Here is a 57,671-nt window from a genome sequence, read left to right on the forward strand (position 1 = left end):
TTCCCACGTGTTACTCACCCGTGCGCCACTAAGGCCGAAGCCTTCGTTCGACTTGCATGTGTTAGGCATGCCGCCAGCGTTCGTTCTGAGCCAGGATCAAACTCTCAGGTTCAGATCGTGACCGAAGCCACGACTGACAGGACCGCCKWRGCGATCTCCTGAAACGTCGATACTGATACAGTTTCTCTGCTCAAAAGATGCACAGACGATCCTCGATTGTGCCGATCCCCAACAGGAAACCAACACCCCAAGGCCGCAACGGCTACCAACTGCCGCCGCCTGCGCATCCCTTCTCACAACACGGTATAAACTTGTCAAAGAACCCGCCCGATGCAGAAACCATTGCTTCGCCGAACCTCTGAGGTTCGACTGTCAAGCGCCGGTTTGTCGGGCTTCCCTTCTGCGTGTCGGTCGCCACCGTGTCGGCGGCGCCGGCGTCGTTCGCGTCGGGAGGCGTCTTATATGCGGCCCAACCCGGACCGCGCAAGAACTTTCTGCACTCCCATGACGATTTTTTGACCGGAGGGCAAAAAGGGGCGCCGCGTCGCGCGGCGCCCCCTTCCCGTCAGCCCCCCGCCCGTCAGTAGGCGGCGTGGTCCCAGAACTGGGCCATGCTGCTGTCGGCGTGGTAGCCGTCGGTTCCCATCGACGACCAGCTGAGGTCGTGAATGCCGTAGGCCAGGACAGGAGCCTTGTCCTTCAGCGAGTAGTCGGCATGGGCGCTGTCGCGGAAACCCGGATTGAAGACCGCGTCGTTCGGACCGAAAGCGCGGCCGTTGGCGGCGACATTGCCGTCCATGGTCAGCCGGCCCGGGCTGAGCAGCTTCCAATACTGATCGATCGGCATGTCGCCGGCCGCAAGGTTGTGGATCACCATGTTGTCATGGGGGCGCGCCTCGTCGCCGGCCTTGGGCACCCATTCCAGGCGGATGAAGGCATCCTCCGGACGGCTGGCGATGCCGAAATTGTTCTCCAGCAGATTGTTGTCGCCGCCATGGACATAGATGCCGGCCCAGGCGAATCCCTTCACGAAGTTGTCGCGTACGATGACGCCGCTGGTCAGATCGTCGAGCGAGATGCCCCAGCCCTTGTGATCGGTCAGCCAGTTGCCCTTGCCGTCAGTGGCGAGGCCGCCGGTGTCGATCACCTCGTTGCCGCGGATGACCGACCCCATGTCCTTGGCCGAGCGGCCGAGCATCTCGATGCCGCCGCCGTCGGCGGTCTCCTGCCCGACATGGTGGACCTTGTTGAACTGGACGGTGTTGTTGCGGTTCAGCTGGCCGTCATCCCATTCCTTGAACGACACGCCGTAACGCGGGGCATCGGTGATGTCGTTGTTGCTGACCATGCTGTTGCTGCTGCCGACGGCGCCGATGCCGGCCCCGCCCTTGGTGATCTGGCCGATATGCTCGATGGTGTTGGCGTAGATGCGGTTGCCGTCGGCGGCATGGATCATCGAAATGCCGGTGTCGCCGAGCTGCTCCATATGGTTGCCGGCGATGCGGCTGTTGTCGGTGCCGTCGAGCGACACCGCGGTCCCGACATTGACGAAGTGATTGCCACCGACGGCGTTGCCGTGCCCGCCCTGCATCGACAGCGCAGCGCCGTCATAACGGGTGTCGGAGAAGGTCAGCCCTTCGATGCTGATATTGCTGGCGTTGCTGGACTTGATCAGCGTGCCGAGCCGGGCGACGACGACGCCGTCCGACTGGAAGCTGGCGGCATGTTCCGGCTTCACCACAAGCTTGCCGTCGCTGGCGCGCCAGCCGAATTCACCGGCGTCGCGGATCAGCGAGGCGTCGTTCATCACCCGATAGGTGCCGCCGGTGCGCAGCGCGTAGGACGCCGCGTCGTCAAGCGTCACCGTGTGGTGATACTGGTCGATCGACTTCACGGCTGAGATGTCGTCCCTCAGCCGTTCCGTATCGAATGTCTGGACGACCAGACCGTCATGGGGCTTCAGGCCCGACGGGATGTCGCCGTTCGAGAAGTTGAAGCTGGTCTTGCTGGCGCCGGTCGAGTTGGCCTTCAGCACGTGCCAGCCGCTGGTGGCCGCCTCCGCGGGATCGAAGTCGCCGGTCTGCGCCGCATGCTGGCGCACGCCGCCGATGCTGACATCCAGGCCGTTGGCCGACGCGAGCTTGGCGGAGTAAAGGCCTTTGCCTTCATAGGTGAAACCGGTCACCCGCTCCCCACCGCTGAGGACCGGCGTCTCGTTCCCGTAGGCGAGGAAGCTGTGGCCGTCGTCGTGGGAGTCGAGTGTCAGAGTCTTGTCCAGGCGATAGGTGCCGCCACGAACATAGGTGGTGTCGACATCGCTCGCCCGCATCGCGTCCCGCGCCTTCTCGAGGCTGGCAAAGGGACCGTCGGTGCCGGCGGCGTTGGGAGCGGCGAGCCGCCCGGACCAGCTGTCATTGCCCTTGGCGGACACGAAAAAAGCGGCCTGGTCGGTGGTCGTCATAAGTCATTCCTCCGTTCTGATGGAGGCATGAGTCGAATTTTTTAGTTAAAATTTTATTTACGGCCTTAGTACCTCTGATGGACAGGAGGGCTCTGCAAGATCGGTATTATGCGATGCGATGAACATCCACGAATTGGTGGCAATGTGATCCGGCATTAATTGTGAAATTGAACCTTCTCTATGGACAAGCTCTCGCCATCCGGATTCGCGCATTACGCGCATCACCCGGCCGGCAAGTGATGAAGACAGTCGACGCCGCGTTACAGGGCATCACTGGACTGGTCATTTTCTGGAATTTTATGATAAGCTGACCGGCGCCGGGGTCTTGTTCTTGGTCATACAGCGGTGCCGCGCCCAGTTCAGCGTCAGGGCCGCCCCTCCCCCGGCTACAGGACGTGAAAGGGACCTGTCTTGAGCGAAGAGTTGAAGAACGTCACCGCGACGAACGTCACCGCGACGGTAAAGTGGTTCAAGCCGGAAAAGGGTTTTGGGTTCGTCCGCCTTGCCGATGGCTCCGGCGAGGCTTTCTTGCACGCTTCGGTCCTGGCCGCCGCCTCCCTGCCCAACCCGGTCGAGGGCACGACGGTCGTCTGCGATCTGGCCCAGGGCGCCAAGGGGCCCCAGGTCGTCGCCATTCACTCTGCCACGCCGCCGGAAACCCCGCCCGCCCCGCGTGCCCGCAACCAGCGCCCGCCGCGCGCCGCCGCCTCGGCATCCCAGTCGATGGGCCAGCCGATGGGTCAGCCGGCCGGTCTGGCCGCCGGACAGGGCCCGCAACCTGAGGATGGCGGCGAGGGCTTCGCCCGTCCGCCGAAGCCGCCGCGCGAACGGCGCGAGCGCCAGTCCGAACCGGCCGGGCCGGCGACGATGGCCTATGGCACGGTGCGCTGGTACAATCTGGACAGCCAGTCCGGCCTGATCGAGCCGTGGGAAGATGGCGCCACCGTCTATTTCGACCGCGCCACCCTGCGCCAGTCCGGCCTGGACATCGTCGCCGACGGCGAGGATGTGCGCTATCTGGTCGTCGGGTCGGACGATGCGCCGGTCGCCCAGCGGGTCGAGCTGATCTGACGTTACCGCCGTCGCAGGCGTCTGCCGCCGCGGGCCGGCCGTAACAGGCCGGTCGGGCGGCGGTCGCTTTGCATCGGGTTGGGACCCGACCGCTTCACAAGCGCGTCGTTTCAGAATCTGGTCGAGAGCGTGAAGAAAGCCCGCGGGGCGCGGTCCTGCGTGCTGAACGGCGTGGTGATGAAGGGCTTGGCCAGTTCCACGCTGGCATCGATGCGCTGGAAAACGCCGAAGCGCAGGCCGACGCCGGTCGAGGCGAGGGACCGGCGGCCATGGCGCGTGCCGCCTTCGTAATTGTACACCGCTCCATAATCGCCGAAGCCATAGGCGACCGCATAATCCAGCCCATCCTGCTGGACCGGCAGGATGTATTGCAGCTCCGCCCGGCCGGCGAAGCCGCTGTCGCCGGTGATTTCCGAGGGGTCGAAGGCGCGGCCATACTGCTTGCCGCCCAAGCCGTATTCCTCGGACGACAGCAGCTGGTCCGGGCTGTATTGCGCTTCGCCGGAGAGGGCGAGGATCAGCTGGTCGGTCAGGGGCTGGTTGCGCTGGGCCGACAGCAGCAGCTTGCGGAAATCGCTGCGCCCGCCGCTGCGGGTCAGGTTGGCGCTGCCGGATTCCGTGGCATTCAGGATGTCGAGGCCCTTGGACAGTTCCGCCGTCAGCAGGTTCGACCCGCCCCAGCCGTCGGCGAAATCGTAGGAGACGTTGGCGGCGACGATGCGCAGCCGATCCTGCGACAGCTTATCGCCCAGCACGTCGGTGCGGCTGTCGCGGACGGTAAAGCTGAGGCCGGCGCGCAGGGTCTCCGCCCGGCTGCGGATGAAGGGGTGCGACACCGCCACCCGGCCGGAGGTGGTCAGGCTGTAGAGGTCGAGCGGCCGCACGCTGTCGCCGGGCTGCGACCAGGAGCGGCGGACGCCGTACTCCACCGTCGTGCCCTCGGCATCCACCGGCACCAGTTGCCCGACGTCGAAGAAGCGCAGCTCGCGGATCTGCGGGGTGACGATGCCCTGGGCGGTGGTCCGCTCGAACAGGCCGAGTTGATCCTCGACGGTGGCGACGCCGGTCAGCTGCATCGGACCGATGGAGCGGGTGCCGCGGTTGTCCAGCGACAGGAAGCCGTTGAAGGGCGTGCGCTCCAGCGCCAGGGTCAGGCGCGAGGCGCCGGGGGTGTCGGGCGACGCCTCCAGCACCGTCTTCACCGCGACGCCGGGCAGATCGTCGGCCAGCAGGACGTAGCGCTCCATGTCGGCCATGCGCAGCGGGCGGGAGGCCTTGATCTTCTCCCCCATCCGCCGCAGCAGGCCGAGCCGGTCGGCCGCTTCGCCCTGGACGACCACCTCGTCGACATAGCCCTCCACCACCTGCAGGCGGACCACGCCGTCGCGGATGCGCTGGGCCGGCACCACCGCCTGGGACAGCACATAGCCGTCGTTGCGGTAGCGCGCGGTGATGGCGTCGCGGATGGCATAGAGGTCGGCCAGAGTCACCGGCTTGCCCAGCTTGTCGCGCCACAGGGCGGACAGGCTGTCGCCGTCATAGACGCTGTTGCCGTCGATGCGGATCTCGGTCAGAGTCAGGGCGATGCGTTCGGCATCGCGCGGCGGCGGAGCCTTCTCCGGCGCCGGCATCTCGATCTCCGGCGAGGATTGCGGCACGGGCGGCCGTTCGAAGCGCTGCTCCAGCCGGTTGGGGTCGAGCGAGGGCGGCAGCACCGTGGGAACCGCCTGGGCCAGCGCCGGCAATGGACAGGCTGCTCCGGCCAGCAACAGCGCGGACAGGCGGACGAGGCGCCGGGGCGTGGACATGGACATCGACATGGCGGAGGGGGCGGTTCGGGACACGGCTCTTCGTCGCAAGGCTATTTGTCGGTGAGGGCGGTCACGCCGGTCCAGTCCGGACCGGCCGGCTGTCCGACGCGCTTTTCCGCCTTGTTCAGCATCGCCAATGCAGCGCCATCGGCGGCCACCAGCGCGCGGAAACCGGCAGCCGCGGCCTCGAACCGGCCAGCACGCCAGTGCTCCAGCGCAGCGGCGTAGGCGGCACGCTGGGCGCGGTCCTCGGGATCGGCACGGCGGGCCTCGGACAGCGGTTCGAACACCTCGACCGGCTCGCCGCGGCCGACGACCTGCACGATGTCGAGCGCGCGGAAGGCCTCCGGGTCGCCATGGTGGCGCACGGTCTCGCCGCTGACCATCAGCACGGAGTTGTAATATTTGTTGGCGCCCTCCAGCCGGGAGGCCAGATTCACCGTGTCGCCCATCACCGTGTAGTTGAAGCGGCGCGGCGAGCCGATGTTGCCGATCAGCGCCGGACCGGTGGCGATGCCGGTGCGGTTGGAACCGCGCCCGCTGGATGTGGCCAGCAGGGTCGGGTCGTCGGCCATAGCCTGACGCATCGCCAGCGCGGCCGACACCGCGGCGCGGGCATGGTTGTCGATGGCATAGGGGGCGCCGAACACCGCCAGCACGGCATCGCCGATGTATTTGTCGACGAAGCCGCCATGCGCCTCGATGATGTCGGTCATCACTGTGAAATAGCGGTTCAGCACGGCGACCAGCGCTTCCGGCTCCATCCCCTCCGACATCCTGGTGAAGCCGGCGATGTCGCAGAACAGGATGGACAGGTCGCGCTCCTCCCCGCCCAGGCTGGGCGACTGGCCCGACGCGATCATGTCGTCGATCAGCGACCCCGGCAGATAGAGCTTGAAGGCGTTGCGGATGTGCCGCTGGTCGCGGTCGAGCACGGCGAAGCGGAAGCCGAGCGCCAGCGGGAAGACCAGAAGCACAGCCAGCGCCGCCTGGAGGTAGGGCAGCACCAGCCCGCCCTGGAACGCCTGCATCGCCACCCCGCTCCACCCCGCCAGCAGCAGGAGCAGCCCGGCCGCGGCCACCGCCGGCCGGGTCGCCAGCGTCACCACGGCGGCCAGTCCGGCCAGCAGCAGGACCAGGGCCGCGGCGGCGGCCGGGTCGGTCTCCTCCAGCGCATCGTGCGCGATCAGGTTGGAGATGGCGGCGGCGTGGATGTAGACGCCGGGAATGCTGTCGCGGGTGCGGCCGGCGACATACAACTCGCTCATCACCGGCAGGGCACAGCGTTCGGGAAGGTTCATCCCCTCCGGCTTGGTGACCCAGCGGTTGGAGGAGAGCTTGCGGTCCTCGACATCCAGCACGGTGCCGACCATCACCGCCTTGCCCTTGAAGTGCCTGGCGAAGAAGTCGGTCTTGCCGGCTTCGGCGCAGGCATGGAGGTCGGCCAGCGAATAGGTCGGGATCGCCCCGGCGGCGGTGGCGTGGTTGACCAGCAGCCGGTTGCCCTCCCCGCCCGGCACCCGGTAGCCGGCCAGCGTGGCGGAGCCGTCGGCCCCCCGTTCCAGCGGCGCCTTCAGCGCGCGGGAGGCGACCTCGACCGCCATGCCGGGCTCGGCCTTCGGCTGGCCGTCGGGTCCGGCGACGGACAGCGTCAGCGGCACCCGGCGCAGCACGCCGTCGGCATCCTCAACCAGATTGACCGAGCGGACGTTGTTCACCCCGGCGGCGATCATGTAGCCGCGGTAGGGCATCAGCGGGTCGCTCTGATGCTGGACCTTGGCCAGCACCAGCCGCCCCTCCTTGCCGCCGCGGCGGAGCGTCAGCAGGTAGTCGCGCTCGAAGCCCGGGATCAGCGTCTCGACCGAGGTCGGGTGGACGAGGTCGAGGCCGATGGCCGCCGCCCCGCCATCCAGCATGGCGCCAAGGACGGTGCCCAGCCGCGGCCCCCACAGCGCCTGCGGCGTGCCGGCGAAGGGCGGACGGCGGTAGGTCTCCTCGTCGATGCCGACCACCACCACCGGCGAGGGGTCGGGGGCCGGCCGCGGACCATGCACCCGCTCCCGCAGCCAATAGAGGCTGTCGATCGACGGCCCCTGCAGCATGGGCGAGGCCGCCAGCACCAGAAGCGATGCGACTGCCGGCGCCACCGCGCCGAGCAGGACCAGCCGGACGCGCCGGGGCAGCCTCATCGCGTTCAACGGCCGCGCCCGCCGCTCAGAAACGGATCAGCCGGCCGAGCGCCGGACCGCCGCCGGCCGCGGCCTTCTCGTCGATCTTCACGACGAAGGACTTCTGCCCGGCCGCGATCTTGTAGAGCCCGCCCGGCTCCAGCCCGGCGCCGCTCTTGGCGGTGTCCAGCGTGGTGCCGGGGACATTGACCGTGCTCAGCGCGATGCCCTGCACGTCCAGCCGGTCGATGGTGACCGGGCCGGGCGCCGACAGGATCAGCACCGGATGGGTCTTGAACAGGGTCAGGTCCGGCTTCGGCAGCGGCGCCTTCATGCCCGGCAGGGCGATGGGCGCGCTGCGGAAGACGGTCACCCCCGCCTTGCCCGCCTCGTTGGAGGCCAGCAGCAGCTTGCCGCCGTCGCAGGGCAGCGTGTGGCGGTCGATGCTGCCGCCCTGCACCGCCGATTCGCGGGCGCCGACCATCACCGAACCGCCGGTGATCGTCTCGTTGACGCAGGATTCCAGATAGCTCAGCGTCAGCGTCTGTCCGGCCTTCAACGTGACCGTGCGGCCTGCCCCCAGGTAATCCATCGGCTGGACGCCGTCGACGCCGTCCGAGACATCCTCAACCAATGCGGTGGGTGCGGCCGGGGCCGGATCCGCGGCGAGCGCCAGCGGCGATGCAGCCAGCAGAAGCAGGGTTCCGGCAACGGCGGAGCGGACGGGCATCTGGAACGCGACGGACATGGCGACGGACATGGAAAAACGGCCTCCCGGTCAGTGCAGGGGGCTTTACCCCCTACGGACGGCATCACTATAGCTGCCGTTCCCTTTAGCGAAGTTACCGGGGCACTTCAAATCCAATACGCCGCCGCGGCCCCCGGTCACAGCGATGCCGCCGGTAAATTCCCGCCATCCCGGCGACATCCTATTGTCAAGGAAGTGAAATATTCCCGCCACAACGCCGTCATGACCACCGGCTAATATACACCTCCCGCGCGTGGCGGCCTTCCGGGTCCCGCCGGATGGGACGGACATCATTGGAGCGTCGCGACCGAACATGGGTACCGAACACATCGTCCGCTCCTTCGCGCAGGAATTGCAGCGTCTGTCCAACCTCGTCACCCAGATGGGCGGCGTGGCGGAAGCCCAGGTGGAGGCCGCGGTGAAGGCGGTGACCCGCCGCGACGTCGGGCTGGCCGCCCAGGTGATGCAGGCCGACGCGCGGCTCGACGCCTACGAGCGCGACATCGACGCAGAGGCGGTGCGGCTGCTGGCGCTGCGCCAGCCGATGGCCCAGGACCTGCGCGAGATCGTCTCGGCCCTGAAGGTCTCAGCCGATCTGGAGCGCATCGGCGATTATGCCGCCAACGTCGCCAAGCGGTCGCTGGCGCTGGCCCAGGTGCCGGTGGTGCGGCCGGCGGCCGGCATCCCGCGCATGGGCCGGCTGGTCGAGGCGATCCTGAAGGAGGTGCTCGACGCCTACATCGAGCGCGACGTCGACAAGGCCATCGCCGCCTGGGAGCGCGACGAGGAGCTGGACGACCTCTACACCAGCCTGTTCCGCGAGGTCCTCACCTACATGATGGAGGATCCGCGCAACATCACGCCCTGCACGCATCTGCTGTTCATGGCGAAGAATCTGGAGCGCATCGGCGACCACGCCACCAACATCGCCGAGATCATCCATTTCCTGGTGGTCGGCAGCCCCCTGACGGTGCTGCGCCCGAAGAACGACGGCAGCAGCTTCGCCGTCGTCACGCCGATGGCGCCGGGCAACGGCTTTGCCCTGCCATCCGAGGATACGGACGGGGACTCAGGTCCCGCCGACGCCGGCTGATTCCCCCGCCCGCCTGCGCACTTGCCCGGACCGCCGCCGGCAGCGACATTTTATCCGGCCACAGCCTGCGGATTCGCACGCGCAGGGGAGATACCGCCACGGTGCGGGGCTTTTCCGTTTGCATGCGGCGCGGGGGTCAGGTATTAGCCCGCCCCGTGTGCCCGACATCAGCCGCGGCATCCCTTTCCCTGCCTGCAACGAGACACGCTGGTCATGCCCGCCGACGCACTGAGCTCCGCCCTGCTTCCTGCCGGACTGCACGACGTGCTGCCGTCCGAAGCGGCGCATGAGGCGGCCGCCGTCGAACGCCTGCTGGCGGAATTCGCCGCGCAGGGCTATCGCCGCGTCGATCCGCCGCTGGTCGAGTTCGAAGAGAACCTGCTCTCCGGCCCCGGTGCCGCGATGTCCAAGCAGACCTTCCGGCTGATGGACCCCCATTCGCAGCGGATGATGGCGGTCCGCGCCGACATCACCCCGCAGATCGCCCGCATCGCCACCACCCGCCTGAAGAACGAGGCCCGGCCGCTGCGCCTGTGCTACGCCGGGCAGGTACTGCGGGTGAAGGGATCGCAGCTGCGCCCCGAACGCCAGTTCACCCAGGTCGGCGTCGAGCTGATCGGCGCGCTGGAGGCCGAGGCCGATGCCGAGGTGGTCCTGCTGGCTGTCCAGGCGCTGACCGCCATCGGCGTGCCGCACCTGTCGGTCGATCTCTGCGTACCGACCATGGTGTCGCGCATCTGCGCCGGCCTCGGGCTGGGCGAGGACGAGATCCGGCAGCTGCGCGCCGCACTCGACCGCAAGGACTCGGCCGCCGTGGCTGCCGTCGGCGGCCCCGCCGCCTCGCTGCTGGAAACGCTGATGAGCGCGTCCGGTCCCGCCGACCGCGCCATGCAGGCACTGGCCGCCCTGCCGCTGCCGGAGGGTGCCGAGAAGGACCGCCGCCGGCTGACCGACACGCTGGCCCTGCTGCGCGCAGCCATGCCGGACCTGACGGTGACCATCGATCTGGTGGAGCATCGCGGCTTCGAATACCAGACCGGTCTCAGCTTCACCCTGTTTTCCCGCGCCGCGGGCGAGCTGGGCCAGGGCGGGCGCTACCGCGCCGGCGCGCAGGGCGAAGATCGCGGGGAGCCGGCGACCGGCTTCACGCTGTACATGGATACGCTGCTGCGCGCGGTCCCGGCGGCCAAGGCGCCGGGCCGGGTCTATGTGCCGCATGGCAGCGGCTGGGAAACGGCGCGCAGGCTGCGGGCCGACGGATGGGTGACGGTCGCCGGGCTTGCCCCGGTGGCCGATGCGGCCGCGGAAGCCAGACGGCTCCACTGCGGCCATTGGCTGGCTGGCGGGGACGTCAAGCCGGTCGGGTGACCCTGGGTTCAAACGACTTGCGTTCAAAGAAGTTGGGTTCAAGCGAGTTGGGTTCAGGGTGAACGGGCCCCCACGCCGCGCGGATGGTACCCTGCGGTGGATCGGGAGGCTGAGCGGTTCCTTTTTGAAGTTTTGCGGAGACGAGAGATGGCCAACGTTGCGGTGGTCGGCGCCCAGTGGGGCGACGAGGGCAAGGGCAAGATCGTCGACTGGCTGTCCAGCCGGGCCGATGTGGTGGTGCGCTTCCAGGGCGGTCACAACGCCGGCCACACGCTGGTGATCAACGGCGTCGAATACAAGCTGAGCCTGCTGCCGTCCGGCGTGGTGCGCCAGAGCAAGCTGTCGGTCATCGGCAACGGCGTCGTCTTCGACCCCTGGGCCTTCATCCGCGAAGTCAACGCGATCAAGGAAAAGGGCGTCACCGTCAACCCGGAAAACCTGATCGTCGCCGAGAACGTGCCGCTGATCCTGCCGGTGCACAGCGCGCTCGACAAGGCGCGGGAAGAGGCCAAGGGCGCCGGCAAGATCGGCACCACCGGCCGCGGCATCGGCCCGGCCTATGAGGACAAGGTCGCCCGCCGCGCCATCCGCCTGTGCGACCTGACCGACGACGCCGTGCTGGTGGAGAAGGTCGACGCCCTGCTCGCCCACCACAACGCGCTGTTCCGCGCGCTGGGCGCGCCGGAGATGACCCCGGCCGACATCCTGGAGCCGCTGCGCGAGATCGCCCCGCAGGTCCTGCCCTACGCCGCCGTCGTCTGGAAGCAGCTGGACGAGCTGCGCCGCGCCGGCAAGCGCATCCTGTTCGAAGGCGCCCAGGGCACGATGCTGGACATCGACCACGGCACCTACCCGTACGTCACCTCCTCCAACACGGTGGCCGGCAACGCCGCCGCCGGCAGCGGCATGGGCCCGCGCGCCGTCGGCTATGTGCTGGGCATCTGCAAGGCCTACACCACCCGCGTCGGCTCCGGTCCCTTCCCGACCGAGCTGCTGGACGACATCGGCGAGCTGATCGGCCAGAAGGGCAAGGAGTTCGGCGTCGTCACCGGGCGCAAGCGCCGCTGCGGCTGGTTCGACGCCGTCATGGTCCGCCAGGCGATCAAGACCGGCGGCATCGACGGCATCGCCCTGACCAAGCTGGACGTGCTGGACGGCTTCGACGAGATCAAGGTCTGTGTCGGCTACAAGCTGGACGGCCAGGAACTCGACTATTACCCGTCGAATGCCGGCTCCCAGGCCCGCGTCGAGCCGATCTACGAGACCTTCGAAGGCTGGAAGGACACCACCCGCGGCGCCCGTTCGTGGGCGGAGCTGCCGGCCCAGGCGGTCAAGTATGTCCGCCACATCGAGGAGCTGATCCAGGCCCCGGTCGCCCTGCTGTCGACCAGCCCGGAACGCGACGACACCATCCTGATGACGGACCCCTTCGCCGACTGATCCGGCGGAAGGTTCTCCTGAAGAAAAAGGGCCGGCATTCCGCCGGCCCTTTTTCATTTCCGCGGTCTCAGGTCGAGCCGCCGCCGGTCACACCGACCGCGTCAGCCCGCCGTCGACCCGGATGTTCTGGCCGGTGATGTAGCCGGCGCCCGGCGAGGCCAGGAAGGCCACCGTGGCGGCGATCTCCTCGCTGCTGCCGTAGCGCTGCATCGGTACGCTCTGGCGCCGTTCCTCGGTCGCGGGCAGGCTGTCGATCCAGCCGGGCAGGACGTTGTTCATCCGCACATTCTCCGCCGCATACTGCTCGGCGAAGAGCTTGGTGTAGGCGGCCAGACCGGCCCGCGCGACGGCGGAGGTCGGGAACATCGCGCTCGGCTCGAACGCCCAGGCGGTGGAGATGTTGACGATGGAGCCGGCCTTCTGCCCGACCATGATCGGCGCCACCAGCCGGACCGCCCGCACGACGTTGAGGAAATAGACCTCGATGCCGCGGTGCCAGTCCTCGTCGCTGATCTCCAGCAGGGCGCCGCGCGGACCGTGGCCGGCGCTGTTGACCAGCGCGTCGATGCGGCCCCAGCGCTCCATCGTCGCATCGACCAGCCGCTTCAGGTCGTCGTTCGACTGGTTCGACCCCGTCACCCCGATGCCGCCGAGTTCCGCGGCCAGGGCCTCGCCCTTGCCGGAGGAGGACAGGATCGCGACCTTGAACCCGTCGGCCGCCAGCCGGCGCGCCGAGGCCGCCCCCATGCCGCTGCCGCCGGCGGTGATGACGGCAACCTTTTCGTCGGACATGCTCATTCCTCCCAATCCTGCAGTTGCCCAACCATAAGGGTGGCCGGCCGCCGTCTCAAATGCGATTTCAGCGGCGGCCTTGGAACTGCGGGGGAGCTGCGGAGCGGTAAGGGCCGCGACGGCGGCCCCGCAGGCCCATGCCTGCGAAGGCAAGCGGCCGGATGGCCGCGCCCGCCGATTGAGGGCGAGCGTAAAGCCTGATGTGTCAGGCTTTACGCTCGATACTATCAGATGTCGAAATTGGCGGCGATGGTGCCGGTGGACTGGCGATGGCGCAGGGCATCGGCCAGTGTCTGGTTGTCCAGCACGGCGGCGGTGGCGTCGCGGACCTGGACCATCAGCCAGCGGACCGAGCAGGTCTCGGTATCGATGCAGTCCTCGCACGGCCGGAAGGACGCCTTGCTGGCGCAGGGGATCGGCGCCAGATGCCCGTCGATCAGCCGGATCACCTCGCCGAAGGTGATCTCCGCAGCCGGGCGGGCGAGCCGGTAGCCGCCGCTCTTGCCGCGCTTGGCGAACAGAATGCCTTCCTTGCGCAACTCGACCAGGATCGCTTCGAGGAACTTGCGCGGAATATTCTCGCGCTCCGCGATGTCGGCGATCAGGATCAGGTCGCCATTGTCCTTCTCCGCCAGCATGATCAGGGCACGCAACGCGTATTTGGCTTTCTGCGACAGCATTCCGGCGGAATCCGTATTATTGCGGCGGCGGTTGGGTGGTCCGCCCCGATCTAAAGCTTCGGTGGTTAACATTTCGTACCGGTCCGCTATTCCACCCAAAGGCGCAATTTGCGGCCGGAACCAGCGGACCTTAGATCGGATCGCGAAAAATCGGAATCGAATTGACGCGTGAATGGTTTGCGGCAGCCGTCGCGGGCGCGTTAAGGTCACCCTGCCCATAGGATCATTCAGCTATTTTCCCGCAGAACCGAAGGTCAGGCCATGCAGTACGCCATCGTTCCGGTCACCCCGTTCCAGCAGAACTGCACGGTGCTCTGGTGCCCCGAGACGATGAAGGGTGCCGCCATCGATCCCGGCGGCGACCTGGACCGCATCCTGGCCGCGGTGAAGGCGAAGGGCGTGACGCTGGAGAAGATCCTCGTCACCCATGGCCACATCGACCATGCCGGCGCCGTCGCCGATCTGGCCGACAAGCTGTCGCTGCCCATCGAGGGTCCGCACCGCGACGACCAGTTCTGGATCGACGGCATGCCGATGCAGAGCCAGATGTTCGGCTTTCCGCCCGTGCGCTCCTTCACCCCCGGCCGCTGGCTGGAGGAGGGCGACACGGTGACCGTCGGCAACCAGACGCTGGAGGTGCGCCACTGCCCCGGCCACACTCCCGGCCACGTCGTGTTCGTCCATGTGCCGTCGAAGCTCGCCATCGTCGGCGACGTGCTGTTCCAGGGCTCCATCGGCCGAACCGATTTTCCCAAGGGCAACTACGCCGACCTGATCGCCTCGATCCGCGACAAGCTGTTCCCCTACGGCGACGACATCGCCTTCATCCCCGGCCACGGCCCGATGTCGAGCTTCGGCGAGGAGCGGCTGTACAACCCGTTCCTCAACGATTAGCCATCGCCCTGGCGACAGTCCCGATTCGGAACTCGGATGGGTCTGGCATGTATAGGCTGCATTACCCATAACGATTTTCGCGCCGACAACCATCGGATGCGACATTCCGTGTCATACGGAATGTCGCACTGCATACGCATGTCTGGCGACCGGCTCCATCCGCCATGGGGGATACAACCCTTACGAATGTAATATTAATAATTTATCAATTTTATATATCGTCCTAATTCCGGTTGAATTTAAGTTTGATTGTTCCCGTCGGATATGCGCGAATATGCGTGAAAGTTCTCCCGTCATATCCTCACCGGTAGAAAAAATATCTCTTAAAGCAATCCAAACGCAAAAGGACTTATCATGAGAAAGACGTTGCTCTCCGCCGGTTTTGCAATTGCGAGCAGCATGGCTCTTTTCAGCGCGCCTGCCTCGGCTTGCAACGTCGAGCCCTATATCGGTTCGATCTGCACATTCGCGTTCGATTGGTGCCCACAGGGCTATGTCGTGGCCGACGGCCGGAACTTGACCGTCCGGGAGAACCAGGCGCTGTTCGCGCTGATCGGCTACCGCTACGGCGGCAACAATTCCGATCTCTTCGCCATACCCGACCTGCGTGGCCGTGCCGCCATCGGCTCCGGCACCGGAACCGGCCTGGCGAACATCGCGATCGGTGCCAAGGTCGGCCAGCAGGAGCTTCTGCTGTCGGCAGCGCAGGTTCCGCTGCAGCCGCATACCCACACCGCCACCTTCGTCGGCACGGGCGGCGGGTCGGGGGGCTCGACCACCGTTCCGTTCACCGGCACCGTGAACGTTCCCATCACCAACGGCGGCAACCCGGTGTCGGCTCCCACCTCGGGCAACGTCTATCTCGGCGACATCGCTTTCAACGACGCAGGCAGCGGCGCCACGCTGACGGGTCCGTACAACACCACCGGCCCGGGCACCGGCGCCAAGGTGCAGGGCACGGCCAGCGGCACCATCACCGTTCCGAACACCGGCATCACCGGTGGCACCGTGACGGTCGCCCCCGCTTCAGCCAATGCGACCCAGAAGGTTTCCACCCAGTCCCCGGCAATCGGACAGACCCTCTGCATCGCCACCCAGGGCCTCTATCCGAATCGCCCGTAACGGTGCCGGCGGCGCAACTCCACTCACAGGCGGAGTTGCGCCGTCCACGGTGAGGCGCAACTGCCATTTCGCGAGGGACAGCCGTTGCCGGCCATTCCCCGTCAATCGACCGCCGGATCGTCGCCCAGCAGCAGGTCGATGCGCCGGCGCAGGCTGATCAGTTCGCGGCGCTGCATGTCGTCGACATAGGCGCGGTGCTCGCGCGGATCGCCCAGCCGGGCGGTGGCGCGGCGCAGCGCGTCGAGGAAGCGGCCGACCGCCGACATCGTGCGCAGCGACGGTTCCTTGGCGGCGTCCTTGCGGCTGCGCGCCGCCTGCACCGTCCCGTCGCCGGCCTTCACCTGCTCCCACAGGGCGATCTGCTCGTCCAGATCCTTGATCCAGGCGATCTCGATCAGGGTGGAACGGGACACGTCGTGGTGGGCGGCGGCATATTCCTGCTTGATCGTCTCCGGCAGGCTGTTCAGCCGCAATGTGTGGCTGACGTTGCTCTGGCTCTTGCCGATGATGCGGCCCAGCTGTTCCTGGGTGTAGCCGAAGCGGTCGATCAGCCGCGCCAGCGCCTCCGCCAGTTCCAGCGCGTCGAGGTCGACGCGCTGCACATTCTCCACCAGCGTCAGCTCGTCCGGGTTGCCGGAAGTGACCAGCGCGTAGATGGTCGCCAGCCCCAGCATCTCGTGCGCCCGCAGCCGCCGTTCGCCGGCAACCAGGCGGTGGCCGCCCACCACCTCCTGCACCAGCACCGGCTGCTTCAGCCCGTAATGCGCAATCGAGTCGGCCAGCCCCTGCATCTCCTGCGGGTCGAAATGGCGGCGCGGCATGCTCGGGTTGCGCATGATCCTGGCGACGTCGAGTTCCAGCAGCCGGGGCGGCTTTCCCGTATCGTCGAACAGATCCGAGTGATCGGGTGCGAGCGTCGGCATGTCCTGGTCTGGTCCCCTGGTTTCCGGTCCTTCCGGCCCCGCAACGGTGCCCCGGCCGTTGCGGCTCTGTCAACGGCACAGTGAGAAGAAAAGGAGAACAGGCCCTGCAGGCTTCGCTGCCGCCGGCAGGGCCGGTCCCTCACGCGGCCTTGATGTCGGCCAGGAAGCGCTCGATCTCCGCCCTGAGATGCCCGGCCTGCCGGGTCAGATCCTGCGACGAGACCAGCACCTCGCCGGCAACCGTCTTGGTCGTGTCGGCGGACCGCGCCACCCCGTCGATGATCGCCGTGACCGATTGCGTCGCCTTGGCCGCCTGTTCGGCGTTGGCGGCGATGTCCATCGTCGCCGTGCCCTGTTCGTCGATGGCGCCGGCGACGATGCTGGAGATGCGGCCCATGTCCTCGATCACCGTCGCGATCTGGCCGATGGAGGCCGCGGCGCCGTCCGTCACCGACTGCATGGTGCCGATCTGGCTGCCGATCTCGTCGGTGGCCTTGGCGGTCTGCGCGGCCAGATGCTTGACCTCGTTGGCGACGACGGCGAAGCCCTTGCCCGCCTCTCCCGCCCGTGCCGCTTCGATGGTGGCGTTGAGCGCCAGCAGGTTGGTCTGCGCCGCGATGTCGTGGATCAGCTGAACGACCGTGCCGATGCGCCCGGCGGTCTCGACCACGGCGCGCATGGTTTCGCCGGCCTGCGCGGCGGCGCCGATCGCGGCCTGGGTGATGCGGCCCGACTCCTCGATGTGGCGGCCGATGTCGCCGATGGAGGCGCGCAGCTGGTTGGCCGCCGACGCCACCGTCCCGACATTGCTCGCCGTCTGGTCGGCCGCCGCGGCGACGCTGGTCGCCTCGTGCAGCGTGCGGTCGGCGCCGTCGCTCATCGATCTGGCCGTCACCTCCAGCCCGCCGGCGGCGCTGGCCACTGCGCGGACGATGCCGCCGACCCGCGCATCGAAGCCGTCGGTGACCCGTTCCAGCTGGCGGGTGCGTTCCTCGCGCAGCGCGCGGACCCGCTCCTGCTCGGCATGAAGGTCGTCGGCCTTGATCAGCGCCTCCTTGAAGATTTGCATGGCCCCGGCCATCCGGCCGATCTCGTCATGGCGCTCCTGCGCCGGCACGGCCAGCGCGCGCTCGCCCTGGGCCAGCCGCTGCATGGCGTCGCACATCGACGACAGCGGGCGGGTGATGCCGCGGGCGAACAGAATGCCGCCCAGGCAGATGACCAGCAGCAGGGCGGCCCCGGCGCCGATCATGTTGTCGCGCATCGACCTGACCGGCGCCAGAATCTCGTCGACGCCGGCCTCCGCCAGCACCAGCCACTGGATGCCGTTGTGCGTCATCGGCCGATAGGCGGTCAGGGCGGGACCGTCGCCGGAGATGTTGGTCGCCTCGACCACGCCGGTGTGGTCGGGATCGCTTTTGATGACGCCCATGGCGCCGCCTTCATAGGGCTTCAGCACCGCCGGCCCCGTCGCGAATCGCGGCGTGCTGCGCAGCTTGCCGTCCTCCCCGACCAGGAAGGTATCGCCGCTGTCCCCCATGCCGCCAGTGGCGCGCATGATGCGGTCGAGCCCGCCCGGCTCGATGCGGAAGACCAGGGTCGCCAGAATCTGCACGCTGCCGTCCGGCTGGCGCAGCGCCACCGGCGTTGCGAGGAAGGCCGACGGGGCGCCGCCGGCCGGCGCATAGGCGCTGAAATCGGCGGCGCGGGCCTCGTCCGGCTTGGGATCGCGCTTCACCGAGTCGGCCAGCGCGGCAAGCGGACCGTCGGCGGCCGGCTTGCCGAAGTCGCCGCCCTTCGCGGCGCTGTAGAGCACCGTTCCGTCCTGCGACAGCAGCAGGACGTCGGCCAGCCCGCGGCGCAACATCAGGTCGGTCATCCAGGAATGGAGCCGCAGATGCGCCATGTCGTACATGGTGCTGCCCTCCGGCTTCTCCATCTTGTAGCGCTCGGCCGGCGGGTTGGGGTTGTCGTCGACATAGCGCTTGCGCAGGAGGGTGCCGGGGTCGCCGCGGTCGCCCTCGATCCGCCAGCCATTGCCCAGCGCCACCGCCGCGTCCCGCATCGACCGCGTGTTGGCGGTGAGGACGATGTCGCCCTCCAACCCTTCCAGATAGGACTGGACGCTGGTGGCGCGGGCATCCGCCAGCGCCACCAGCTTGTCCTGTGCCGCGGTGCGCAGACGGTCGGTGGCCGCGGAATAGGCGAAGCTGCCGAGCAGCAGCGCCGTCAGCACTGCCGATCCGACCACCGCGCCGGGAATCTTGTGGCGCAGAAGCAATCTATTCAAGGTTGTGCTCCTCCCGTACAGTCCAAGGTGCCGGTTGGCCCGGCTTCACTGGCGCGGCAAGCGGCCGCTCCGTCCCGCGGGATGGTTCCCACCGACGGAGCAGCCCGCCATGGCGCCGTACACATACAATCCTATTGGCGAACTGTTAACAAACAGACACACAAGTTTAATCGTTTTGTTAAACGATCGTTCAAAATCCATTCGGCTGGCGCAATGAAACGTAACTTAGTAGAAAGGGGTTATGCAGAGCCGAGGATTTGATCGGGCGTCTGTTGGGAGGTCGGTCGATGTCACTTGCTGAGCGCAAGCTTTTTGTCGAGCGCTGGATTCGCTCACCACTGAAGGTCGCGTCGGTAACTCCAAGTGGACCTGAACTGTGCCGGACGATGGCGAAGGCCGCCCAGTGCAGCCCCACGCGGCGGGTGGTGGAACTGGGGCCGGGCACCGGTCCGGTCACCTCGGCCCTGCTCGCCCATGGCGTCACGCCCGACAATCTGCTGATGGTGGAGCTCGATCCCGCCTTCGCCGACCATCTGTCGATGCTGCACCCCAGCGCCACGGTGGTGCGCGGCGACGCGACGCGGGTTCACCGCATCGTCCAGGCCCATGGCTGGGAGACCTGCGACGCGGTGGTTTCCGGCCTGCCGCTGATCGCCATGCCGCTGTCGGTGCAGGCGCGGATCGTGCGCGGCGCCTTTTCCGTGCTGGCGCCTGACGGCGTTTTCGTGCAATTCACCTACGGTCCCTTCGCCCCGGTCAATCCGGAACTGATCCGGCGGCTGCGGCTGAAGCCGCGGCGCCATGCCTGGATCGCCCGGAACCTGCCCCCGGCGTCGGTCTGGACCTTCCGCAGGCTGCCCTGACGACGAGTCATTTTGACCGCTGATACCGTACTGGACGAGGCGCGCGCCCTGATCGACGCGCGCCGTTACCGCCCCGCCCTGCGCCTGCTTCGCGGCGCACCCGCGTCCTCCGGGATCGAGCGGCTCCATCTGCTGGGGCTGGCCCATCTCGGCCACCGCGGTCCGGCCGCCGCCGTCGCCTGCCTGCGCCGGGTGCTGGCCGACAGCCCCGGAGATGCCGAGCGGCTGGCCATGCTCGCCAAGGCCCATCAGGCCGACAACGCCCCCTTCCCCGCCGTCGGCTGGCTGGAGCGCGCGCTGCGCGTCGCCCCCGGACACCCCGACCTGACCGCGGCGCTGGCCGGAGCCCTGCGCCGCGACGCCCGCTACAGCGACGCGATCGCCGTGACGCGCGAGGCGCTGGCCGCCGGCGACCTCTCCCCCGACATCCGCTTCGAGGCCGCCACCGCCGCCGCCTATCTCGGACGCGACGGGGAGGCGCTGGCCCATTTCGATGCGCTGCTGGCCGACGATCCCGAGCATGCCGCGGCCTGGTTCGGCAGCCATGCCCAGGCGCTGCACGATCACGGGCCCGACGAAGCCCTGCGCCGCCTGCGCCGCGCCACCCGCTGCGGCGGCGCCGCCGGCAAATACTGGGGCTATCTCGCCGCCACCCTGCGGCTGCTCGGCCGCGATGCCGAGGCCGACGCGGTGGAGGCGGCGGAGGTCGGCGACAACCCGAAGCGCCGCCCGCTGCCGGACGGGGTCAAGGCGCTGCTGCCGAAGCTCTCCGCCGACTTCCGGCTGTTCGGCAACAGCGGCCGGCTGCTGCGTCACGCGGTCGCAAGCGCCGCCACGCCCGGTCTGGTGCTGGAGTTCGGGGTGCGGCGCGGCACCTCGCTCGACCACATCGCCGACGCCGCAGGCCAGGAGGTCCACGGCTTCGATTCGTTCGAGGGTCTGCCAGAGGGCTGGGTCAACTCTCCCCGCGGCGTGCTGACCACCGGCAGCCAGTTGCCGCCGGTGCGCGACAATGCCCGGCTGCATGTGGGGTGGTTCGAGGACAGCCTGCCGCCGTTCCTGTCGGCCCATCCGGGGCCGGTGCGCTTCGTCAATGTCGACAGCGACATCTACGCCTCGGCCCGCACCGTGCTGACCGCGCTGGCGGACCGGGTGCGTCCGGGTACCATCATCGTCTTCGACGAGTATATCGGCAACCGCAGCTGGCGCGACGACGAGTACCGGGCATTCCAGGAGTTCGTCGCGGAGAACGCGGTGCGCTACGAGTATTTCGCCGCCAGCCCCTACACCAAGCAGGTGGCGGTGCGGGTGCTGGAAATCGGACACACAGGTTAAGGTGCGGCGGGGGCAAGACGCCCCCGCCGCCGAAACACCCTCAGCCGGCCGCCTTCACCTGACGGCGGCGCGCATGCAGGACCGGCTCGGTGTAGCCGTTCGGCTGGACGCGGCCCTTGAACACCAGATCGCAGGCGGCCTGGAAGGCGATGCTGCCGTCGAAGTTGCCGGCCATCGGCTTGTACAGCGGGTCGCCGGCATTCTGCTTGTCGACGACGGCGGCCATGCGCTTCATGACCTCCATCACCTGGGCCTCGGTGCAGATGCCGTGGTGCAGCCAGTTGGCGATGTGCTGGCTGGAGATGCGCAGGGTGGCGCGGTCTTCCATCAGCCCGACGTCATGGATGTCCGGCACCTTGGAGCAGCCGACGCCCTGGTCGATCCAGCGCACCACATAGCCGAGGATGCCCTGGGCGTTGTTCTCCAGCTCCTGCCGGACCTCGTCCTCCGACCAGTTGGGGCGGTCGGCGAGCGGGATGGTCAGGATGTCGGACAATGCTGCGGCCTGCCGCTTGGCCAGCTGGTCCTGCACCTCGGCCACATTCACCGCGTGATAGTGAGTGGCGTGCAGGGTGGCGGCGGTCGGCGACGGCACCCAGGCGGTGTTGGCGCCGGCCTTCGGATGGCCGATCTTGGCGACCAGCATGTCGGCCATCAGGTCGGGCATCGCCCACATGCCCTTGCCGATCTGGGCGCGACCCTTCAGACCGGCGCGCAGCCCGACATCGACATTGTTGTCCTCATAGGCGGAGATCCACTTGGTGGCCTTCATCGCCGCCTTGCGGACGACCGGGCCGGCCTCCATCGAGGTGTGGATCTCGTCGCCGGTGCGGTCCAGGAAGCCGGTGTTGATGAACACCACCCGGTCCTTGGCGGCGCGGATGCACTCCTTGAGGTTGACGCTGGTGCGGCGCTCCTCGTCCATGATGCCGACCTTGAGGGTGTTGCGGGCAATGCCCAGCAGATCCTCGACACGGCCGAACAGCTCGTCGGCGAAGGCGACCTCTTCCGGCCCGTGCATCTTCGGCTTCACGATGTAGACCGAGCCGGCGCGGCTGTTGCGCAGCCCACCTTCCGCCTTCAGGTCATGCAAGGCGATCAGCGAGGTGAAGACACCGTCGAGGATGCCTTCCGGCGCCTCGCTGCCGTCGGACAGCTTGACCATGTCGATGGTCATCAGATGGCCGACGTTGCGGACCAGCAGCAGGCTGCGGCCATGCAGGGTGACGCTGCCGGCCGGCGTGGTGTAGACGCGGTCCGGGTTCAGCTTGCGGACGACGGTCCTGTCGCCCTTGGGGAAGCTGGCCTCCAGCGTGCCCTTCATCAGGCCCAGCCAGTTGCGGTAGGCGACGACCTTGTCCTCCGCATCCACGGCGGCGACCGAATCCTCGCAGTCCTGGATGGTCGACAGCGCCGCTTCCAGCACGACGTCGGCGACGCCGGCGGCATCGTCCTTGCCGATCACGCTGCTGCGGTCGATGCGGATCTCGATGTGGGTGCCGTTCTGGACCAGCAGCACCGCCGACGGCGCCGAGGCCTCGCCCTGCCAGCCGACGAAGGCGGCCTTGTCCTTCAGGCCGGTCTTGCGGCCGTCCTTCAGCGTCACCGCCAGCGCATCGCCTTCGACCGCATAGCCGGCGGCATCGGCATGGCTGCCGTCGGCCAGCGGAACGCTGTCGTCGAGGAACCTGCGCGCCCAGGCGATCACCTGCGCGCCACGGGCGGCGTCATAGCCGCCGGCCGCCGGGGTGCCGGGGATGGCGTCGGTGCCGTACAGCGCGTCGTACAGGCTGCCCCAGCGCGCGTTGGCGGCGTTCAGGGCATAACGGGCATTGGTGATCGGCACCACCAGCTGCGGGCCGGCGAGATAGGCGATCTCCGGATCGACGTTGCCGGTGCCGACGGCGAAGTCGCCGCCCTCCGGCACCAGATAGCCGATCTCGCGCAGGAAGGACTCGTATTCGGCCTGATCGAAGAGCTTGCCGCGGCGGGCGGTGTGCCAGCCGTCGATCTGCGCCTGCAGGCTGTCGCGCTTGTCCAATAGCGCCTTGTTGCGCGGCGCCAGCTCGTGCAGGAGCTGGTCGAGGCCGGTCCAGAGACGGTCGGCGTCGACACCGGTCCCCGGCAGCGCCTCGTCATTGATGAAGTCGTACAGCGGGCGGGCGATTTCGAGGCCGCCACGGCGGATCCAGTTGCTCATCTCGTTGCGTGTCCCATTCTCTTGCGCTCGGTTCGCAGACTCCTCTCCGGGAGTCTTTGTCATCGGTTATCGCGTCTTCCGCGCGAGCCGGTCAACACAATGTCGCACCGCAGCGTATGGAGAAATGGTAGCAGGCGGCCGGCGCCGGACCGGCCGCGCTCACGCCAGCAGATTCAGCACCGCAGCCGATTGGGGGGCGGGCTGGGCAGCCAAGGCGGTGGCGGTCGACAGGGCCGGAGCCTCCGCCCCTTCCGCAGCGCTGTCGTCGGGCGCACCGGTGGCCCCGAGCGCCTGCCCAAGCTCCTTGGCCGACCCGAGTGCTGCGGCACGCAGGGCGTTAACCTCCTTCTGGGCGGCTTCGACCATCTTGTCGTCGGCCTTGAAGCCTTCCCGCCGCTCGCGCCGCCGTTTTTCCGACTCGTCCAGCATGTTGGCGGCCTTCGCCTCGCCGATGATGCGCTTGGAGGTGGCGAGCACCCCCTCCACCCGCTGGCCGAAGGTGTCGGCCTCGCGATAGCGCGACATCTTCATGGCGTTGTCGGCCATCAGCTGCTGGATCATCGCGCTTCGCCCGCCGGGGCCGGCCGTCGCGGCGGCGGGGTGACCGGCGGCGGACGGGTCGGCAGCGGACGGGTCGGCCCCTGACGGATCTGCCTTTGACGGATCGGCGCCTGACGGGCTGGCGGCGGTGATCCCGCGATTGCCCAGGCCCGACAGCACATCCTCCACCATGCGGGCGATGTCGGCGGGCAGTTTGCCGTCCCGCATCTCCGCCGCGCCCGCGGACTGGGCATCCGCATCGGCGCCGGCATCGGCCGCCATCAGGTCGGCGGCGCTTTCCGCGGAACCGGCGGCGGCCGACGCCCCCTCCCCCGTCGAGATGCCGATGGTCAGCGTCACTTCGGTCTGTTGCAGGGTCAGGCTGGTGGTGGTGCGGGTGATCGTCGTCTCCGACGACAGCATCGTGCCGCCGCCGGTGGCAGCGCCGGCATCGCCCGGCAGCCCCAACTCCGCCGCGGCCTTGATCCCGGCCCCATATTCCTTGGCGGCGCGCCCGGCCTCGCGCGCCAGCAGCGCCGCCTCCCGCGCCAGCGTCGCCAGCTTCTGCGGATCGCCCTGGGCAAAGCGCATCGCCAGCTTCAATTGCTCGATCTTGCGTTCGACCTGCTCGAGCCGCGCGGCCGCCGCCTGCTTGGGCCCGCCGACCCGCCTCGCCTCCTCCAGCGCCGCCTGGGCACTGGCATGGTCGCTCTGCCATTTGGTCGCAGCCTGGGTCAGCGCCTGCGCGCGCTCCGCTTTCTGGGCGAGCTGGCCGTGGGCGTCCTTGGCCTGCAGCTCCTTCTCCCACGGCTTCTTCGCCTGCTGCAGGCGGAAGAGCCCGGCTTGACCGTCGGCCACCACGCTGAAAACGCTCATGCCGCCACCCCCCGGTCCGGCCGAACCAACTTGTTCGCGGCAAAGTTTAGCACAATCGCAGAAACTGTCCATTTCGCGCAGGGCGTGCGTGGAACCCCGAAGGCTCGGGCCGTGTTTCACTTCCCGACACCCGCTTCCGCAACGGGCGGTTCGATACCGCAGGCGCGGAGCCACGGAATACCGGAATCCCCGAGGAGGAAAGACAAGATGCCGAACCGCGACATGACCGGCACCGGCGGACCGACCCCGACCGGCTCCACCACCGGAAGTTCAACCGCTGGAAGCTCGTCGACCGGAAATTTCGCTGCCGGCAGCTCCAACATCGGCGACAGCGTCGATGAGATGAAGAAGACCGTCAACCGCGCGGCCGACGACGTGATGTCCACCGGGCGCGAGACGCTGGGCAACGCCCAGGGGCGCATCCGCTCGCTGCTGGAGCAGCAGACCGGCCGCGCCGCCGACCAGCTGGGCGGCGTCGCCAACGCCCTGCACAAGGCTGCCGAGCAGCTGAACGAGGAAAATGGCGGCGTGGTCGCCGATTACGCCGAACAGGCGGCCAGCCGCGTCGAGCGTGTCGCCGACATGCTGCGCGACGCCTCGGTCGACGACATCGTCGGCGAGGTCGAGGGCTTCGCCCGCCGCCAGCCCGAAGTGTTCATCGGCGCCGCCTTCGCCGTCGGCTTCCTCGCCGCGCGCTTCCTCAAAAGCTCCAGCGACCGCCGCATGCACCGCGCCTCGACCTCGCTTCGCGGCACCGCGCACCCGTCGCAGACCGTGCGCACCGCCCGCGGCTCCTCCTACGACGCCGGTCGCGATACCGGCCGCGACCGCAATCGCGACATGAACCGCGGCTCCGCCCCCAACCGGGGCATGGCCGGTGGCATCGGCGAGTCCGTCAGCCGCAGCACCCCGTCCCACAGCGCCGACACCCCGACGACGGGTTCGTCCGGCGTAAACACCGGCCATCTCGCCGGCCGCATGGACTCCGAACGCGGGTCGGAGCGTCTGGGAGAGCCGAAGCAGGCCGCCGGCCGCATCGGCATGCCGCTGTCCACCGCCCCGGCCTCGGTCACCGGCCACGGCGCCTCGCCGTCGGCGGACACCGCTCTCGGCACCAGCACCATCGGCACGCCGGCCGGCGTGTCGGGTGCCGCCGGCGGCGGCGCGAACTCCGGCACCACCGGCATCGGCAGCGTCCAGGGCGGTAGCCAGGGCGGTCCTGCCGGGGCCACCTCCTCCACCTCCAAGCCGCAGGGTCAGCGTCCATGAGCGCAGCCGAGAACCGCTATGACGAGCCGCGGGATCCGCGACAGGACCGGCCGCTCGCCGGCCTGTTCGCCGATCTCGCCCGCGAATCCGCCAACCTCGCCCGATCCGAGATCGCGTTGGCGAAGGCCGAGCTGACCGACAAGGCCTCCGAGGCCGCCGGTGGCGTGGCCTTCATCGCCGTCGGCGGACTGGTCGCCTTTGCCGGCGTCCTGGTCCTGCTTGCCTCCGCGGTTCTCGGCCTGTCCCACGTCCTGGCCCCGTGGCTGTCCGCGCTGATCGTCGGCGTGGTGGTTCTGGCGGTGGGCGGCATCCTGGCTTACGTCGGCAAGAACCGGCTGAGCCCCGCCAACCTCCGCCCCCGCCGCACCATGAACACGCTGGACGAGGACAAGCGCTGGGCGAAATCCCAGCTTGCCCGCTGAGGGGCCGGCCGATGACGGACGACGATCGCAACCCTGCAGCCGGCCGGACGGCCGGGCCGAAGGATCTCGACGCCCTGGAGGGCGACATCCGCGCCAGCCGCGCGCGCATCGGCGGCACCGTCGATGCGCTGCGCGACCGGACATCCCGTCTGCGCGACAGTCTGACGCGGTGGTCTCCCCAAACCCTGATGGAGAATTCCATGAAGCACACCTATTCGCCGTCGACGCCGGATACCCCGTCCCAGCGCGCCAACCTGCACCAGACCGACCGTTACGAAAGCGGCCAGACCGTCCATTACAATCGCCGGCAGTCCCAGTCCTCAGGTTCAGTGCTGGACAGCGTCACCAGCAACCCGATCCCGCTGGCGCTGGTCGGCATCGGGCTGGGCTGGCTGGCCCTGTCCAGCACCGGCTACGACCGCCGCATCGCCCGCTCCAGCACCGTCCGCAACGCCCGCCACCGTATGGGCGACGCCGTGGACTATGCCCGCGAAACGCTGAGCGACGCCGGCGAAAGCGTCCGCAACGCCGCCAGCTCCGCCTATGACAGCGCTTCGGGAGCGGTCAGCTCGGCCTACGACAGCGCCTCGGGTGCGGTCAGTTCCGCCTACGACAGCGCCTCGGGCACCGTCAGCGGCATGGTGGGCGGTTCGGACAGGGACCATGTGTCGAACAACGTGTCCGGCCGGGGCGACCTCCACAACCAGCGCCAGTCGCAGGGCTATGTCAGCCGCGGCGTGTCGCGCCTGTCCTCGATGACCCCGTCGACCGACCATCTGCGCCACCGTGCGCACGACATGTCGACCGGCTTCTGGGATCTGATCGAGGATCATCCCATCGTCGCCGGTGCCATGGGCGTGGCGCTGGGCGCGGCCATCGGCGCCGCCCTGCCCGGCACGCGCTATGAGAAGCAGTGGGTCGGCGACTATGCCGACGAGGCGACCAAGCGGGCCAAGGCCATCGCCATGGACGCGCTGGACCGCGGCACCCGCGCCGCCCAGGCGGCCGCCCAGACCGTGGTCGAGTCGGCCAAGGAAGACGTCCGCGACGTCGTCACCGAAGCCACCAACGCCGCCCGCGAAGAGGTGAAGAAGCCGGGCTGATCCCCGCTTCCATCGCCGCAAGCCCGACCCCGCGCCGCTACCGGCGCGGGGTTTTCCGCATTGGGGGTCTCCTTTGCCGCCCTGCGGCAAACCGCCGCATCCCGTCCCCTGACCTGCGGCTTCGCTGTAGCGTGAGGACAATCGCGACGCTATAACCGAGTGGCGTTGACGGGTATTGCCGGCACATCAGCCATGCAAACCCGCGAAAGCCGCGGAAACCCTGCACCTTTATCGACAAACGCCCCTTGCCCCCCGGAGCAATCAGGACTAAATTGGTCCTGTATTCGAAACCGGGGTGAAACGGGGTGCGGGCATGATCCGGCTGAGCAAGCTGACCGACTATGCCATCGTCGTGCTGAGCGAGATGGCGCGCCAGGTCGGCGCGGTCCATACCGTCGCCCATCTTGCCGACCGCACCGGCGTTCCCGCCCCCACCGTCGCCAAGCTGATGAAGGCGATGACGCCTGCCGGCCTCACCACCTCGCAACGGGGTGCTGCCGGCGGTTATGCGCTGAGCCGGCCGGCCGATGCAATCTCCATCGCGGAAATCATAACGGCGCTCGACGGTCCCATCGCGCTGACCGCCTGCGTCGACGGTGCCGACAGCCAATGCGGGGTGGAGCAACTTTGCCCCATGCGCGGCGGTTGGGAAAAGGTGAACCGCGCCATCCGCGGCGCGCTGGAGGAGGTGTCGCTGGCCGACATGATGGTCCCGATCACCTTCCCGGCTCCGGCAGCCGCAACGAAATCCACAGCCGCCCAGCCGGCCCGCCCTGCGCACTGAACGGCGCGCACCGAACAGCATTCTTGAGAAGGACGAGGCAAAGCCATGGCCGCCCAACCGGAAACCGTCGAGCAGGTCCGCGCCGTCACGGAGCAGAAGTACAAGTACGGCTTCACGACCGACATCGAGGCCGACGTCGCGCCGAAGGGCCTCAACGAGGACATCGTCCGCTTCATCTCCGCCAAGAAGGAGGAGCCGGAGTGGCTGCTGGAGTGGCGCCTGAAAGCGTTCCGCGTCTGGCAGACGATGGAGGAGCCGCAATGGGCCGCCGTCAGCTTCCCGCCCATCGACTATCAGGACGCGCATTACTATGCGGCGCCGAAGAAGAAGGCCGGGCCGAAGTCGCTGGACGAGGTCGATCCCGAACTGCTGAAGACCTACGAGAAGCTCGGCATCCCGCTGCGTGAGCAGGAGATCCTGGCCGGCGTCGAAGGGTCGGAGGGCAAGAGCCCGGCCATCGCCGTCGACGCCGTGTTCGACAGCGTGTCGGTCGCCACCACCTTCAAGGCGAAGCTGGAGGAGATGGGCATCATCTTCTGCGCGATCTCCGAAGCGGTGCAGAAGCATCCGGAGCTGGTGAAGAAGTATCTCGGCTCGGTGGTGCCCTATACCGACAACTATTATGCGACGCTGAACTGCGCGGTCTTCACCGACGGCAGCTTCGTCTACATCCCCAAGGGCGTGCGCTGCCCGATGGAGCTGTCGACCTACTTCCGCATCAACCAAGCCAACACCGGCCAGTTCGAGCGGACGCTGATCATCGCCGACGAAGGCGCCTATGTCAGCTATCTGGAAGGCTGCACGGCGCCCCAGCGCGACGAGAACCAGCTGCACGCCGCCGTGGTCGAGCTGGTGGCGATGGACGACGCGACGATCAAGTATTCGACGGTCCAGAACTGGTACCCCGGCAATGCCGAAGGTGTCGGCGGCATCTACAACTTCGTCACCAAGCGTGGCGCCTGCCGCGGCAAAAATTCCAAGATCTCCTGGACGCAGGTCGAGACCGGCTCGGCGATCACCTGGAAGTATCCGAGCTGCATCCTGCAAGGCGACAATTCGGTGGGCGAGTTCTATTCGGTCGCCATCACCAACAATTTCCAGCAGGCCGACACCGGCACCAAGATGATCCACATCGGCAAGAACACCCGCTCGACGATCGTGTCGAAGGGCATCTCGGCCGGCAAGGCGCAGCAGACCTACCGCGGCCTGGTGAAGATCCTGCCCAGGGCGGAAGGTGCGCGCAACCACACCCAGTGCGACAGCCTGCTGATCGGCGACCAGTGCGGCGCCCACACGGTCCCCTACATCGAGAGCCGCAACCGCTCCGCCCGCATCGAGCATGAGGCGACGACGGCGAAGATCAGCGAGGACCAGCTGTTCTATTGCCGCCAGCGCGGCATCTCGGAAGAGGACGCGGTGTCGCTGATCGTCAACGGCTTCTGCAAGGAGGTCCTGAAGGAACTCCCGATGGAATTCGCCGTGGAGGCGCAGAAACTGGTGGGCATCAGCCTGGAAGGCAGCGTGGGCTAAGGGCACGTCCCACCCACCGAAGAGAACGTGAAGACCGGACGGCGTGCCGGCGGCCTGAAGAAGACAACGAGGCGAAGACGATGATCGAAATCAAGAACCTGCACGCCACCGTGGACGGCAAGGAAATCCTCAAGGGCGTCGACCTGACCATCCGCCCGGGCGAGGTCCATGCCATCATGGGGCCGAACGGCGCCGGCAAGAGCACCATGTCCTACGTCCTCGCCGGCCGCGACGGCTACGAGGTCACGGAAGGGTCGGTCACCTATTACGGCAAGGACCTGCTGGCGATGGAGCCGGAGGAGCGGGCCGCCGAGGGCGTCTTCCTGGCCTTCCAGTATCCGGTGGAAATCCCCGGCGTCGGCAACACCACCTTCCTGAAGACCGCGATCAACGCCATCCGCAAGCATCGCGGCGAGAAGGAACTCGACGCCATGCAGTTCCTCAAGCTGATCCGCGAGAAGACCAAGGCGCTCGGCATGAGCGACGAGATGCTGAAGCGCGCGGTCAATGTCGGCTTCTCCGGCGGTGAGAAGAAGCGCAACGAGACGCTGCAGATGGCGGTGCTGGAACCGAAATTCGCCATCCTCGACGAGACCGACAGCGGCCTCGACATCGACGCGCTGAAGATCGTCGCCGAGGGCGTCAACGCGCTGCGCTCGCCGGAGCGCTCGATGCTGGTCATCACCCACTACCAGCGCCTGCTCGACTACATCATTCCCGACCATGTCCACGTGCTGGCCGCCGGCCGCATCGTGAAGTCGGGCGGCAAGGAACTGGCGCTGGAGCTGGAGAAGAACGGCTACCGCGACTTCGGCGCGAGCGAGGCGGCGTGATGACGGCCCACCACTCCCCCCTTCACCCGATGACCTACTCAACGCGCGGCGCCGATCCGGCGACGGCGCCGGCCTTCCTGGCGCCGCTCGATCAGGTCGGCGCCGGGCTGCCCGGCAGCGGCCTGTCCTGGCTGACCGAGCTGCGCGCCGCCGGCCGCGAGCGCTTCGCCGCCGTCGGCCTGCCGACGATCAGGAACGAGAGCTGGCGCTATACCAACCTGCGCGACCTCGCCAAGACGAACTTCCAGCCCGCCGCTCCCGCCGCCGCCGTGATCGATTTTCTGCCGACGGTGCGGGCCGAAGGGCAGGACGGTCCGCGTCTGGTCTTCGTCGACGGCCGTTTCCGCGCCGACCTGTCGTCGGTCGACGGGCTGCCGCCGCGTGTCGATCTGCTGAGCCTCGACGCCGCGCTGACCACCCATTCTGGCCTGCTGGCGGACCACATCGGCCGCCTTGCCGCGGCGGACGACCGCCCCCTGGTGGCGTTGAACAGCGCCTACCTTGCCGACGGTGCCGTCCTGCATGTGCCGGCCGGTGTCGAGGTCGAACGCCCCATCGAGCTGGTCTTCGTCTCCGTCGGGTCGGAGGCGCAGGCGACCACCTGCCACCCGCGCAGCCTGCTGATCGCGGAGGCTGGCTCCAAGGCGGTGGTGGTCGAACATCATGTCGGCCGCGGTGCTGGCACCACATTGGCGAACCACGTCACCGAGGTGTTCGTCGGCGAAGGCGCCACCCTGCACCATTACAAGTCGCAGCGCGACGGCGGCGGCGCCATCCACCTGTCGCACATCGCGGCGACGGTGGCGACCGGCGGCTGCTACGACAACTTCATCCTGACCACGGGTGCGAAGCTGTCGCGCAACGAGGTGGTCAGCCGGCTGGACGGCACCGACGCGCGGACGCATGTCAGCGGCGGCTATCTGGTCCGCGGCACCCAGCATGCCGACACCACCACGCTGATCGTCCACGCCCAGCCGAACGGCACCAGCCGCGAGGTCTACAAGGGCGTCATCGACGACACCGCGCGCGCGGTGTTCCAGGGCAAGATCACCGTCTGCCCCGGCGCGCAGAAGACCGACGGCTACCAGCTGAACCGCGCCCTGCTGCTGTCGGACGGGGCCGAGATCGACAGCAAGCCGGAACTGGAAATCCACGCCGACGACGTGAAGTGCAGCCACGGCTGCACGGCGGGCGAACTGGACGACGACGCGCTGTTCTACCTGCGCGCCCGCGGCATCGACCGCGACACCGCCCAGGGCCTGCTGGTCGGCGCCTTCCTGTCGGAATCCCTTGAGGAAATCGCTGAAGAGTCGATCCGCGACGCCTTCCAGGGGATCGTGGCCGGCTGGCTGGAGGAGCAGAAGTAACCATGTCCGATGCCATCCTGAACCAAGCCTACGACGTGCAGCAGGTGCGGGAGGATTTCCCGATCCTCGCCCGCAGCGTCCACGCCAGGAAGGGAAAGCCCGGCAAGCCGCTGGTCTATCTGGACAGCGGCGCCTCCGCCCAGAAGCCGCGTCAGGTCATCCAGGCCATGACCCGCTTCCTGGAGGAGGATTATTCCAACATCCACCGCGGCGTCCATTTCCTGTCGCAGACCGCGACCGACCAGTTCGAGGCGGTTCGTGCCAAGGTCGCGCACTTCCTGAATGCGCCGAACGACCGCTGCATCGTCTTCACCCGCAGTTCGACCGAAGCGATCAACCTCGTGGCCTCCAGCTATGGCCGGACCTTCCTGAACGAAGGCGACGAGGTCATCCTGTCGATCATGGAGCATCACGCGAACATCGTTCCGTGGCAGCTGCTCCAGGCCGAGAAGAAGATCGTCATCAAGGTCGTGCCCTGCGACGAGGACGGCGTCCTCGACATGGACGCCTACCGCGGCCTGCTGTCCGACCGCACGAAGCTGGTGGCGATCACCCACTGCTCCAACGTGCTGGGCACCGTCACCCCGGCCAAGACCATCGCCAGGCTGGCGCATGAGCGCGGCGTGCCGGTGCTGTTCGACGGCAGCCAGGCGGTGGTCCATGGCACGGTCGACGTGCAGGACATCGACGCCGACTTCTACGTCTTCACCGCGCACAAGCTGTATGGCCCGACCGGCCTCGGCGTGCTCTACGGCAAGTACGACCTTCTGAAGAAGATGCCCCCCTACCAGGGCGGCGGCGACATGATCGAGAGCGTCAGCTTCGAAGGCACCACCTTCAAGGCGCCGCCGTCGCGCTTCGAGGCCGGCACCCCGCCGATCACCGAGGTCATCGGGCTGGGCGCGGCCATCGATTATGTCGAGGCTCTCGGCCGCGACGCCATCGCCGCGCATGAGCACGATCTGCTGCAATACGCCACCCAGCAGCTGTCGCAGATCGGGGGCTTGCGCATCGTCGGCACCGCGCCCGGCAAGGGGCCGATCGTCTCCTTCGCTCTGGACGGCGTGCACCCGCACGACGTCGGCACCATCGTCGACCAGTATGGCGTCGCCGTGCGCGTCGGCCGCCATTGCGCCGAGCCGCTGGCCGAGCGGTTCGGCGTCGGACCGACCGTCCGCGCCTCCTTCGGCCTCTACAACACCCGGGAGGAAGCCGACGCCCTCGTCCAGTCCCTCCAGGCGGTCAAGGAGTTCTTCGGAGCATGATGGACGATCTGCGCGAGCTGTATCAGGAAGTGATCCTGGACCACGGCAAGCATCCCCGCAATTTCCGCCATCCCGACGACGCCAACCGCGAGGCGAAGGGCGAGAACCCGATGTGCGGCGACCGCTTCATGGTCTACCTGACCCTGAAGGACGGGGTGGTGGACGACGTGGCCTTCCAGGGCCGCGGCTGCGCCATCTCCACCGCCAGCGCCTCGATGATGACGGAGCTGGTGCACGGCAAGACGGCGGCGGAGGCGGAGACACTGTTCCACGCCTTCCACGAGCTGTGCACCCAGGACGAGCCCGACATCCCCGAGGGTGTCGACGACGAGACGATGGAAAAGCTGATGGTGATGTCCGGCGTGCGCCAGTTCCCGGTGCGGGTGAAGTGCGCGACGCTGGCTTGGCACGCCATGAACGCGGCACTCCATGGCGAGGCTTCGGCCTCCAGCGACCAGTTTTGACGGAAGGGGATCGAAATGCCCGATGAAGCCCTGACCCAGCGCCCGATGGCTCCCAATCCGGCCGAAGCCGAGGCGCAGTTGAAGGCCGACGCGGCAGCCGATGCGACGGCTGCGGCTCCCGAATCCAAGGACTTCGCCCCGATGCCCCAGCCGCCCGAGGGCTACGACCCGCGGGAGGAGATCATGGATCGCGTCGTGGCGGCCATCAAGACCTGCTACGACCCGGAAATCCCGGTCGACATCTGGGAACTGGGGCTGATCTACCGTGTAGACATGGATGGTCAGCGCAATGTCGAGATTGATATGACGCTGACCAGCCCCATGTGTCCGGTGGCCGGCGAACTGCCCGAGCAGGTCCGTCAGGCCGTGCTGGGCGTCGAGGACGTCAACGAGGTCAAGATCGAGCTGGTGTGGGAGCCCCCGTGGCACCAGGGCATGATGTCCGAGGAAGCCCGCCTGCAACTGGATATGTTCTGAGCCGCATTAGGAGACCGTCACCATGGCCCGCCCCCTGCCCAAGGCGCTCACGATCACCGACGCCGCCGCGGAGCGCGTCAAGGCGCTGATGTCCAAGGCCACCGACGACATGGTCGGCCTGCGCATCGGCGTGAAGGCGCGCGGCTGCTCCGGCCTCAGCTACGACGTTCAGTATGCCAAGGAGAAGATGAAGTTCGACGAGGTGGTGGAGGACAAGGGCGTCACCATCCTGATCGACCCGGCCGCCGTCATGTTCCTGATCGGCAGCGAGATGGACTATGTCGACGACAAGTTCCAGACCGGCTTCGTCTTCAAGAACCCGAATGAAAAGGGCCGCTGCGGCTGCGGCGAGAGCTTCCACGTCTGACCGGCCTTAAGGGGACGGGAAACAGTGCCCTCTCCCGCCCCGGGAGAGGGAGGGGACCCGCCAGAGGCGGGGAGGGTGAGGGGCGATCCGAACATGGATTTCTTATCCTTGCTTTGCCCCTCACCCCTCCCATGCTCCGCATGGGCCCCTCCCCTCTCCCGGGGCGGGAGAGGGTAAGCCCCCCTCACGACATCGGATTCGCCGGCGGCTTCGGCATCTCCGGCAGCGGGATAAACTCACCGTTGTCGAGATCCGGCAGCTTCATCCGCCCGGCCCGCCAGTCCGCCTTGGCCTGCTCGATCCGCTCCTTGCGGGACGACACGAAGTTCCAGTCGATGAAGCGCTGCCCCAGCGGCTCGCCGCCGACCGCCATGACGATGGACTGGGTGGCGGCGGTCAGTTCCGCCGGGTGGCCGGGGGCGAAGACGATCATCCGCCCCGCCTCGAACCGCTGCCCTTCCACCTCCACGCTTCCCGCCACCACATAGGCCGCGCGCTGCCACCCGTCCTCCGGCAAGGCGACGCGGGCACCGGGGGCGAGGTCCCAATGGATGTAGAACAGCGGCGAATGGGTCTTCACCCCCGCCCTGGCGCCGAACGCCTCGCCCGCCACCAGCCGGCCGCGCACGCCGCCTTCCTCGAACAGAGGCAGGTCGCCGGTGCCGTAATGGGCGAAGGCCGGGTCGGTCTCCTCGTCCGCTTCCGGCAGGGCGACCCAGGCCTGGATGCCGTGCATCGTCCCGCCCTCCATCCGGGCACGCTCGAAGCGTTCGGAGTGGGTGATGCCGCGGCCGGCGGTCATCCAGTTCACCTCGCCCGGCCGAATCGCCTGTTCGGAGCCCACGCTGTCGCGGTGCATGATCTCGCCCTCGAACAGGTAGGTCACGGTGGACAGGCCGATGTGCGGGTGGGGACGCACATCGACGTCGCGGGGAAGGCCCGGCTGGAAATCGACCGGCCCCATATGGTCGAAGAAGACGAAGGGGCCGACCATCCGCCGCTGGACGAAGGGCAGAACCCGCCCCACTTCGAATCCGCCAAGGCTTTTGCGGCGCTGCTCGATCACCAAATCCAGCATGGGTCTTCCTCCCGACGGTTGATGTTCGGTTCGTTCAGGCGTTCGGATCGCGCGCCACGGTCTGGATGACCTCGAACCCCTCGAACTCCGGCGGTCCGACATAAAGCGGCTTGCGGGCACCGGCATTGCCGTGGGCGTTGCGGAAGGCTTCCGACCGCGTCCAGCCCTGGAAGGCGCCTTCGGACTCCCAAACCGTGTGGGACGAATAGAGCCGGTGATCGTCCCGGTCGGGCCCCCGCAGCATGTGGAACTCAACGAAGCCCGGCACCTTGTGCAGATGCACCTCGCGGTTCAGCCAGACTTCCTCGAACTCCTGCTCGGCCCCATGGCGGACCTTGAAACGGTTCATCGCGATGAACATGCGGCTTTCCTTTCCGGCGTGGTCGACAGGCCCGACCCGGTCGAGGATAGAGGTTGGCAGCGTCGTGGGGCAATCAACCTGACGCGCCGTCCCTTATGATCGCGCCATGCCGGACCGGGGACGCCGAATCCGCAAATCTCTCATACGCTTCAAAACCTTGATGTCCGTTTTTCCCAAGCGCCCACATACGCTCCGACGGATGGGATAAAATGCGCAAGCCTTCCTCGCTTTGGAGAAGCCACCATGCACGTTCTCCGCAAGTCCATCGCGATATCCACACGCCTCGGATGCACTGAACAGTGGGACAGCCTCCAAAATCTGTTTCACGGTGTTCCAAGCGTCCGGTTCGGTAAGGGTTGTCCGTGTCTGGACCCTTAATGCCGTTAAGCTCTAATATACCCATAAGAGGTACAAGGTCCGCGGGCCGGGTGACCGACCCAGTGGCCGGGGGGAGCGAAATGACTGCGACAGTCCCAAAGCAGACGGGGACGGTGCAAGGCCGTGCCAAGCCTCCTGGCGCCATCGGCACGCTCGTTACCCTCTCCGTTCCCTTCCTGCTCGTGCTTGAGGGCGCCCGTGTTCCGGGGTCGGTGGAACTGGCCGGGTATCTGCCGCTGCACACCTTCTTCGAAACCTTCGCCATCGCCGTCGCCACCCTGATCTTCGCCATCGGCTGGCACTCCCGGAACGACGACACCCCGCCGGCCCTGCTGGTGCTGTCCACCTGTTTCCTCGGCGTGGCGCTGCTCGATTTCGGGCATTTGCTGTCCTTTGCCGGCATGCCCGACTTCGTGACGCCGGCCGGCCCGGAAAAGGCCATCGCCTTCTGGTTTGGCGCCCGGCTGATGGTGGCGCTGGCCCTGCTGATGGCCGCCGTCCTTCCCTGGAAGGTCGGGGCGGCGAACTCGGCGGCCCTGCGCTATCCGCTGATCGGTGGGGTGCTGCTGTCGAGCGCTGCGATCTTCTGGGCGGTCCTGTGGCACCCGGATCTGCTGCCGCGCACCTATGTGGATGGGGAAGGGCTGACGCCGCTGAAGGTCGCGGCCGAATATCTGCTGGTCCTTCTCTATGCCGCGGCGGCGCTGATGTTCTATCGCCGCCGGCACGCGGCGCGCACGCTCGACGTCCACCGCATGGTGATCGCCGCCATCGCCATCGCGATCAGCGAACTGTGCTTCACGCTCTATCTCAGCGTCTACGACCTCGCGAACATGGCAGGCCATGTCTACAAGGTCATCGGCTACTGGTATCTCTATCGCGCGGTGTTCGTCACCGCGGTGCATCACCCCTATGACGCCCTGCACCAGTCGGAGCGCGACCTCTGGCGGGAAAAGGAGCGGGCGCGCGTCACCCTGCTGTCCATCGGCGATGGGCTGATCGCCACCGACACCGCCGGCCGCGTCAGTCTGATGAACCCGGTGGCGGAGCGGCTGACCGGCTGGACCCTGGGCGAGGCCGCCGGCCGGCCGGTTACCGAGGTGTTCGACATCGAGAATGCGGAAACGGGGCAGCGGGTGCCGGTGCCGGTCGAGCAGGTGCTGAAGAACGGCGAAATGGTCGGCCTCGCCAACCACACCGTTCTGGTGGCGTGTGACGGAACCCGCAGCCACATCGCCGACATGGCCTCGCCCATCCGCGACCGGGACGGCACGCTGCACGGCGTCGTCATGGTGTTCCAGGATGTGACCGAGACCTATGCCAGCCGCGAGGCGTTGAAGGACAGCCTGTCGCTGAACACCGGAATCCTCGAAAGCGCTGCCTGCGGCATCATCGCCACCACACTGGATGGCGTCGTCCGTGTCTTCAACCGCGAGGCGGAGCGCATCTTCGGCTACCCGGCGGCGGAGATGATCGGCAGCGCCGACCTGCCGCGCCTTTATGACCCGGATGAACTGCGCGCCCACGCCGACGGGCTGTCCATTGAACTCGACCGACCGGTCAAGGCGGATTTCGCGGCGCTGGTCGCCCACACCCGGTGCAGCGGCCGGCCCGAGCCCGGCGAATGGACCGGAGTGCGCAGGAACGGCGCCCGCATCTCGATTTCCACCGTCACCAGCGTGCTGCGCGACAGCGGCGGTGCGGTCCGCGGCTATCTGACGGTGGCGATGGACGTTACCGAACGGAAGCAGGCGGAACGGCAGATCGAAAATCTCGCCTTCTACGACCCGCTGACCAACCTGCCGAACCGGCGCCTGCTGATGGAGCATCTCGACGTCCATCTGCGGGCGGCCCGGCTGGGCGCGCGCTGCGGTGCGCTGATGTTCCTCGATCTGGACGATTTCAAGGGTTTGAACGACGCCCGCGGCCATATGGTCGGCGACATGCTGCTGCGCGAGTTGGCGGCGCGGCTCAACGCCACCCTGCGCAAGGGCGATCTGGTCTGCCGGCTGAGCGGGGACGAGTTCGTCATCCTGTTGCCGGACATTGGCACCACGCTGGAGGAGGCGACCGCCATCGCCTCAAAGGTGGCGGAAAAGCTCCGGCTGGCGGTGGCCCAACCCTTCCAGCTCGACTGCTGCGAGCACAGCATCTTCGCCAGCATCGGCCTGACCGTCTTCCCCAAGACGCCGGACGAGTCGGTGGAGGATCTGCTGAAGCAGGCCGACACCGCCATGTATGCCGCCAAGGACGGCGGGCGGAATACCATCCGCGACTATGACCCGGCCATGCTGATCGAGGCCCAGGCCCGCCTGCTGCTGCTCCAGGATTTGCGCAAGGCGGTCGATGCCGGGGAATTCACCTTGTTTCTGCAACCGCAGACCAGTGCCGACGGCACGCTGGTGGCGGCGGAAGCGCTGATCCGCTGGCAGCATCCTCAGCGCGGCTTCGTCGCCCCCGGCGCCTTCATCGCGGAGGCGGAAGAATCAGGCCTGATTCTGCCGATCGGCGATTGGGTCCTGATGGAGGCCTGCCACGTGCTTCGCCGTCTGGCCGATGCCGGCAGCGACTGCCACCTGTCGGTCAACATCAGCCCGCGCCAGTTCCGTCAGCCGAACTTCTGCGCCGGCGTCATTGCCGCACTGCGCGCCACCCGGACCGACCCGCGCCGCCTGATGCTGGAGATCACCGAGGGCATCGCGGTCGGCGACTGTGCCGATACCGCCGCCAAGATGTCGGAGCTTGCCGCTCTCGGCATCTCCTTCTCGCTGGACGATTTCGGCACCGGTTTCTCGTCGCTGTCCTACCTGAAGCGGTTGCCGGTGCGGGAAATCAAGATCGACCGCTCCTTCGTCCAGGATGTCGACAGCAACAGCCACAATGCGGTGCTGGTGGAGACGATGCTGTCGATTGCCAGCCGTCTCGGCTTGAAGGTCGTGGCGGAAGGGGTGGAAACCGCAGCCGAGCGGGACTTTCTGAAGGATCGCGGCTGCGCGGTTTTCCAGGGCTACCACTTCGACCGGCCGATGTCCGTCGAAGACTTCATCGCCAAATATATGAAGAAAACGGAGATAGCAGAAATGGAAGAACCGGCCCACGCATGATGGTGGGCCGACTCTCTGTTCCGGTTACTTCTGCGCCACCATCTTGGGCTGGCCATTGTTCCAGACATACATGACATAGTTCGGCTTGGTGATGTCGCCCTTCTTGTCGAACTCCACCGGGCCGACGACGGTGTCATAGCTGCCGGAATGCAGGGTCTTCGCCAGCTTGCCGCTGTCCGTGCTGCCGGCCTTCTGGAGCCCCTCGGCGATCACCTGGACCGCGGCATAGCTGTAGAAGGCGAAGTTGCCCGGCTCCGGCAGGCCGGCCTTCTTGAAGGAGGCGATCAGTTCCTGCGCCTTCGGATCGCTGGCCGCCGACGCGCTGTCGGTGTACAGCGTGCCCTCGCCGGCCGGGCCGGTGATCGACCAGTATTCCTGGTTGTTCAGGCCGTCGCCGGCGATGAACTGCGGCTTCATCCCCTGTTCCTGCGCCTGGCGGACGATCAGGCCCAGTTCCGGATGGTAGCCGCCATAGTAAACGGCATCGATGCTCTTGTCCTTCAGGCTGGTGATCAAGGCCGAGAAGTCCTTCTCACCCGCCGTGACCGACCCGCGATAGGCGACCTTGCCGCCGGCCTTCTCCAGCGTCTCCACCACGACGTCGGCCAGCCCCTTGCCGTAGGCCTGCTTGTCGTCCAGCACCGCGACGTTCTTGCCCTTGAAGGTCTGGGCCAGATAGGTGCCGGCAACCACGCCCTGCTGGTCGTCACGGCCGCAGACGCGGAAGATGTTCGGATGGCCCTTGGCGGTCAGCAGCGGGTTGGTGGCGGTCGGGGTGACCATCACCACGCCTTCTTCCTGGTAGACGTCGGCCGCCGGGATGCTGGCGCCGGAGCAGAGATGGCCGACCACCGCCGTCACCTTCTCGCGCACGAACTGGTTGGCGACGGCCACCGCCTGACGCGGGTCACAGGCATCGTCGCCCACCTTCAGCACCAGCTTCTGCCCCAGCACGCCGCCTTTGGCGTTGATGTCCGCGACCGCCTGCTTGGCTCCGTACACCGACTGCTCGCCCAGCGCCGCGACCGGGCCGGTCGTCGCCGTGCCCAGGCCTATCACGATGTCGGCCTGCGCCGTGCCGAAGCCGGCCAGCAGCGCCGTCGCGCTGACGAAGGAAAGGACGGTGAGACGCATGATTGGTTCTCCCAGGATGGCCATTTTGTGCCGGACCATATCCGCCGGCCACGGCATGTTTCCTTTTCTGACCGATACGACAGGATTTTAAAAGCGCGATCATGGGTTTCGCAGCGCTCCGACGGAAACCGCGACCGTTCGCCGCCATCGCCGTGTGCGCCACTGTTCGGGACCTGCCCCGGCCCCCACCGTCTTCGACGCCGGCAAGAAAAACCCCCGCCGGATCGCTCCGGCGGGGGTTTCCTTTACCGACCGCTGCTTGCGGCTATCAGGCCGGAACGGCGACCTTGTCCGCGACTTCCTGGAAGGCCGGGATCTGGTCGAAGTTCATGTAGCGGTAGATGTCGGCGGCGGACTTGTTCACCACGCCGACCTGGGCGAGATACTCCTCGGTGGTCGGGATCTTGCCCAGCAGCGCCGCGACGGCGGCCAGTTCGGCCGACGACAGGTAGACGCGGGTGTCGATGCCCAGACGGTTCGGGAAGTTGCGGGTCGAGGTCGAGACGGCGGTCGAGCCCTTGCGGACCTGCGCCTGGTTGCCCATGCAAAGCGAGCAGCCCGGCATCTCCATGCGGGCGCCGGCCTTGCCGAGGGTGGCGTAGTAGCCTTCCTCGGTCAGCATCATCGCGTCCATCTTCGTCGGCGGGGCGATCCACAGGCGGGTCGGGAGGTCCGAATTCCCGTTCAGGATCTTACCGGCGGCGCGGAAGTGGCCGATGTTGGTCATGCAGGAACCGATGAACACCTCGTCGATCTTGTCGCCGGCGACCTCGGACAGCGTCTTCACGTCGTCCGGATCGTTCGGGCAGGCCAGGATCGGCTCCTTGATGTCGGCCAGATCGATCTCGATCACCGCAGCATAATCGGCGTCGGCGTCCGGACGCAGCAGCTGCGGATCGGCAATCCACGCCTCCATCGCCTTGATGCGGCGCTCCAGGGTGCGCGCATCGGCGTACCCGTTGGCGATCATCCACTTCATCAGCGTGATGTTGGAGGTCATGTACTCGATGATCGGCTCCTTGTTCAGGAGCACGGTGCAGCCCGCCGCCGAGCGCTCGGCCGAGGCGTCGGTCAGCTCGAACGCCTGCTCGACCTTCAGGTCGGGCAGACCTTCGATCTCCAGCACGCGGCCGGAGAAGATGTTCTTCTTGCCCTTCTTCTCGACCGTCAGCAGGCCGGCCTTGATCGCGTAGAGCGGGATGGCGTTGACGAGGTCACGCAGGGTGACGCCCGGCTGCATCTCGCCCTTGAAGCGGACCAGGACCGATTCCGGCATGTCCAGCGGCATGACGCCGGTGGCGGCGGCGAAGGCGACCAGACCGGAACCGGCCGGGAAGCTGATGCCGATCGGGAAGCGGGTGTGGCTGTCGCCGCCGGTGCCGACGGTGTCGGGCAGCAGCAGGCGGTTCAGCCAGGAGTGGATGACGCCGTCGCCGGGACGCAGCGCCACGCCGCCACGGGTGGAGATGAAGTCCGGCAGCTCGTGGTGGGTCTTGACGTCCACCAGCTTCGGATAGGCGGCGGTGTGGCAGAAGGACTGCATCACCAGATCGGCCGAGAAGCCCAGGCAGGCCAGGTCCTTCAGCTCGTCGCGGGTCATCGGGCCGGTGGTGTCCTGCGACCCCACCGTCGTCATCTTCGGCTCGCAATAGGTGCCCGGACGGACGCCCTTGCCTTCCGGCAGACCACAGGCGCGGCCGACCATCTTCTGGGCCAGCGTGTAGCCCTTGCCGGTGTCGGCCGGGGAGGCCGGCTGGCGGAACAGCTCCGACGCCGGCAGGCCGAGCGCCTCGCGGGCGCGGGTGGTCAGGCCGCGGCCGATGATCAGCGGAATGCGGCCGCCGGCACGCACCTCGTCGAAGATCACCTCGGAGCGCACGGTGAACTCGGCGATGACCTCGCCGTTCTTCAGCGCCTTGCCCTCATAGGGACGCAGCTCGATGACGTCGCCCATCTCCATCTTGTTGACGTCGAGTTCGATGGGCAGGGCGCCGGCGTCTTCCATGGTGTTGAAGAAGATCGGGGCGATCTTGGTGCCGAGGCAGACGCCGCCGAAGCGCTTGTTCGGGACGAACGGGATGTCCTCGCCGGTGAACCACAACACCGAGTTGGTGGCGGACTTGCGCGAGGAACCGGTGCCGACCACGTCGCCGACATAGGCGATCAGGTTGCCCTTCTGCTTCAGCGCTTCCAACTGCTTCGTCGGACCGCGCTGGCCCGCCTCGTCGGCCTCGATGCCCGGACGCGGGTTCTTCAGCATGGCGAGCGCGTGCAGCGGGATGTCCGGACGGCTCCAGGCGTCGGGGGCCGGCGACAGGTCGTCGGTGTTGGTCTCGCCCGACACCTTGAAGACGGTCAGCGTCATCGACGCCGGGACTTCCGGACGCGAGGTGAACCACTCGGCATCGGCCCAGGACTGCAGCACCGACTTGGCGTTGGCGTTGCCCTTGTCGGCCAGCTCCTTGACGTCGTGGAAGAAGTCGAAGACCAGCAGGGTCTTCTTCAGGCCTTCCGCGGCGGCGGTGCCGCACTCGGCATCCGACAGCAGGTCGATCATCGGCTGGACGTTGAAGCCGCCGAGCATGGTGCCCAGCAGTTCGGTGGCCTTGACCTTCGAGATCAGCGGCGAGCTGTCGGCGCCCTTGGCGACGGCGGCCAGGAAGCCGGCCTTGACGCGGGCGGCATCGTCGACGCCGGCCGGAACACGGTGGGTGATGAGGTCGAGGAGGAAGGCCTCCTCGCCCGCCGGCGGGGCCTTCAGCAGGTCGATCAGTTCCGACGTCTGCTTCGCGGTCAGGGGCAGAGCCGGGATTCCGAGGGCGGCGCGTTCGGCCGCGTGCTGGCGGTAGGCTTCGAGCACGGCAGGGTTCCTCATAAATGAAAGGCCGGCCCTTGGATGGGAACCGTGAGACGGCCCGCTTGAACTCAGGTCGGGTTTATATGCCTGCTAAAGTGAAAGTGCAAGGGGGCGCCCCGCTTACGTGAAGCAGACAGGACGAAGCTGCCATTCTTTTTGCACTGGTATTACCGGCGTTTGGTATGACCACTTCGTCGTCCCCGCTTTACTTCAGCGCGGCCGCCTGCTCCGGCGCCAGCAGCACGATGCCGTCCTCGTCGGCGAACAGGATGTCGCCGGGGCGCACCGCCGCGCCCGGCAGGTCGACGGCCACGTCGACCAGCCCCTGGTCGCGGCGGGTGGAGGCCCGCGGGATCGACGCCAGCGCCTTGATGCCGAGCGGCAGGGCCGCCAGCTCCGTCACGTCGCGGACGCAGCCCCAGATCACCACGCCGGCCCAGCCGTTCTTCACCGCCGACGCGGCGATCATGTCGCCCATCAGGGCGCAGCGCAGGCTGCCGGCGCCGTCCACCACCAGAACGCGGCCGGCGCCGGGGGTTGCCAGCAGTTCCTTGACGCGGGAGTTGTCCTCCAGGCACTTCACGGTGACGACCGGACCGGTGAAGCGGGTGACGGCGCCGAAGTCGCGAAAGCCCGGCAGGACATAGCGGGCGTCGTCCTTGAAGCGGTCGAACAGGTCGCAGGTGGGGGTGAAGGTGGCGGTTTGCTCGGCGGCGGTCTGGTCAATCGTCATGGGGCTTTGAACTCCACAGCGTGAACGGTACGGGGACTTTCTCACCCCCCCTCTTGCGCCAAAGGCGGGCGGCAGGCAAGAGCCGCGCGCCGCGATGGCGGCAGGTCGGCGAACGTGACGCAGGAGACTTGCCGAACGTGCAATCGACGCCAGCGCAACTGCACCCATATTTCCGATAAGACGAAGAAAACGGATGGTGCCTTCCCGATGAAAACGCCGAACTTCGCGGCTTTCGCTGCGGCCGGTGCGCTGACGATGCTGGTCTCCGCCTGCGCCTCCACCCTTTCGCCCCCGCCGGTGGCACAGCCCGATCCGGCGCTGCTTTCCATCATCAACAGCAACGTGACCAACGACTGCAACCCGCAGACCGCCGCGGTGCTGACCGGCGTGGGCCTGCCTGCCAGCAATGTGCGCGGCGTGAATTACGGCATCTATCGCGACGAATACCGCGACAAGATCGTCCGCTGGGACGCCTGGGTGTATCTGAAGGACCAGCCGGGCTCGCTGGTGGTCACGCTCGACGAGGATTGCCGGCCGATCCAGATCTATGCCCGCGAAGGGGCGAAGCTGCCGGGCAGGTAAAGAAACAGCCGTCCGGGGGGCATGGAGATGGAACGGCGTGGAACAGGATCCCGGCGTCCGTTCCACCCCCAGACCGCTGCCCATCCGGGACGGACGCCTGCCGGGACGGTGGAACAGCGTGGAACAGTTCCCCGGCTGTTCAATCCGCTCGGGCGAAACGGCCCGATCGGCGGCAGGCTGACTGTCGAACGGCATGGCGGGCCTCCGTGAACAGGGTCAACCGCCGCAGTTTATAGGACTTTCATCCTTTCTCGGGGTTTTTGTCGAAGGGACCGGAGTGCGGTTCCAGTCCGCAAAAACCTCTGACCTGTCTTAACTATCCCCCTGCCGCCCGGACAACGTTGCCGACGTGCCCTCCGACACATGGGCATCCACCGCACGGTCGTGGCGCTTCAACCGTTCCTGAAGCGTGTCGCCCATGCGCAGGGCCACGGCGATGGACAGGATGTCGCCCAGCACCAGATGGGCGATGCGGACGGTCATCGGCGAGTGGATGTCGAAATCGTCGGCCACATCGGCGACGAGGCTGACCGTCGCCATGTCGGCCAGCGGCGAACCCGAGCGGGTCAGAGCCACCACGTCGGCCCCGGCCTTGCGGGCGTTCTGCACGGCGTCGAGAATGTCGCGGGTGCGGCCGGTGCTGGACACCGCAAGCACGGCATCGCCCTTTGCCAGGGTCAGGGCGGAGGCGAAATAGACGTGGGAGTCGGTGTAGGCAACGGTCGGCATGCCCAGCCGGAAGAACTTGCGCTGGATGTCCTCCGCCACCGTGCCGGAGTTGCCGGAGCCGTAGAACTCGATCCGGCGGGCCGCAGCCAGCACGTCGGCGGCGCGGTCCACCGCGTCGGCCGACAGGTTGTTGCGCACCTGCATCAGCGTGGCGATGGTGCGGTCGAACAGCTTGCCGGCCAGCACCGCCCCCGGCACACCCCCTGGAACATTGCCATCCGCGTCCAGCTCCCCGCCCACCGACAGGTCCTGATGCAGGAACGGCATGCCGCCGGCGATGTCCTGCGCCAGCTTGATCTTGAACTCGCGGAAACCGCGGCAACCCAGCGCCGCGCAGAAGCGCGCCACCGTCGGCTCGCTCACCCCGACCCGGTCGGCCAGTTCGGCCATGGACAGGTTGATCACGTCGCCCGGATGGGCCATCGCATAGTCGGCCAGCTTGCGTTCCGACGGACGGATCTGGTCGCGGACGGCGGCGATTCTCGCCAGCATGTGGGGGCTCTCCCTTCTGATTGTGGGTCAGCCTAGCACATGTAGCAAAGCTACATATACAGCGCTGCGAACGACCGATTCCGTCGCGGGCGCGACCTGCCCTTTCCAAGCGTTTCCAACCGCTCCAGCCCTGCCCTGCGACAAAATGCCGGGCCTGTCCGCCTTGTCCGGAAGCCCGTCCGGGAGTATGTAGTAAAACTACAGAACGGGCGCAACGCACGGCATCGATCAGCGTATCGACCGCCCCGCGCCCGGTCTGAAAATATGACGTGTATCAACGAATCCGGCGCCGATTGCGCCTATGCTTCCAATCGTCCCGCGTGGTTCGCGGGCACCACGAGACCGCCGACACGGCCATTGACCCGCGCCGACGGCTATATCTCTGAGGAGTCATCATGGACACCCTGCTGATGGACGGACTTGCCCAGGCCACGGAGCAGCAGTCCGCCGCCGACCCCTGGCGCGGCTTCGCCCCGGGCGTCTGGCGCCGCTCGGTCGACGTCCGCGATTTCATCCAGCGCAACCTGACCCCCTATGAAGGGGACGCGGGCTTCGTCGCCGGTCCCACCGCCCGCACCACCGCGCTGTTCGCCAAGGTCACCGACCTGCTGAAGCAGGAACGCGCCGCCAAGGGCGGCGTCCTGGACGCCGACACCGAAGTCTTCGCCTCGATCACCTCGCACGCCGCCGGCTATATCGACCGCGAGCTGGAAGTGATCGTCGGCCTGCAGACCGACAAGCCGCTGAAGCGCGCGATCATGCCGTTCGGCGGCTGGCGCATGGTCAAGACCGGCCTGGAGGCCTACGGCTACACCCCGTCGCCGAAGCTGGAGGAGGTGTTCCCGGTCCTGCGCAAGACGCACAATGACGGCGTGTTCGATGTCTACACGCCCGAGATGCTGCGCTGCCGCAAGTCCGGCGTCATCACCGGCCTGCCCGATGCCTATGGCCGCGGCCGTATCATCGGCGACTATCGCCGGCTGGCCCTGTACGGCGCCGATTTCCTGATCAAGGACAAGAAGGCCCAGCTGGCCTCGCTGGAAGTCAGCCGGATCGACGAGGACGTGCTGCGCCTGCGCGAGGAGATCTCCGAGCAGATCCGCGCGCTGAAGGAGCTGGTCGAGATGGCCGCCTCCTACGGCTTCGACGTCAAGCGTCCGGCCGCCACCGCGCGGGAAGCGGTGCAGTGGACCTATCTGGCCTATCTGGCGGCGGTCAAGGAAGCCAACGGTGCGGCGATGTCGCTGGGCCGCGTGTCCAGCTTCCTCGACATCTACATCGAGCGCGACCTCAGCGACGGCGTCATCACCGAGGCGGAAGCCCAGGAGATGATCGACCATTTCGTCATGAAGCTGCGCCTCGTCCGCTTCCTGCGCACGCCGGAATACGACCAGCTGTTCTCGGGCGACCCGACCTGGGTGACGGAATGCCTGGGCGGCATGGGGCTGGACGGCCGGACGCTGGTCAGCAAGACCAACTTCCGCATGTTGCAGACCCTGCACAACCTCGGCCCGGCGCCGGAACCGAACCTGACGGTGCTGTGGTCGGAGAAGCTGCCGGACGGCTTCAAGCGCTTCTGCGCCGACACCTCGATCAAGACCTGCTCGGTCCAGTACGAGAGCGACGACCTGATGCGCGGCTATTGGGGCGACGATTACGGCATCGCCTGCTGCGTCTCGGCCATGCGCATCGGCAAGCAGATGCAGTTCTTCGGCGCCCGCGCCAACCTGGCCAAGACGCTGATGTACGCCATCAACGGCGGCAAGGACGAGGTTTCGGGCGAGCAGATCGCCCCGGCCTACGCGCCCATCACCGGCGACGTGCTGGACTATGACGAGGTCATGGCCCGCTTCGAGCCGATGATGGAGTGGCTGGCCAAGGTCTACATGAACGCGCTGAACGCCATCCACTACATGCACGACAAGTACATGTACGAGCGGATGGAGATGGCGCTCCACGACCGCGACATCCTGCGCACCATGGCCTGCGGCATCGCCGGCCTGAGCGTGGTGGCGGACAGCCTGTCGGCGATCAAGCACGCCAAGGTGAAGGTCATCCGCGACGCCAACGGCCTCGCCACCGATTTCGAGATCGACGGCGACTATCCGGCCTTCGGCAACAACGACGCGCGGGTCGACGACATCGCGGTGTGGGCGGTCGAGCGCTTCATGACGGCGTTGCGCAAGCAGAAGCCCTACCGGAACGCGATGCCGACCCAGTCGGTGCTGACGATCACCTCCAACGTGGTCTACGGCAAGAAGACCGGCAACACGCCGGACGGCCGCAAGGCCGGCCAGCCCTTCGCGCCGGGCGCCAACCCGATGCACGGGCGGGACAAGAAGGGCGCCATCGCGTCGATGGCCAGCGTGGCGAAGCTGCCCTACGCCCATGCGCAGGACGGCATCAGCTACACCTTCACCATCGTCCCCGGCGCGTTGGGCCGGACCGAAGACGAGCGGGTGAGCAATCTGGTCGGCATGCTGGACGGCTATGCCGCGCAGGGCGGTCACCACATCAACGTCAACGTCTTCGACCGCGAGACGCTGCTGCACGCCATGGACCATCCGGAGCTGTATCCGCAGCTGACCATCCGGGTGTCCGGCTATGCCGTGAACTTCATCAAGCTGACGCGCGAGCAGCAGCTCGACGTCATCAGCCGGACGTTCCACGACAAGCATTGAGGGGTGTGCGGGAAGTCGGCAAAGTAACGTCGACAACCTGCCTGAAAGCCCTCTCCCCTCTGGGGAGAGGGTTGGGTGAGGGGGCAGCATGGGCGGTACGCCCGTGCCAGGGGATTGCCAAGGGGCAGTATGCCCCTTGGCGGCGCGCTTTGCGCGCCGGCCCCCTCACCCTCCCCACGCCTTCGGCGCGGGTCCCCTCCCTCTCCCCGGGGGAGAGAGGGCGAGACGGCCCGGCTTTTCAAAAAGAGCAAGTTCCCATGACACAGCCTCCCCCCCTCCCCCAAGCTCGCCCCGGCTCCGTTTCCGGCTGGATCCATTCGGTCGAGACCGGCGGCACGGTGGACGGGCCGGGGATCCGCTATGTGCTGTTCATGTCGGGGTGCCCGCTGCGCTGCCTCTACTGCCACAATCCCGACACCCAGCACATGCATGACGGGACGCGGACGACCTCCGCGGAAGTCCTCGACGACATCGCGCTCTACGCCACCTTCCTGCAACGCGCCCATGGCGGATTGACGCTGAGCGGCGGCGAGCCACTGGTGCAGCCGGAATTCACCGCCGCCATCCTGCGCGGGGCGAAGGCGCTGGGGCTGCACACCGCGCTCGACACCTCCGGCTTCCTCGGCAACCATGCCGACGACCATCTGCTGGAGGACGTCGACCTCGTCCTGCTCGACATCAAGGCCTTTTCCGAGAAGACCTACCGCCATCTGACCGGCGTTCCGCTGCGCCCGACGCTGGAGTTCGCCGAACGGCTGGCCGGACTGAACAAGCGCATCTGGCTGCGCTACGTGCTGGTCCCCAACCTGACCGACGACGCGGCCGAGATCGACGGGCTGGCGGAGTTCGTCGCCGGGCTGGGCGTGGTCGACCGGGTCGACGTGCTGCCCTTCCACAAGATGGGCGAGCACAAGTGGAAGGCGTTGGGGCGTAAATACATGCTGGGCGACACCGAACCGCCGTCGCGCGAACTGGTGGAGCGGGTGCGCAAACAGTTCCAGGCGCAGGGGCTGCGGGCCGACTGAGCCCCCTGCCGAAAACGTCATCGACACGTCACGAAGGCGACACGACGCCGTCACGCGCCCTCGCCTAATACCCCCTTTGGAATTCGCTTGGGTTTCAATTGGGGGGTTCTTTTCAATGCGGACGATACACCGCGCGGGACGGTTGAGGACGGCATTGCTGTCCGCCACCGGCCTCGCCTCTCTCATCCTGTCCACCTGCGGCGTTGCGATGGGGGTCGCCTCCGCTCAGACCGTGGACAGCGTGACCGTCGGCGGCTCCAGCTTCGTCAACCAGGGTCTGGTCGGCGTCGGCCGGATCGGCTCCGCCACCCGCGACAAGTATGGCGAGACCTTCGGCTCGATGTCCGGGCTGACCTTCGACGCCAAGTCCTGGCGGCGCAGCGGCGACAGCTACAGCGGCATCATGTATGCCCTGCCCGACCGCGGCTACAACGTCGTCGGCACCACCGACTACCGGCCGCGCCTCAACACGCTGGCCCTGTCGCTGACGCCCTATTACGGCAGCGCCGCGCTGGCCGCCGGCAGCGGGCAGCAGTCGCAGATCGGGCTGAGCCTGCTCGACACCACCCTGCTGACGGAAGCGAACGGCGCCGTCACCACCGGCCTCGACCCGCAGCCGCGCACCGGCGTGCGCGCCGCCGCCGGGGGGCTGCCGGCCCTGCCGCAGGCCTACAACGGCAAGGTCAGCCTCGACACCGAGGGCATCGCCCGGCTCGCCGACGGCAGCTTCTTCATCAGCGACGAATACGGCCCCTACATCTATCACTTCTCCGCCACCGGCCGGATGATCTCGGCGGTGCAGCCGCCGGCAGCATTGCTGCCGGTGCGCAACGGCGGGCTGGATTTCGCCTCCAACAACCCGGCCACCGGCCAGCCGGCGCCGACCCCGGCCGACCCGACTGCTGGCCGCCAGAACAACCAGGGGCTGGAAGGCCTGTCGCTGACGCCGGACAAGACCAAGCTGGCGACCCTGCTGCAGAGCGCCACCCGCCAGGACGGCGGCACCGGCGGCAACAGCGCCACCCGGCGCAACACCCGCCTGCTGATCTACGACGTGTCGTCCAACCCGGACAGTCCGGCGCTGATCGGCCACTACGTCGTGCCGCTGCCCACCTTCCGGTCCGGCAGCAGCACGCTGGTCGCGGCGCAGAGCGAGATGCTGGCGCTGAACGACAAGCAGTTCCTCGTCCTGTCGCGCGACAGCAACAACGGCCAGGGGCTGAGCGGCACCAACTCGCTCTACCGCAGCATCGACATCGTCGACGTGTCGAACGCCACCAATCTGGTCGGCACCGCCTATGAGGGCACCACCCCGGTCGCCCCCGGCGGCAATCTGGTGGCCTCGGTCACGCCGGTGTCCTACAGCCAGTTCCTGAGCATCAACAACAACGGCCAGCTGGCGAAGTTCGGGCTGCACAATGGCGGCGCGCAGGACGCCAACCTGCTGTCGGAGAAGTGGGAGGCGATGGGGCTGCTGCCGGCGCTCGACGCCGCCAAGCCCGACGACTTCTTCCTGTTCGTCGGCAACGACAACGACTTCCTGACCCGCAACGGCTATCAGGTCGGCGCCGCCTATGACGCCGGGGCCAATGTCGACACGATGCTGCTGGTCTACCGGCTGACCCTGCCGACCTACGTCGATCCGCTCGCCATCGAATCGCTGCGCCAGACCGCCCTGCCGGTGGCACGCGGCCTCGGCAACGCGTCGGTGGCGATGGCCGACGCGGCGTCGCGCTCGGTGCGCAGCCATCTGAACGGCCTGCGCTTCCTCGGCACCTCCGGCGAAGGCGGCGGACAGGCCGCAAGCGGTCCGGCGATCAGCGGCTGGGCCGGCGGACGGCTGGGCTACAACAACGCCGACGACACCGGCATGGCGCTCGGCGGCGACACCGATTCGCGCACCGGGCAGGTCGGTGCCGACATCCGCATCGCCGACAACCTCGTCGCCGGCTTCGCTGTGGGGGGCGCGCGCAACAGCCTGTCCTTCGGCGACACCGGCAGCGCCAAGGTCCGCTCCGCCTCGATCAGCCCCTATGTCGCCGGCCAGTACGGCGGCTTCTTCGGCAGCCTGTCGGGCACCTATTCCTTCGACAACTACGACAAGATCGCCCGCAACACCGGCGCCTACGGCCTGACCGCCCGCGGCGAGACCAAGGGGCGCAGTTGGTCGGTCGGCGTCGACGGCGGCTATGAGCTGGGCGAAGGGGCGTGGTCGTTCGGCCCGGTCGCCGCGGCGCGCTACACCCGCGCCACCATCGACGGCTACACGGAGGCGGAAGCCATCCATCTGAACGGCATCCTGCCGAGCCAGACCCAGCGCGGCTGGAGCTGGGAGTTCGGCGGGCAGGTCGCCCACCGCTTCGAGACGGAGAGCGCGTCGATCATCCCGCAGGCCCGCCTCAGCTACGAGTGGAACCGGGTGCGCGGGGCCGAGACGCTGGCCGCCACGCTCGCCAACCGCACCACGAGCAGCCTGGGCACGGTGACCCGGACCTTCGGCACGCCCGAACGCGACGGGCTGCGCGCCGGGGCCGGCGTCACTCTGCTGAGCGGGGCGGTGGCGTGGCAGGTCGGCTATGACGGCAAGTTCGGCCACGACAACCGCGACCACAGCGTCTTCACCTCGGTCGGCTACCGGTTCTGAGAAACCGGCAAGTCGGACGGGAGACCATCCCGCCCGACTTGCCGCACCGGTCCGGTTAAAGATTAGAGTCCGTCTGGCGCTGATTGAAGCACCAGACGGACTCTAATCTTTTGGTTTTTCGTGTGATTCACGCTTCAAGCGATTCCGCTTGAAACGATCACACTCTAGGCCGGGCGGATCGCCTGGGCGAAGGTGAACAGCATGGCCGGGTCGACCGCCTTCTTCACCTCGGCCAGCTTGGCGAGATTCTCGCCGTAATAGGCCCGCTGCCAGTCGGCGAGCGACGGGTCGGGGAAGTTCTGGAATGCTCCCTGGGCCCTGGTCCGGCGGTTCACGTCGTCGTAGAAGCGCTGTTGCCACTCCAGCGCCTGCTCGATCAGCAGGACCGAATCCGTCGGCCGCCACCAGTTGGCCTCGACCGAGAACAGCCAGTCGTAGCCGCGGTGGACATAGGCGGTCTCGGTCGGGCCGACGCGGTTGATGGCGCCGCCGACCTGGAAGAACTTGAAGGCGATCGGCATCGAGGTGGCGGGCATCCTGGCCGCCCAGTCGAACATCGCGGCGATGGCCTCGTCGCCGATGTCCGCCGCCTTCATGTAGCTGGATTTTTCCTGATAGTAATAGGGGAAGGTGGTTTCGGTCAGGAAATCCTGCCCCGTCCAGTAGGGCACATTCTCCTCAAGCTTGGACTGGCTCCAGTTGATCGACTCCCAGGTGGACTTGAAGATTTCCTTCAGCGTCACCCTGGATTTGTGCAGCTGGCCGAGGATCGACAGCTTCAGCGGCACGTTGGCGCAGCGCTCCTGCCAGCTCGGGATGGTGACGTTGATCTTGCTGCCGAACTCGTCGGGGGCCGCCGCCAGCTCGGTCAGCAGGAGCTTCAGGATTTTCGGCAGATCCTTGCCGGTCCAGACCAGATTGAACACCGTCACCGGCTCCGCCGGGCGGGTTTCCAGGGTGAAGGAGGTGTTGATGCCGAAATTCCCGCCGGCACCGCCGCGGCAGGCCCAATAGAGGGCAGACTCGCTGTCCGCATTGGCGTTCACGTGACTGCCGTCGGCCTTGACCAGTTCCGTCGAGCGCAGAAGATCGGACGCCATGCCGAACTTGCGCATGTTGAAGCCGATGCCGCCGCCGAGCAGGAATCCGGCGGCACCGACCGAATCGCAGCGCCCATGGGTGATGGTGCGGCCCAGCCGCTCCATCTGCTTGTAGACGTAGGAGTTCAGCGTGCCGCCCAGCACCCGGACCAGCCCGTCGGATCCCTTCACCGGCTCCGCCCCCGCCATCAGCGTCATGTCGATCAGCAGGCCGGGCGTGGTGGAGAAGCCGGCGTAATTGTGCCCGCCGGACCGCACGGCGAAGGGCATGGCCTGCTGCTTCACCCAGGCGATGCAGGCCTGGACATCCTCCGGCCGCGAACAGCGGGCGATGCCGGCCGGCAGGGTGGCGCCATAGCGCAGGTTGTTGGGCCGGCAGATATCGGCGAAGAACGGATCCTCCGGCCGCAGCACCCCGCCCTTCACCCCCTTCGCCAGATCGGACCAGGCCGACGGCGGCGGGCAGTAAGCCCCGCCGGTCTCGGCCGCCAGGGCGGAGCCCGGCATCAGCCGGACCGCGGCGGCGGCACCGGCGAACCGGCCGGCGCCGACAAGGAAGTTGCGGCGGGAAGCGTGGAGTCCGAGCGCCATGAGCCTGTCCATTCTGTTTTATAAGTTGTGTTTTTCTATATTTACTATCCTATTGATAATAATTTTCGTCAACCACACCCGGATCAGGGGCCGAAAACCTCCTCGGCCACCGTATCCAGCAGGGCATCGTCGCTCTGCTGGTTGCCGTTCGTCAGGAAGATCAGCGCGGTGCGGCGACCGGGGTAATAGCGGACATCGGCCTCGAACCCGTCATAGCGCCCGTCATGGCCGGCGCCGCGTCCCCAGCGGTCCTTCCACAGCGCCACACCCAGCCCCTGCCCGTCCTCATTCTCCGACGGGGTCAGCATGCGGCGGACCGTCGCCGCCCCCAGCAGCCGGTTGTCGCGGAACAGGGCGAAGACGAAGCGTTCCAGATCGCCGGCTGTGGTGACCAGCGGCCCGTCGCCGGTGGTCGCCGCCCAGGACCGCCGGCTGACATCGCCCTCCCCGGTGTAGCCATGGGCGAGGCTGCGGTCGCGCGGATCGGCGCCGACGCCGGTCGAAGCCATCCCGGCCCGCTCCAGCACCCGGTTCCGCAGAACCTGCGCGAAGGGAACGCCGTCGCGCCGCGATGCGATGTGACCGAGCAGGACATAGTTGCTGTTGGAGTATTCGTAGTGTCCGCCGACCGGACCGGTCGCCTTCTCCCCCGCCGCATAGGCGAGCAGGGTGCCATCGCGCGGCAGCCGTTCCGGCCTGGCCGCCTCGTCTTCCTCATACTCATCGGTGATGTAATCGGGAATGCCCGAGCTGTGGTCGAGCAGATGGATCAGACGCGCCCGGTTGGCGTTGGCGATCCTGTCCAACGGCAGGTCGGAAGCCAGCTCCCTAACCGGCTGGTCGAGCGAGAGCAGCCCCTCCTCCACCTGTTGCAGCACGGCGGCGGCGGTCGCCATCTTGCCGACGGAGGCGACATAGAAGCGGGTGTCCTCCGTCACCGGGCGCCCGCCCTTGCGGTCGGCGACGCCGGACACCACCACCCGCCGCCCGTCCGGACCCGACACCAGCAGGATGCCGCCGTCCAGTTCTTCGTCGGCGAGGAAGCGGTCGAGCAGCCGTTGCAGCCGGTCGGGCCTGGCGGCTGCGGCATCGGAGACTGGGATCGCCAGAGCCAGCAGCAGCGCCAAGCCCGGCATCAGCCGGCGCAGACCCCCGGCACGGTTCGGAAAGCGGCTGGAGTTGTCCCGTCCTTGCGTCCGCATGCACCCTGCCCCCGTCCAGTGAGCGGCCCGGCGGGATTACGCCGAAAGCCATAACCGGAATCGAGGGTATGACTCGCAATCGGAAAACGGCAAGGCGCGGACGCTAGCGCTTTTCAACCGGCCCCTTTACCACCGGCCGGGTGCTGCCGCGGACCACCAGTTCGCAGTCGAGATTGTGGTGCTTCGACGTGACGCGGACGCCGTCGAGCGCCGCCAGGATCTGCGTGGCGCTGAGGCGGCCGATCTCGCGCTGGGGCGGCCGGACGGTGGTCAGCGGCGGCGGGCAGGAACTGCTGAAGGGAAGGTCGCCGAATCCCACCACCGCCAGATCGTCCGGCACCTTCAGGTCGCGGCGGGTGACCTCGAACAGCACGCCCAGCGCCAGCGCGTCGTTGGAGCAGACCACGCCGTCGATGTCGGAATGGCGGGTCAGGATCTCGTCGATCAGCCAGCGCCCGACCTCCGTCGTCGCGGCGTCGGGAACGGTGAAGTCGATGGGATCGTGCAGGCCGCGGCGCATCACCTCCGCCTCGTAGCCGTCGGTGCGGCTGCGGACGCGCAGATCCTGGTGGGCGGCGGCGCCGATGTAGGCGACCTTGCGGCTGCCCTGGTCGTAGAGGTGGCTGGTCTGCATGCGGCCGACCTCGAAATGCGAGAAGCCGACGCTGATGTTGACCGCCTCGCCGGGGTGGCCGGGCATGTCCCACATCTCCACCACCGGCACGCCGCAGGAGGCCAGCATGGCGCGGGTCCGTTCGGTGTGGTGGAAGCCGGTCACCACCATCGCCGCCGGCGACCAGGCGAGGAAGGCGCGGATCAGGCTTTCCTCCTCCTCCGGGCTGAACTCGCTGACGCCGAGCAGGGTCTGGTAATGCGCTGCCTGGAACATGCCCTGGAGCGTGTTGTAGGTCTCGGCGAAGAAGGAATTCAGGATGGACGGCAGGATGACGCCGACGGTGCGGCTGCGCGCGGCGGCAAGGCTGCCGGCGACCAGATTGGGCACATAGCCCATCTCGTCGATCACCCGCGCGATGCGTTCGGCGAGGTGGCGGGACACCGCCTCCGGCCGGCGGAGATAGAGCGAGACGGTGCTGGCCGACACATCGGCGGCGGTGGCCACGTCGGTCATCGTCACCCGCTGGGTGCCGCGGCGTGTCCGCTTCCTGGTTTCGGTCGTCTGCATCGTCGGTCTTCCTCACGCATCAGGTGCGGCGCATCAGTGCCGCGTCGGCGGGTCGGCATGGGCCATGCCGACACGATCCGGGTCGCCATGGTCCGGGTCGGCAAGCGCCAGCTCGGACAGAGCCAGGATCGCGTCGTGAACGAGCTGATAGGCGGCCTCGATCCGGCCGAGCGCCGGATCGCAATCCTCCCCGCTGTCACGCGTCTCCTGGCGCACCGCCCGGAACAGGCTCAACGCCTCGCGACCGATGATCCTATGGCTTGCCCACAGACCGCAATCCTCTTGCAGTGCGAGCGGGATATGCAACAGGCGATGGCGCAGCACGGCCGCGTCAAGCTCCAGTTCGGCGATGCGCCGGCTGAGAAGGGGTGTCATCGATGTCATGCCTTCGGGGCGCGCCCCGATGGACGCGCCCCGTTCTCCTGCGGTACGGCAGCCGGATCAGCCGGCGACCAGATCGGCCATGGCGGCCTTCATGCCCTTCGCCTCGATGGCGGCGAGGCTGTCGGCCACCCGCGCGGCGAGGCCGGGGACGGCGGTCAGGTCCTCCTTCCACAGGCGGACGTCGGACAGGATGGCGGCAACCAGCGCCTTCGGATCGCTGCCGTTGGCCGCCCAGGCGGCGCTCATGGCGGCGATCACCTCGGCATTGTCGCTGATCGGGTAGGACCCGGCCTCGCGCGTGCCGGCATAGGCGCCGCCGGACAGCTCGCCGCGGTAGAAGCGCAGCAGCGCCGCCAGCGAGAAGGACAGGCCGGCCGGAGCCGAGCCGTTGCGGACCACTGCGTCCTTCAGGCTGGGCAGGACGCGCACCTGCCACTTCGACACCGAGTTCAGCGTGATCGAGATCAGCTCGTGCCGGATATAGGGGTTGCCGAAGCGCTCCATGATGGTGCGGGCGTAATCCTGCCGCTCGGCCTCCGGCAGGGGCACGTAGGGGACGATCTCCTCGAACATCACTGTGTTCAGGTAGGCCGACACGGTCGGGTCGTCCATCATCGACTTGACGGTGTCCAGCCCGGCGCAATAGGCGGCCAGTGCGCTGGCGGTGTGGGCGCCGTTCAGGATGCGGACCTTGCGGGTGCGGTAGGGCTGGAGATCGTCGGTCCACACCACGTTCAGGCCGGCCTTGTGCAGCGGCAGCTCGTCCGCCAGATGGGCCGGCCCCTCGATCACCCAGACATGGAAGGGCTCGGCGGCGACGGCCAGCCTGTCCTCATAGCCCCACTTGGCGGACAGCG

45 protein-coding genes and 1 rRNA gene (1 of these 46 running past the window's edge) are annotated in these 57,671 nt (G+C 67.6%); 24 read left to right on the plus strand and 22 right to left on the minus strand.

From position 1 onward, the window contains the following. Together VH569_RS30835 and VH569_RS30840 are read right to left on the minus strand one after the other, a co-directional pair. Nucleotides 1-112, minus strand: a 16S ribosomal RNA gene (locus VH569_RS30835); the annotation flags it as partial. Nucleotides 113-580: 468 nt separating this feature from the next. Continuing rightward, the gene (locus VH569_RS30840) at nucleotides 581-2,461 is read right to left on the minus strand and encodes a right-handed parallel beta-helix repeat-containing protein (protein WP_423320590.1); all 1,881 of its coding nucleotides are present in this window, start codon (nucleotides 2,459-2,461) and stop codon (nucleotides 581-583) included. 411 nt (nucleotides 2,462-2,872) lie between these two features. Here VH569_RS30840 and VH569_RS30845 point away from each other — a divergent pair, with 411 nt between their 5' ends. Next, nucleotides 2,873-3,532 carry a cold-shock protein gene (locus tag VH569_RS30845; RefSeq protein ID WP_423320592.1) on the plus strand — a complete coding sequence of 220 codons (660 nt, stop codon included), beginning with the start codon at nucleotides 2,873-2,875 and terminating at the stop codon, nucleotides 3,530-3,532. 110 nt (nucleotides 3,533-3,642) lie between these two features. On the opposite strand, the gene VH569_RS30850 is transcribed toward VH569_RS30845, so the two are convergent. The 3 genes from VH569_RS30850 to VH569_RS30860 are packed head-to-tail and all read right to left on the minus strand — an operon-like array spanning nucleotide 3,643 to nucleotide 8,271. Beyond that, entirely contained in the window at nucleotides 3,643-5,340 is a 1,698-nt protein-coding gene (locus tag VH569_RS30850) for a ShlB/FhaC/HecB family hemolysin secretion/activation protein (RefSeq protein WP_423320594.1), read from the minus strand. A gap of 53 nt (nucleotides 5,341-5,393) precedes the next feature. Continuing rightward, entirely contained in the window at nucleotides 5,394-7,532 is a 2,139-nt protein-coding gene (locus VH569_RS30855; RefSeq protein WP_423320596.1) for a CHASE2 domain-containing protein, read from the minus strand. A gap of 25 nt (nucleotides 7,533-7,557) precedes the next feature. After that, entirely contained in the window at nucleotides 7,558-8,271 is a 714-nt protein-coding gene (locus VH569_RS30860) for a hypothetical protein (protein WP_423320597.1), read from the minus strand. Nucleotides 8,272-8,572: 301 nt separating this feature from the next. Here VH569_RS30860 and phoU point away from each other — a divergent pair, with 301 nt between their 5' ends. From phoU to VH569_RS30875, 3 genes are all read left to right on the plus strand, one after another. Continuing rightward, a complete protein-coding gene (gene phoU / locus VH569_RS30865) occupies nucleotides 8,573-9,352 on the plus strand; it encodes a phosphate signaling complex protein PhoU (RefSeq protein WP_423320599.1) in 780 nt (259 codons plus the stop codon). Nucleotides 9,353-9,565: 213 nt separating this feature from the next. Beyond that, nucleotides 9,566-10,720, plus strand: coding sequence for an ATP phosphoribosyltransferase regulatory subunit (locus VH569_RS30870; protein ID WP_423320601.1), 1,155 nt, complete (start codon nucleotides 9,566-9,568; stop codon nucleotides 10,718-10,720). Between the two features lie 147 nt (nucleotides 10,721-10,867). Beyond that, the gene (locus tag VH569_RS30875) at nucleotides 10,868-12,160 is read left to right on the plus strand and encodes an adenylosuccinate synthase (RefSeq protein ID WP_423320603.1); all 1,293 of its coding nucleotides are present in this window, start codon (nucleotides 10,868-10,870) and stop codon (nucleotides 12,158-12,160) included. Nucleotides 12,161-12,247: 87 nt separating this feature from the next. On the opposite strand, the gene VH569_RS30880 is transcribed toward VH569_RS30875, so the two are convergent. Then, nucleotides 12,248-12,952, minus strand: coding sequence for an SDR family oxidoreductase (locus tag VH569_RS30880; protein ID WP_423320605.1), 705 nt, complete (start codon nucleotides 12,950-12,952; stop codon nucleotides 12,248-12,250). 227 nt (nucleotides 12,953-13,179) lie between these two features. Beyond that, on the minus strand, nucleotides 13,180-13,632 hold the full coding sequence (locus VH569_RS30885) for an RrF2 family transcriptional regulator (RefSeq protein WP_098738201.1): 453 nt from the start codon (nucleotides 13,630-13,632) through the stop codon (nucleotides 13,180-13,182). A 261-nt stretch (nucleotides 13,633-13,893) separates the two neighbouring features. On the opposite strand from VH569_RS30885, the gene VH569_RS30890 reads away from it, so the two are divergent. Together VH569_RS30890 and VH569_RS30895 are read left to right on the plus strand one after the other, a co-directional pair. Continuing rightward, nucleotides 13,894-14,526, plus strand: coding sequence for an MBL fold metallo-hydrolase (locus VH569_RS30890; protein ID WP_423320607.1), 633 nt, complete (start codon nucleotides 13,894-13,896; stop codon nucleotides 14,524-14,526). 354 nt (nucleotides 14,527-14,880) lie between these two features. Further along, on the plus strand, nucleotides 14,881-15,648 hold the full coding sequence (locus tag VH569_RS30895; protein WP_423320609.1) for a phage tail protein: 768 nt from the start codon (nucleotides 14,881-14,883) through the stop codon (nucleotides 15,646-15,648). Nucleotides 15,649-15,749: 101 nt separating this feature from the next. Here the strand turns inward: VH569_RS30895 and VH569_RS30900 are convergent, their stop codons facing one another. Continuing rightward, a complete protein-coding gene (locus tag VH569_RS30900; RefSeq protein WP_109050619.1) occupies nucleotides 15,750-16,571 on the minus strand; it encodes a ParB/RepB/Spo0J family partition protein in 822 nt (273 codons plus the stop codon). A gap of 139 nt (nucleotides 16,572-16,710) precedes the next feature. Continuing rightward, complete coding sequence (locus VH569_RS30905) at nucleotides 16,711-18,861, minus strand: methyl-accepting chemotaxis protein (RefSeq protein ID WP_423320611.1); 2,151 nt, start codon at nucleotides 18,859-18,861, stop codon at nucleotides 16,711-16,713. A gap of 386 nt (nucleotides 18,862-19,247) precedes the next feature. On the opposite strand from VH569_RS30905, the gene VH569_RS30910 reads away from it, so the two are divergent. Both VH569_RS30910 and VH569_RS30915 read left to right on the plus strand, forming a co-directional pair. Beyond that, the gene (locus VH569_RS30910) at nucleotides 19,248-19,724 is read left to right on the plus strand and encodes a class I SAM-dependent methyltransferase (RefSeq protein WP_423320613.1); all 477 of its coding nucleotides are present in this window, start codon (nucleotides 19,248-19,250) and stop codon (nucleotides 19,722-19,724) included. 12 nt (nucleotides 19,725-19,736) lie between these two features. After that, nucleotides 19,737-21,059, plus strand: a complete 1,323-nt coding sequence (locus tag VH569_RS30915) for a class I SAM-dependent methyltransferase (RefSeq protein WP_423320615.1) — start codon at nucleotides 19,737-19,739, stop codon at nucleotides 21,057-21,059. A gap of 40 nt (nucleotides 21,060-21,099) precedes the next feature. On the opposite strand, the gene VH569_RS30920 is transcribed toward VH569_RS30915, so the two are convergent. Then, nucleotides 21,100-23,259, minus strand: a complete 2,160-nt coding sequence (locus VH569_RS30920) for a malate synthase G (protein WP_423320617.1) — start codon at nucleotides 23,257-23,259, stop codon at nucleotides 21,100-21,102. 159 nt (nucleotides 23,260-23,418) lie between these two features. Continuing rightward, nucleotides 23,419-24,675: a hypothetical protein gene (locus tag VH569_RS30925; RefSeq protein WP_423320619.1), complete on the minus strand. Its 1,257-nt coding sequence runs from the start codon at nucleotides 24,673-24,675 to the stop codon at nucleotides 23,419-23,421. 207 nt (nucleotides 24,676-24,882) lie between these two features. On the opposite strand from VH569_RS30925, the gene VH569_RS30930 reads away from it, so the two are divergent. The 11 genes from VH569_RS30930 (at nucleotide 24,883) to VH569_RS30980 (ending at nucleotide 34,556) form a co-directional block, all read left to right on the plus strand. Next, nucleotides 24,883-25,944 carry a hypothetical protein gene (locus VH569_RS30930; protein WP_423320620.1) on the plus strand — a complete coding sequence of 354 codons (1,062 nt, stop codon included), beginning with the start codon at nucleotides 24,883-24,885 and terminating at the stop codon, nucleotides 25,942-25,944. After that, a complete protein-coding gene (locus VH569_RS30935; RefSeq protein WP_376962150.1) occupies nucleotides 25,941-26,366 on the plus strand; it encodes a phage holin family protein in 426 nt (141 codons plus the stop codon). Before VH569_RS30930 ends, VH569_RS30935 begins: the two co-directional genes overlap by 4 nt. Nucleotides 26,367-26,377: 11 nt before the next feature. After that, nucleotides 26,378-27,469 carry a hypothetical protein gene (locus VH569_RS30940; protein ID WP_423320622.1) on the plus strand — a complete coding sequence of 364 codons (1,092 nt, stop codon included), beginning with the start codon at nucleotides 26,378-26,380 and terminating at the stop codon, nucleotides 27,467-27,469. A 313-nt stretch (nucleotides 27,470-27,782) separates the two neighbouring features. Then, nucleotides 27,783-28,253 (plus strand): SUF system Fe-S cluster assembly regulator, encoded by a 471-nt coding sequence (locus VH569_RS30945; protein WP_423320623.1) that lies wholly within the window; start codon nucleotides 27,783-27,785, stop codon nucleotides 28,251-28,253. A 45-nt stretch (nucleotides 28,254-28,298) separates the two neighbouring features. Beyond that, the gene (sufB, locus tag VH569_RS30950) at nucleotides 28,299-29,783 is read left to right on the plus strand and encodes a Fe-S cluster assembly protein SufB (RefSeq protein WP_200193224.1); all 1,485 of its coding nucleotides are present in this window, start codon (nucleotides 28,299-28,301) and stop codon (nucleotides 29,781-29,783) included. 80 nt (nucleotides 29,784-29,863) lie between these two features. Next, on the plus strand, nucleotides 29,864-30,616 hold the full coding sequence (gene sufC, locus VH569_RS30955; protein ID WP_423320625.1) for a Fe-S cluster assembly ATPase SufC: 753 nt from the start codon (nucleotides 29,864-29,866) through the stop codon (nucleotides 30,614-30,616). Then, nucleotides 30,616-31,983, plus strand: a complete 1,368-nt coding sequence (gene sufD, locus VH569_RS30960; RefSeq protein ID WP_423320627.1) for a Fe-S cluster assembly protein SufD — start codon at nucleotides 30,616-30,618, stop codon at nucleotides 31,981-31,983. The genes sufC and sufD overlap by 1 nt, the downstream gene beginning before the upstream one ends. Nucleotides 31,984-31,985: 2 nt before the next feature. Beyond that, nucleotides 31,986-33,248, plus strand: coding sequence for a cysteine desulfurase (locus VH569_RS30965; protein WP_423320629.1), 1,263 nt, complete (start codon nucleotides 31,986-31,988; stop codon nucleotides 33,246-33,248). Continuing rightward, the gene (gene sufU, locus VH569_RS30970; protein ID WP_377807145.1) at nucleotides 33,245-33,712 is read left to right on the plus strand and encodes a Fe-S cluster assembly sulfur transfer protein SufU; all 468 of its coding nucleotides are present in this window, start codon (nucleotides 33,245-33,247) and stop codon (nucleotides 33,710-33,712) included. The genes VH569_RS30965 and sufU overlap by 4 nt, the downstream gene beginning before the upstream one ends. Before the next feature lie 15 nt (nucleotides 33,713-33,727). Continuing rightward, on the plus strand, nucleotides 33,728-34,189 hold the full coding sequence (locus tag VH569_RS30975) for an iron-sulfur cluster assembly protein (RefSeq protein ID WP_423320631.1): 462 nt from the start codon (nucleotides 33,728-33,730) through the stop codon (nucleotides 34,187-34,189). A gap of 22 nt (nucleotides 34,190-34,211) precedes the next feature. After that, the gene (locus VH569_RS30980) at nucleotides 34,212-34,556 is read left to right on the plus strand and encodes a HesB/IscA family protein (protein WP_098738185.1); all 345 of its coding nucleotides are present in this window, start codon (nucleotides 34,212-34,214) and stop codon (nucleotides 34,554-34,556) included. 184 nt (nucleotides 34,557-34,740) lie between these two features. Here the strand turns inward: VH569_RS30980 and VH569_RS30985 are convergent, their stop codons facing one another. Together VH569_RS30985 and VH569_RS30990 are read right to left on the minus strand one after the other, a co-directional pair. Further along, a complete protein-coding gene (locus tag VH569_RS30985; protein ID WP_423320632.1) occupies nucleotides 34,741-35,634 on the minus strand; it encodes a pirin family protein in 894 nt (297 codons plus the stop codon). A gap of 34 nt (nucleotides 35,635-35,668) precedes the next feature. Beyond that, on the minus strand, nucleotides 35,669-35,995 hold the full coding sequence (locus VH569_RS30990) for an antibiotic biosynthesis monooxygenase family protein (RefSeq protein ID WP_174473142.1): 327 nt from the start codon (nucleotides 35,993-35,995) through the stop codon (nucleotides 35,669-35,671). 458 nt (nucleotides 35,996-36,453) lie between these two features. On the opposite strand from VH569_RS30990, the gene VH569_RS30995 reads away from it, so the two are divergent. Continuing rightward, entirely contained in the window at nucleotides 36,454-39,477 is a 3,024-nt protein-coding gene (locus VH569_RS30995; RefSeq protein WP_423320634.1) for an EAL domain-containing protein, read from the plus strand. Between the two features lie 24 nt (nucleotides 39,478-39,501). Here VH569_RS30995 and VH569_RS31000 read toward each other — a convergent pair whose 3' ends face one another. The 3 genes from VH569_RS31000 to rraA form a co-directional block, all read right to left on the minus strand. After that, nucleotides 39,502-40,611 carry a branched-chain amino acid ABC transporter substrate-binding protein gene (locus VH569_RS31000; protein ID WP_423320636.1) on the minus strand — a complete coding sequence of 370 codons (1,110 nt, stop codon included), beginning with the start codon at nucleotides 40,609-40,611 and terminating at the stop codon, nucleotides 39,502-39,504. 268 nt (nucleotides 40,612-40,879) lie between these two features. Further along, nucleotides 40,880-43,471 (minus strand): bifunctional aconitate hydratase 2/2-methylisocitrate dehydratase, encoded by a 2,592-nt coding sequence (acnB, locus tag VH569_RS31005; RefSeq protein WP_423320637.1) that lies wholly within the window; start codon nucleotides 43,469-43,471, stop codon nucleotides 40,880-40,882. A 202-nt stretch (nucleotides 43,472-43,673) separates the two neighbouring features. Next, nucleotides 43,674-44,201, minus strand: coding sequence for a ribonuclease E activity regulator RraA (gene rraA, locus VH569_RS31010; RefSeq protein ID WP_423320639.1), 528 nt, complete (start codon nucleotides 44,199-44,201; stop codon nucleotides 43,674-43,676). A gap of 207 nt (nucleotides 44,202-44,408) precedes the next feature. Here rraA and VH569_RS31015 point away from each other — a divergent pair, with 207 nt between their 5' ends. Continuing rightward, nucleotides 44,409-44,783 (plus strand): hypothetical protein, encoded by a 375-nt coding sequence (locus VH569_RS31015; protein ID WP_109050636.1) that lies wholly within the window; start codon nucleotides 44,409-44,411, stop codon nucleotides 44,781-44,783. Between the two features lie 312 nt (nucleotides 44,784-45,095). Here the strand turns inward: VH569_RS31015 and VH569_RS31020 are convergent, their stop codons facing one another. Next, entirely contained in the window at nucleotides 45,096-46,004 is a 909-nt protein-coding gene (locus VH569_RS31020; protein ID WP_423320641.1) for a MurR/RpiR family transcriptional regulator, read from the minus strand. Between the two features lie 410 nt (nucleotides 46,005-46,414). Between VH569_RS31020 and pflB the strand changes: the two genes are divergently transcribed. The 3 genes from pflB to VH569_RS31035 all read left to right on the plus strand — a co-directional run bounded on the left by pflB (nucleotide 46,415) and on the right by VH569_RS31035 (nucleotide 52,354). Next, nucleotides 46,415-48,685 (plus strand): formate C-acetyltransferase, encoded by a 2,271-nt coding sequence (pflB, locus tag VH569_RS31025; protein ID WP_395453303.1) that lies wholly within the window; start codon nucleotides 46,415-46,417, stop codon nucleotides 48,683-48,685. 257 nt (nucleotides 48,686-48,942) lie between these two features. Beyond that, complete coding sequence (pflA, locus tag VH569_RS31030; RefSeq protein ID WP_423320643.1) at nucleotides 48,943-49,710, plus strand: pyruvate formate-lyase-activating protein; 768 nt, start codon at nucleotides 48,943-48,945, stop codon at nucleotides 49,708-49,710. Nucleotides 49,711-49,825: 115 nt separating this feature from the next. Continuing rightward, nucleotides 49,826-52,354, plus strand: coding sequence for an esterase-like activity of phytase family protein (locus tag VH569_RS31035; protein ID WP_423320644.1), 2,529 nt, complete (start codon nucleotides 49,826-49,828; stop codon nucleotides 52,352-52,354). Nucleotides 52,355-52,518: 164 nt separating this feature from the next. Here the strand turns inward: VH569_RS31035 and VH569_RS31040 are convergent, their stop codons facing one another. The 5 genes from VH569_RS31040 to VH569_RS31060 form a co-directional block, all read right to left on the minus strand. Next, nucleotides 52,519-54,045, minus strand: a complete 1,527-nt coding sequence (locus VH569_RS31040) for an FAD-binding oxidoreductase (protein ID WP_423320646.1) — start codon at nucleotides 54,043-54,045, stop codon at nucleotides 52,519-52,521. A gap of 83 nt (nucleotides 54,046-54,128) precedes the next feature. Continuing rightward, the gene (locus tag VH569_RS31045; protein WP_423320648.1) at nucleotides 54,129-55,247 is read right to left on the minus strand and encodes a serine hydrolase domain-containing protein; all 1,119 of its coding nucleotides are present in this window, start codon (nucleotides 55,245-55,247) and stop codon (nucleotides 54,129-54,131) included. Nucleotides 55,248-55,350: 103 nt separating this feature from the next. Further along, nucleotides 55,351-56,430, minus strand: coding sequence for a LacI family DNA-binding transcriptional regulator (locus tag VH569_RS31050; RefSeq protein WP_377807130.1), 1,080 nt, complete (start codon nucleotides 56,428-56,430; stop codon nucleotides 55,351-55,353). 33 nt (nucleotides 56,431-56,463) lie between these two features. Then, a complete protein-coding gene (locus VH569_RS31055; protein WP_423320650.1) occupies nucleotides 56,464-56,805 on the minus strand; it encodes a hypothetical protein in 342 nt (113 codons plus the stop codon). A gap of 66 nt (nucleotides 56,806-56,871) precedes the next feature. Further along, nucleotides 56,872-57,671 carry the 3' portion of a tagaturonate reductase gene (locus tag VH569_RS31060; protein ID WP_423320652.1) on the minus strand. Its footprint extends 706 nt past the window's final position, so the window shows 800 of its 1,506 coding nt (coding positions 707-1,506); its start codon lies beyond the right edge, outside the window; the stop codon is at nucleotides 56,872-56,874.

Source organism: Azospirillum sp. 11R-A (genome assembly GCF_049472615.1).
In the GTDB taxonomy this organism is placed as follows: Bacteria; Pseudomonadota; Alphaproteobacteria; order Azospirillales; family Azospirillaceae; genus Azospirillum; species Azospirillum palustre.

What these genes read in the sequence shown, in the direction of transcription:
- sufB (WP_200193224.1), top strand. Translation starts at nt 28,299, where the DNA reads ATGGCCGCCCAACCGGAAACCGTCGAGCAGGTCCGCGCCGTCACGGAG.
- VH569_RS30840 (WP_423320590.1), bottom strand. Translation starts at nt 2,461, where the DNA reads ATGACGACCACCGACCAGGCCGCTTTTTTCGTGTCCGCCAAGGGCAAT.
- rraA (WP_423320639.1), bottom strand. Translation starts at nt 44,201, where the DNA reads ATGACGATTGACCAGACCGCCGCCGAGCAAACCGCCACCTTCACCCCC.
- VH569_RS30900 (WP_109050619.1), bottom strand. Translation starts at nt 16,571, where the DNA reads ATGCCGACGCTCGCACCCGATCACTCGGATCTGTTCGACGATACGGGA.
- VH569_RS30855 (WP_423320596.1), bottom strand. Translation starts at nt 7,532, where the DNA reads ATGAGGCTGCCCCGGCGCGTCCGGCTGGTCCTGCTCGGCGCGGTGGCG.
- VH569_RS30880 (WP_423320605.1), bottom strand. Translation starts at nt 12,952, where the DNA reads ATGTCCGACGAAAAGGTTGCCGTCATCACCGCCGGCGGCAGCGGCATG.
- VH569_RS30935 (WP_376962150.1), top strand. Translation starts at nt 25,941, where the DNA reads ATGAGCGCAGCCGAGAACCGCTATGACGAGCCGCGGGATCCGCGACAG.
- pflA (WP_423320643.1), top strand. Translation starts at nt 48,943, where the DNA reads ATGACACAGCCTCCCCCCCTCCCCCAAGCTCGCCCCGGCTCCGTTTCC.
- sufD (WP_423320627.1), top strand. Translation starts at nt 30,616, where the DNA reads ATGACGGCCCACCACTCCCCCCTTCACCCGATGACCTACTCAACGCGC.
- VH569_RS30945 (WP_423320623.1), top strand. Translation starts at nt 27,783, where the DNA reads ATGATCCGGCTGAGCAAGCTGACCGACTATGCCATCGTCGTGCTGAGC.
- VH569_RS31050 (WP_377807130.1), bottom strand. Translation starts at nt 56,430, where the DNA reads ATGCAGACGACCGAAACCAGGAAGCGGACACGCCGCGGCACCCAGCGG.
- VH569_RS31040 (WP_423320646.1), bottom strand. Translation starts at nt 54,045, where the DNA reads ATGGCGCTCGGACTCCACGCTTCCCGCCGCAACTTCCTTGTCGGCGCC.
- VH569_RS30975 (WP_423320631.1), top strand. Translation starts at nt 33,728, where the DNA reads ATGCCCGATGAAGCCCTGACCCAGCGCCCGATGGCTCCCAATCCGGCC.
- VH569_RS30860 (WP_423320597.1), bottom strand. Translation starts at nt 8,271, where the DNA reads ATGTCCGTCGCCATGTCCGTCGCGTTCCAGATGCCCGTCCGCTCCGCC.
- VH569_RS30930 (WP_423320620.1), top strand. Translation starts at nt 24,883, where the DNA reads ATGCCGAACCGCGACATGACCGGCACCGGCGGACCGACCCCGACCGGC.
- VH569_RS31020 (WP_423320641.1), bottom strand. Translation starts at nt 46,004, where the DNA reads ATGCTGGCGAGAATCGCCGCCGTCCGCGACCAGATCCGTCCGTCGGAA.
- sufU (WP_377807145.1), top strand. Translation starts at nt 33,245, where the DNA reads ATGATGGACGATCTGCGCGAGCTGTATCAGGAAGTGATCCTGGACCAC.
- VH569_RS30890 (WP_423320607.1), top strand. Translation starts at nt 13,894, where the DNA reads ATGCAGTACGCCATCGTTCCGGTCACCCCGTTCCAGCAGAACTGCACG.
- VH569_RS30850 (WP_423320594.1), bottom strand. Translation starts at nt 5,340, where the DNA reads ATGTCCACGCCCCGGCGCCTCGTCCGCCTGTCCGCGCTGTTGCTGGCC.
- VH569_RS30895 (WP_423320609.1), top strand. Translation starts at nt 14,881, where the DNA reads ATGAGAAAGACGTTGCTCTCCGCCGGTTTTGCAATTGCGAGCAGCATG.
- VH569_RS30870 (WP_423320601.1), top strand. Translation starts at nt 9,566, where the DNA reads ATGCCCGCCGACGCACTGAGCTCCGCCCTGCTTCCTGCCGGACTGCAC.
- VH569_RS30995 (WP_423320634.1), top strand. Translation starts at nt 36,454, where the DNA reads ATGACTGCGACAGTCCCAAAGCAGACGGGGACGGTGCAAGGCCGTGCC.
- VH569_RS30875 (WP_423320603.1), top strand. Translation starts at nt 10,868, where the DNA reads ATGGCCAACGTTGCGGTGGTCGGCGCCCAGTGGGGCGACGAGGGCAAG.
- VH569_RS30980 (WP_098738185.1), top strand. Translation starts at nt 34,212, where the DNA reads ATGGCCCGCCCCCTGCCCAAGGCGCTCACGATCACCGACGCCGCCGCG.
- VH569_RS30965 (WP_423320629.1), top strand. Translation starts at nt 31,986, where the DNA reads ATGTCCGATGCCATCCTGAACCAAGCCTACGACGTGCAGCAGGTGCGG.
- pflB (WP_395453303.1), top strand. Translation starts at nt 46,415, where the DNA reads ATGGACGGACTTGCCCAGGCCACGGAGCAGCAGTCCGCCGCCGACCCC.
- VH569_RS31035 (WP_423320644.1), top strand. Translation starts at nt 49,826, where the DNA reads ATGCGGACGATACACCGCGCGGGACGGTTGAGGACGGCATTGCTGTCC.
- VH569_RS30990 (WP_174473142.1), bottom strand. Translation starts at nt 35,995, where the DNA reads ATGTTCATCGCGATGAACCGTTTCAAGGTCCGCCATGGGGCCGAGCAG.
- VH569_RS30920 (WP_423320617.1), bottom strand. Translation starts at nt 23,259, where the DNA reads ATGAGCAACTGGATCCGCCGTGGCGGCCTCGAAATCGCCCGCCCGCTG.
- sufC (WP_423320625.1), top strand. Translation starts at nt 29,864, where the DNA reads ATGATCGAAATCAAGAACCTGCACGCCACCGTGGACGGCAAGGAAATC.
- VH569_RS30925 (WP_423320619.1), bottom strand. Translation starts at nt 24,675, where the DNA reads ATGAGCGTTTTCAGCGTGGTGGCCGACGGTCAAGCCGGGCTCTTCCGC.
- VH569_RS30985 (WP_423320632.1), bottom strand. Translation starts at nt 35,634, where the DNA reads ATGCTGGATTTGGTGATCGAGCAGCGCCGCAAAAGCCTTGGCGGATTC.
- VH569_RS30940 (WP_423320622.1), top strand. Translation starts at nt 26,378, where the DNA reads ATGACGGACGACGATCGCAACCCTGCAGCCGGCCGGACGGCCGGGCCG.
- phoU (WP_423320599.1), top strand. Translation starts at nt 8,573, where the DNA reads ATGGGTACCGAACACATCGTCCGCTCCTTCGCGCAGGAATTGCAGCGT.
- VH569_RS31055 (WP_423320650.1), bottom strand. Translation starts at nt 56,805, where the DNA reads ATGACACCCCTTCTCAGCCGGCGCATCGCCGAACTGGAGCTTGACGCG.
- VH569_RS31000 (WP_423320636.1), bottom strand. Translation starts at nt 40,611, where the DNA reads ATGCGTCTCACCGTCCTTTCCTTCGTCAGCGCGACGGCGCTGCTGGCC.
- VH569_RS30885 (WP_098738201.1), bottom strand. Translation starts at nt 13,632, where the DNA reads ATGCTGTCGCAGAAAGCCAAATACGCGTTGCGTGCCCTGATCATGCTG.
- VH569_RS30910 (WP_423320613.1), top strand. Translation starts at nt 19,248, where the DNA reads ATGGCGAAGGCCGCCCAGTGCAGCCCCACGCGGCGGGTGGTGGAACTG.
- VH569_RS31045 (WP_423320648.1), bottom strand. Translation starts at nt 55,247, where the DNA reads ATGCGGACGCAAGGACGGGACAACTCCAGCCGCTTTCCGAACCGTGCC.
- VH569_RS31015 (WP_109050636.1), top strand. Translation starts at nt 44,409, where the DNA reads ATGAAAACGCCGAACTTCGCGGCTTTCGCTGCGGCCGGTGCGCTGACG.